Genomic DNA, 56,438 nt, shown 5'->3' with positions numbered 1-56,438 from the left:
ACGACAGATGCTGGCCGCCGGTGTTGTAGCGCGCCAGGCTGTAGGCCATCAGCGTGCCGAACAGGGCCGAGAGCACCGTTGCCGACAGCGAGATGATCAGGCTGTTGATCAGCCCGTCGAGGCCGCGATATGCGAACAGCGCAGCTTCATAGTGGACAAGGGTCGGTGCGGTTGGGAACCAGACGGGCGGCACGGTGAGATAGTCGTCGCTCGGCTTGATCGACGTGTTGAACATCCAGTAGAGCGGCCACAACACGAAGACCAGGAAGAAGCCGAGCAACAGGATGCGGCCGACCGGTATCGACCGGCGTTTCGGGCGACGGACAGGCGCGACGGCCGCCATCAGACCGGTTCCGTCTTCAAAAGTCGCCGCACCAGCAACATCACTACGAGCGCGGTGAAGATCAGGAACAACCAGCTTCCGGCGGTCGCCTGCGATAGATGGAACTGGGTGAAGCCGACGGTGTAGAGATAGTAGGAGGCGGTGTAGGTCCGCGTGCCTGGCCCGCCGCCTGTCATGATGAAAATAGTATCGAACATGCGGATTGCATCGAGCAGCCGAAAGGTCAGCGCCAGCAGCATCATTGGCGCGAGGTGCGGCAGGGTGATCGCCCAGAACGCCTGCCAGGCATTGACCCCGTCGAGTTCCGCCGCCTCGTAAAGGTTCGGGGGAATGGCGGTAAGCCCGGCGAGCAGGATGACGAACATGAACGGTGTCCACTGCCAAACATCGGCGATAATCAGCGAAACATAGAGCCATGGCGATTCGGTCATCCAGCCGATCGTCACCTCCTGCCCCAGAAGTTGCGTCAAAATGTAGTTGGTCGGCCCGAAAGGCCGCTGCAGCAGCAGCGTCCAGGCCTGGCCGACGATGACCGGGCTGATGAACAGCGGCACGATCAGGATCGACATGATCACGCCGCGGCCCGGAAAGCTGCGAACCATGGTCAGCGCCACCAGAAGGCCGAGAACGAATTCGATGGCGACGCTAATCCCCGACAGCCACGCTGTCAGCAAAAGCGACCAGCGCGCGACGGGATCGAACACGACGCGCTCGAAATTCTTCAATCCGACAAAGGCGTGGCCCGGCACCTGGAAATCATAGTTGATGAAAGACACGACCAGCGAGAACAGCAGCGGATAGACCGACAGCGCCAGGATCAGCAGCACTGCTGGCGCCACCAGCAGCCATTTGAAGTGGCGGTCCGCCCATTGTGCGAAGCCCGACAGTCGTGGCGGGGCGCCAGCGGCCTTCAACCGACTGATGGTGGCGGTATGCTGCATCGATTACATCCCAAAGGCCGCCTGGCGGTTGCGACGAGGTGTTGCGGACCAAGCGCCCGCAACACCGATTTTGATCAAGAAACCCGGCCGGCGTCCGCGGCGCAGGCCGAGCTCAGAGGGTGACCGCCATACCGAGCTTCTCCACCGTGTTGTCGGCAGTAGCGCCCGGCAGTTTCAGGAACTCGGTGTAGAATGCCTTCTGCGAATCCACGCCGAGCCGGTCGGTCGTCTCATTCCACTCGGCCGCCGCTGTTTCTAGCGACGCCTTCGGATCCGCACCGGCCCACACAGCCGTGCACATGCGGTCGATGCTCAGGAAATAGTCCTGCGCGCCGGGCATGATCGGGTCGAGGAGACCGACATTGGCCGAGCTGTTAAGATTGCTCAGGTACTCCTTGGCGCTCGGGAACAGCGCGCCGTAAAGCTCGGATTTGAAGTGGGAGATGCGGTAGGGATCGCGCAGGGCGTAGGGCAGCATGCAGCGCGCAAGCGAGACGGGCGGTGAGCAGACCCACTGCATGAACAGGTAGGCCGCTTCGGGGTTCGCCGAATCCGCCGACAGCGCCTTGTTGAAGCCGGTCGCATGTTCAGGATTGCCGGGCACGACGGCATAGCCGACCTTGCCGGCGATCTGTGATTGCGGGATGAAGTTGATCGCAGTAGCCGACTGCGAATAGTTCGCGGCCATGCGGCCAGACGGCGGCCAGGAGTAGATCATCGCTACCTTGCCGGTCAGGAACGCCGCCCACAGCGAGACGGCGTCGAGTTCATTGTTGCCGGGGATCGACGCCGCATTGGCTGCAATCATGTTTTGCAGCGTCTTCACGCCAGCATCTGAAACCAAGCCGGCTTTCATGTCATCGCCGAACAGTTTTCCACCGTTGGCGCGGTACTGCTGCAGAAAGTCGAACTGGTTGCCGGGACTGCCCGCCTTGCGGAAATGGCCTGCGCCATAAACGTTCGGCGCCATCTGGTCGGTGATGAACTGGGCGATCTGGGCATATTCCTCCCAGGTCTTCGGCGGCGCCAGCTTGGCATTGAACTTGGCCTGGTAGGCCTCCACCATCTTCGGATCCTCGAAGATGTCCTTGCGGTAGTAGAGAGCGAACATGTCGCCGTCGTCGAAGAAGCCCCAGATCTTGCCCTTGTAGGTCGGCAGCGCCTTGTAGAGCGGATGATAGTCCTCGAGGTCGGCCGGGTTCATGTATTTGGCGATGTAATCGTCGAGGGGTGCGATGACGCCGCCATCGGCTAGCGACGGCGTCCAGGCTGGCGAGATGTCGAGGACGTCATAGGCGCCTGAGCCGGCAATGTGCTCGGCAACGGCCTTGGAGTACTGGTCCGGGTTCGACAGTTCGACCACGTTCGACTTCATGCCCGTAAGCTGCTCCCACATCGGTCCACTGAAATTGCGCGGATCGAGAGCCTGCAGGCCGACCTCGTAGGTCATGTTCAGCGTGACACCCGAATGCGCCTTGGCCGCCTCGACGGCGCGGAAGGCGGAACCATCCGCCGGGCCTTCCATCGACGCCTTCATGGCCGCCGCCTGCGCCTGGCCGAGCGGTGAAGCGGCGTCTGCCAGTTCGAGCTTCTGTTGCGCCAGCGCCCAATCCGTCATCATGGCGAGGATCGGTCCAGACGCCGCCAGCATGCCGGTCATCTGGCCGAAGCGGGTTATGAAAGTTCGGCGGGTGGTTTCGCCGCGCATAAAGGCGTCGACCTCTGCTTCGAGGCCTGCCTGAAAGTCACGTTTGTCACGATCGTTCATAGTGCTTGGTCCTCCCATTTTCGTTTGCCTTCACTCGTCCGCGGGCGCGGCGATCGAGTGTTTCTCCCGTGAAGCCGCCGCGAAGCCTGTGGCGGCGCGCCGAATGCTCGTACTCCTACGTCCCGAAGCGGGCGGCGTAACCGGCCAGCCGTCTCTTCCATGCCTCGCTAGAAAGCACCTCGCGATTGACCACGCCGCGCGGCTCGCGACCGTGCTGCACTTCGATCACCGCCTTGACGTCTGCGGCACCGTTGCCGGCAAAACATTGGTCGGTCCAGCAGAGCGCATGCGGCGTCAGGATAACGTTGTCGAGCTTGAGGATCGGGTCGTCGGCATCCGGCGGCTCCTGCTCCAGGACGTCGAGCCCCGCCCCGGCGATGCGGCGCTCCTGCAGCACTTTCGTCAGCGCCTTCTGGTCGACAATGGGACCGCGCGCGGTGTTGATCAGGTAAGCCGTCCGCTTCATCAGGGCGAGCCGCTCGGCATTGACGATATGGTGGGTCTGAGGCGTTAGCGGACAGCTCACCGACAGCACATCGGCGCGGCGGAACAGATCGTCCAGCCCGACCAGTTCGATGCCTAGTTCGGCAGCGACCTTGCTGTCAGCGAATGGGTCATGGGCGATGAATTTCATGTCGAAGGGCTTGGCCAAGCGAAACACCTCGGCGCCGATGTTGCCAATGCCGAGCGATCCCAGTGTCCGCCCGACGAGGCCGACGCCCATATGCTCCGAACGCCTGTCGAATCCATAAGGTCCCTTGCGGGTCAGCGCGTCCTTCGTGAGCAGTTTGCCGGTCAGTGCCAGCATGAAGGTAATGACGGATACGGCGACCGGCCGTCGCACGCCGTCGGGCGTGATGACCAGGGCGATGCCGGCGGCGCTACAGGCCTCGACGTCGACGGTATCGTAGCCGACCCCGAAACGGGCAACGACGGCCAGGCGGCCGCTCTTCGGGACACTGGTCGCATCGAATCGATGGGTGAGCAGGATCAGCGCATCGAAGTCCTCAAGCTGTTCGGCGCGCAGCGGATTGTTCGATTCCAGGAACGCCATCTCGACGCCGGGCGCATTGCGCAGCGGCTCCAGGTCGAAGTCGGGAAAGGTCGGCGAGCCGTCCGGCTTGCGCAAATCACCGGAGAGCGCCACCCTGAACGTTGCGTTGGCCATCGTCTCCTCCGCCTCACTCGCACCCGGCCCGAATCTTTGAGACCGCGTCGGCCAGCGCATCGTGCAGGACCCAGACATCGCCCGAATAGCAGATGAAATCGAAGCCTTGCGCGTAAAAGTCGTGACCTTGCTTGACGTTGGGTACCAGGCGTCCAAGCGATTTGTTGTGCTTCTTGGCGGCCACAACAATCTTGTCCATTGCGGTGGTGAAGGTGGGATGGGCGAAGTCGCCGGGAATGCCGAGTGAGACCGACAGATCGAAATGTCCGACCCATAGGCAATCGACCCCGTCCAGTCCCGCGATGCCGTCGATGTTCTTGACGCCGTCGGCGGTCTCGATCAGGCAGATGAACACCGAGCGCTGGTTGGCAGCTTCGAATTTATCTTTGACCGAACCCGGACGGTAGCGGTCATGCGCGATCTGCAGCGCTACGCCGCGCGCGCCTGCAGGATGGTATTTCATCGAATTGATGATGTGCTGCGCCTGGTCGACCGTACTCACCATCGGCGCGATCAGGCCTTCAGCGCCCACGTCCATGGCGCGGCCGAGGAAATGATAGTCCTGCGACGGCACACGCACCATAACCGGCAGGTCGGCCGCCTCGAAATAGCGGATCGCGCTCTTCACCGTTTCCAAGCTGAAGCCCGAATGCTCCATATCAAAGAAGACGAAGTCGCAGCCGGCGGACTTCAAAATGTGCCCGATTCCCGGCGTCGCGAACTCGGCGACGAGCGTACCGAGCTTGACCCGCCGGTGCGCGGCCAACGCCTTGAGACCTGCCTCTGACATGCACTTCCTCCCTTCGCCCAAAGAGCGCAATCCGACTATGCTTTCTTCAAGGCGTAGCCTCCAGAACGAGATCGCAGATCGTCACCAACTTGGTGTCAACGAGCGGCGCGCTATGCGTGTTGAATTCATCGAAATGCGCCGTCCGGCAGTGTTCGTCGAAGGCAGCCTCGCTGTCGTAAATCTCGTAGAGCACGACCCGGTCCGGTTCGTCGCGCGCCTCCGTCACGTCAAAGCGGCGGCAGCCGGCCTCGTTGCGAGCCGACGCGGTCGCATTGGCGTCGACGAGCTTTCGGAAGCTGTCTCGGGCGCCCGGCTTGAGGCGGAAATCGACCCAGACAACGTAGCCGGCCATCACTTGGGCCTCGCAATTTCCAGATAGCGCTTAGACACGTATTCCAGATGTCTGCGCATCGCAGCTTCGGACCGGTCCGGATCGCGCGCGGCGATCGCCTCGAAAATTTCGCGATGGGCCTCGTAGGCCTTGCGGTCTTCACCTTCGGCCAAAGTCGTCCGCCGCTGTTCGAGCAGCCATTCGTCCAACGCCGCATGGATAGCTGTGAAGATTCGATTGCGGGTGATCATCGCCAGCACGTAATGGAAGTCCACGTCCGTGCGTTCGAAGCGCGTGAGGTCGCCGATCGACTGTCGGTTCATCTCGAGCGCCTCCCTGAGGCTTTCAATGTCCTCTGGCGTGGCATTCACAGCGGCGTTGCGGGCAAGCCCGACCTCGAAAAACAAACGCGCGCTCTGGAAGTCGTGAACCCCGCCCGGGGCCGAAATCATGTGCCGCGCCGGCCCTGAGAGGGCGTCGAGTACGAATTGCGGGGTGGGACGGGTGACGCGGGCACGCTCGCCGGACCTCACCTCGACAAGGCCCATCTTACTCAGATGCAGCAGCGCCTCACGGATTGAAGGACGCCCGACCCCGAACTGCCGCATGAGTTCCCGTTCCGACGGGAGCCGGTCGGCTTCGGCCACTTCTCCCTTGCGGATCATCCGCTCGAGGTGCTCTGCAACCTCGTCCGAAAGCTTCCGCTGTTTAATCTGAACCCCAATCACTTGGCATACCTTTTATACCAGTCCATCACGCTATTGCCATCGTGCCCCTGTGTCAAACACAACTCGTATCGACAGACGCCCGCCTTCAAGCGCAAACAAGCGAGCGAGGCTTTGGCTCTTTTCCTACAAGCAACTTGCTCACTAGCTGAGCGATCAGCCACAGCGCAGGGTGCCAACGTTATCAGTTCGCGTCGGGGATCATTTCCGGTCGAACAAGATGGCGCGCGGTCAGCAGTCTACCTCCCTTGAATGCCCTCTTTGGAGCGGCAGGATAGGAATCCGAGTGACTGCTTCGGGTCAACCTGCGTCATCCCGGCTATCGGCTACAAACGTCCGAGAAGGTCCGAACTCGATCGCTGAGAATATTTGGGTTCCGATCCGAGAGCGTCGCGCGTCCAATGGAAGCGCAAAGGACGCTCTTTGAACCTTGCGCATGATCCTTTCCGGACCGAAGGTCAGCACAGCAAAAGGCCGGTACTGGCTTCCGGGCGTCAGGCGCCAGGCAGTCTGAACCGGTATTCCGTCACATGATGGTAGATCTGGCCCGGCCATAGCGTGGCCTGCGGGAAATACGGCCGGTTCGGTGCGTCCGGCCAGACCTGAGGTTCCAGGCAGAAGCCCGAATAAGCCTTGTAATGACGTCGTTCGAGTCCCGGCGAAGGCGGCGCCAAATATTGGCCGGTATAGAGCTGGACGCCCGGTTCCGTGGTCCAGAGCTCCATCTCGACGCCGGAATTCGCACCTTGCGCCCATGACGCCAGCTTGAGCGGCCCGCGCGTCGGGGCAAGGCAGAAATTCTGGTCGTAGGGGAGCTGGCTGCCCTCACTCTCCATGCGCAGCGGCCGCGCCTGGCGGAAATCGAACGGCGTGCCGTCGACCGGCTTCACGACGCCGGTCGGGATAAGGTCGCCATCGACCGGAAGATAGGCGCCGGCGTTCAGCATCAGCCGGTGGTCGAGGATGTCGCCGGCGCCGCCGTCATCCAGGTTGAAATAGGAATGCTGGGTGAGGTTGCATAGCGTCGGCTCCTCGCAGGTGGCGGTCATCTCGACGCTGAGCGTGCCGGGGATTTTCAGCCTGTAGGTGCAGGTCACGTCGAGCGCGCTGGGAAAGCCCATCGTGCCGTCGGGATCATGCAGCGTCAGCGTGACAAAATCCCTGCCATGCAGCGAAACCTCCCACGGCCGGTGCGAAAAACCTTGCGAGCCGCCATGCAGCGTGTGTTTGTCGAGGAAGTTGCGCTCGGTCTGGTAGCGCTGGCCGGCGATGGTGAAGCGGCCATCGCGGATGCGGTTGGCGTAGCGTCCGACGACGGCGCCGAAGAAGGCGGTATCCGTTTCATAGGGCTTGAAACTGCTATAGCCGAGCACCAGCGGCGCATCGTGCCCGGCCAGGCGCAGATCCTGGATGATGGCGCCCAGCCCGATGATGTTGGCGGTGAGGCCGCCGCCGCGGATGCTGAAGCGGCGGATGGCCTCGCCCGCTTGCGTCGTGCCAAAAACCTCGCCGTCCTTCATCGCCATGTCCGAAACGCCAGTTGGTTGATCGATCCCGGCTGGCCGCTTCGGCCGGCTTGGGTCTGTTGATAGTCGACAGGCCCTGCCCGATCAGAGGCCGAGGCCGCCGATGCAGACATATTTGGTGTCGAGATAGTCCTCGATGCCCTGATGTCCGCCTTCCTTGCCGAGGCCCGATTCCTTGACGCCGCCGAACGGCGCCTCAGGCGTGGTGATGAGCCCTTCATTGACGCCGACCATGCCGTATTTCAGCCCTTCCATGACCCGGAAGGCGCGGCCGAGATCGCCGGTGTAGAAATAGCAGGCAAGGCCGAATTCGGTGTCGTTGGCGAGTGCCACGGCTTCCTCTTCGGTTTCGAACTTGAACACCGGCGCGACCGGGCCAAAGATCTCTTCCTTCATGAAGCGCATCTTCGGCGTCGCATCGGCGATCACCGTCGGCTGGAAGAACGAACCGCCGAGCGTATGGCGCTTGCCGCCGGCGACGACCTTGCCGCCCTTGGCGGTGGCATCGGCGATCAGTTCCTCAACCTTTTCCACAGCCTTCTCGTCGATCAACGGGCCCTGCTGCACGCCATCATCGAGGCCGGAGCCGACCTTCAGCCCGTTGCTGGCGGCGGCGAGCTTCTTGACGAACTTGTCGTAGATGCCGGCCTGAACCAGGAAGCGGTTGGTACAGACGCAGGTCTGGCCGGAATTGCGGTATTTGGCGGTGATCGCGCCGGCGACGGCACGCTCGATGTCGGCGTCGTCGAAGACGAGGAACGGGGCGTTGCCGCCGAGCTCCATCGACACCTTCTTGACGGTGACGGACGACTTCTGGATCAGGATCTTGCCGACCTCGGTCGAGCCGGTGAAGGTGATCTTCTTGACCAGCGGGTTGGCGCAGATCTCGTCGCCGATCTCGCCGGCGGCACCGGTCAGGATGTTGATGACGCCCTTGGGGAAGCCGACTTCCTCGGCGAGCGCGCCCCAGGCGAGGCCTGAATAGGGCGTCTGCGAGGCCGGCTTGACCACCGCGGTGCAGCCGGCGGCAAGTGCTGGGCCGAGCTTGCGGGCCAGCATCGAGGACGGGAAATTCCACGGCGTGATGGCGGCGATGACGCCAACCGGCTCCTTGGTCACCAGGATGCGGCGGTCCGCCCAGGGCGACGGCACGACATCGCCATAGGTGCGGCGGCCTTCTTCGGCGAACCACAGGATGTAGGACGCGGCCGAACCGATCTCGCCCTTCGATTCGAACAGCGACTTGCCCTGCTCGATGGTGAGCAGTTCGGCCAGCACATCCTGATTGTCCATCATTGCGTCATGCAGCTTGCGCAACAGCTTCGAACGCTCGAGCGCGGTGGTCTTGCGCCATGTCTTGAAGGCGGCGTCGGCGGCTTCGATGGCGCGGCGCGTCTCGACCTTGCCCGATTTCGGCACCGTGCCGATCTTGAGGCCGGTGGCCGGATTGTTGACGTCGACCGTCTGGCCGCTATCGGCCTGCACCCACTCGCCATTGATGAGATTGGCCTGGCGCATGAAATGGCTGGTTTTCTGAAGCATGGTCTAGCCTCCGTTCGGCGCGCTGACGGGCCGCTATCTGGATTTCTTTGACGGGCGTGCGCACTGGCATCGATGCCGGCACGCCTGGAGCCACTGCTCTTTACCTAGGGCAAGCCCCGCAATCAATCGCAAGATGGCATATAGGGTTTGGGCCAGCCAAAGCGAGGCCGATTTGCGCTTCTGATGTTGCTTGAGGGTGTGTTGAGGTTCAGGTCAGGCCGCGCCGAGAAGGGTGCGTTCCGAGAATCGGTACGGAGCGTAACGTTTGGGTAAAGGAGTACCGGAAGTACCAGGCCGTTCGCCGGCATTACCTGAATATCGACATGCCTATCCAAACACGTGGACCACCACAGTCAGCCAGAACGCCGTGGTGACGACCGCGCAGGCGGTGGCGATGGTCATCTGGTTCGATGCCAATGCCTGGCCGGTGTTGAACTGCGTGGCGATCAGGTAGGAATTGACCCCGGATGGCAGCGCGGCGGCCACGACCGCGACCTTCGCTGACAGCGGCGGCAGGCCGAACAGCCAGACCAGGCCGAGCGCGACGGCCGGCATCAGCAACAGCTTCAGCGCCGACAGGGCCAGCGCCGGCCGCACGTTGCCGGAGATGCCGAAACGGCACAGGCCAAGCCCCATGGCAAACAGCGCGACCGGTCCGGCGATGTTGGCCAGCGCATCGACCAGCCGGACGGCCAGCGCCGGCAGTGGCAGGCCGGTGATACGCCATACCCATCCGGCCAGGATGCCGATGATCAGCGGATTGGAGAGCAACTTTCGAAAGAAGCGCCGGATGATGCGCAGCGGATGCACATGCTCGTCACCGCGGCCAAAGATTTCAAACAGGATGATCGACGCCATGATCATCGTCGGCAGATGCACGGAAATCAGCAGCGACAGCACTTCGAACCCACTTGGCCCGAATGTGCCGAGGACGAACGGAATGCCGAGCAGGACGAGATTGGAAAAAGCCGACGACACACCGCCAACGACCCCCGCACGCGCGTCGCGCCCGAACACCCGCGTGATCACCAGATGGCCTGCGGCCCATGTGACTGCGGCCGCCGCGAAATAGGCTCCCCAGAACAACCAGGGCGCAGTGCCGTGGAAATCGGCGTTGACCATGGTGCGGAACAGAAGCAGCGGCATCGCCACCCCGACGGCGAATTCGGCGATGGCCTCGCCCGCCTCGGCCTTCAGATAGCCGGTGAGCCCGGCCAGATAGCCGAGCGCGACAAGGCCGAAGACAAAAAGGACGGTTTCGATGAGTGGAGACATTTTTCTCCTGATAGGCGAGCCGGCATTGCAGCGCAATCGCCCCGCCTTGCGAAGCGGCCTGCCCTCGCCAACAACCGGGCTTGGTCATGCCTTGTTTTTCAGCCGGCTTTGCCGTCCCTATATGCGGTCACCGGAACCCACCTCCGGTGACCGGAAAAGGACGCCTGATGCTTCGATCTGTGCTGGCTCTATTGCTGCTCGTCATTCCCGCCGCGGCCCATGCGACCGAAGCCGGCTGGGCGCTGTTGCGCGACGGCGGACATGTCGTGCTGCTTCGCCATGCCATGGTCACAGGCACCACCGATCCGGCGAATTTCGACATCGAGAAATGCGCGACCCAGGTCAATCTCTCGACGCGCGGCAAGCAGCAGGCACGCAAGATCGGCGCGCTGTTCGGCGCCCGGGCGGCGCCGATCGAGCGTGTGCTGTCCAGCCGCTATTGCCGCTGCCGCGACACCGCCCGCATCGCTTTCGAAGCAGAGCCCGAGCCCTTCGCCCCGCTTGACCTGCTGAAGACCGACGCGAGCGAGAAAGCCGCCCAGCTCGCTGCGGTCGTGAACGAGATCCGCGGCTATTCCGGCTCCGACAATCTGGTCATGGTCACCCATCTGGAAAACATAATGGCGCTCACCGGCATCTCGCCGCGCGAAGGCGAAGCCGTGATCGTCGAGCCGCAAGGCGACGGCCTGCGCGTGCTCGGCCGCGTCACCTTTTAATCTGCGCTGGAGCCGGTTGAAGCGCATTGGGTCACGGCTTCCCCTTCAATTTTCTCCGAAGGAAGGCGGAGAAGGGTCGAACCCGGTATTCCGCTTAGGGTACCAGCGCTAGATTTTCACCACTCGCGACGGCTTTCAGTTGCGAGCGTCGCTTGCTGGAGCTGCGTTAGTCAGGAGGAGGCTAATGGTATTTTTAATGGAACGCTAATATACATGGACGCTCGAACGAGCAGCGCCTGCCAAATACTTGAGGAATGCCATGCGAAGATTCATCGTCACGGCAATGTATATCGCCGCCGCAACAGCCGCTAACGCCCATGATTGGTACGAAGACAAGGTTGACCCGCAGACGAAATTCCGGTGTTGCGGTGGTTCTGATTGCCGTGCCATACCTCGGTCTTCGGTGCGGTCCAGGATCGACGGTGGTTACACTTACTTGCCGCATAATTTCAACATCCCACGGGACCGTGTGCAGGAATCCCCAGACGGCCAATACCATATCTGCGAGAATACCTATGTCGTAACCAATCAGCTGTATTGGCGCTGCTTTTTCGCACCTCGTGCCACGGTCTCTCTACTTCTCCCACGTTAAGGTAAATATTGCGCGTCGCTGCCGGGATCGACATCGGCAAGGTGCGCAGCTGTGGCAAATTCGGTCGCGCCGCCCGCTGCCCTGAACGGACGTTCGCGTTCGCTACACGGGAAAGCATTCTATAGCGGATTGTCCGGTCCTGGCGCACCTGGCTCGTTCCAGCAACCAATGCGGATGACGGCTAACTACCCGCTACCTAGCGTTAGATTTCGCACTTGCAGCCACGCATCGATACGGAGCTTCCATGCCTCGATCATGTGCGCGAACGCGTCCTCCGTCAGCTCGGACAGATACGATCTTCCTGCCGTGCTCAAGGCAGTGATAGTGTAGGCAATCGACGCCTCCGTGCCTCCGTCAGCGGTCGAGCGGCAGGCCACCTCGACAAATCCGAAACGCGAATCCGGCGTCACCCGGACATAGCGGATGCGATGCGCCACGGGGTCCCAGTCCGTGCAGGCCCAGAGCGTGGTCTCATCACCGTGAGCGGTCCTGAAGACCATGCCCTGGCGCGTCTCCCCGTCTTGTGGATGCAGAAATTCCGGATCCCAGCCGTCCACCCACAGGGTCTCCCCAGTCGGCGTGAACAGCGGAAAGACGCGGTCGACCGGCCCCGAAAGCACGATGCTATGAGTGCGCTCAAGATGGTTCGTCACTCGTCCTCCCCGCTCGTTTCCGAAAAACGGTGGCTGTCTGCCGCACTGAGCTCCAGCCCGTAGATGCGCTTCAATTGGCCGATTGTTTCCAGGGTCGCCGCGGAGAACGGCGTCTGGCCTTCGAAGGCATGCAGCACGATGCCCTCGATGAGGTCACCCAGGCTCATGTCGCGATGCTCGGCCAAGGCTTTGAGCACCTTCACCAATCGTTTTTCCAAGCGCACCCCGGTCTGCACGCGTTCTATCATTCTCACATTTTACCATGGTACGTTGGTACCAACAACCAGTTGCCCCGCGCCAATCGTAGGTGTTGCAAAAATACCACCGCTGAAAGAAGCCGCGTCCAGCCACGACTATGCCGCTTGCGACAACCGGTCGCAGCGGCTATAGGCGCGCTCCCGGTCACGAAAACCGAAGCGAGCACAAAGGTTGGAGCTTTTGCCTCCGCCCGCGCAGCCGGCATTGCCGCCCTGTGTACGGCGCCGTTTCGGGGATTGGGATCGCGGATGTAGCTCAGCGGAAGAGCGCCGGACTGGGTCCGGAGGTCGGGGGTTCAATTCCCTTCATCTGCACTTCGGATAGCTCAGTTGGTTAGAGCATCAGATCGATAATCTGACTGTCGAAGGTTCAAATCCTTCTCCATGGCCTCGAAAGCCAGCACCTTCAGGTGGTGTTATCTGAAACGGTCCGGGGACTGGAATGCGAAAGACCTGACGGACGGCCCACGCCCTGGGCGCGGGCCGGACCCGAAAGTCTGACGCCATCGGCTCGCGGCCAGGCCCGCGGTGACGATCAAGGCGCACCAATGCCGGCAAGCGAGGTCAAGGCCTCCGGCGCCCGCTTCGGTGCCTCGCGATCCGCTCCCGAAGGCCCGCCACGGGCGGATGCCACCGATCCCCCGATCATTCGTGCCCGGAGTGAAGCAAGAAGCGACGTGAAACGAGAAACGAAAGGACGATCGACGCATGATTTGACGCCTCGGGAGGGGCCATGCCCGACAGGAGTGAAGACCATGACGACCATTCTCGATAGGATTCTTGGGCGCGAGCGCGTCCTCGTAAGGGAAAACGAACGTGCCATCACGCTCTACAAGGGTGAGATCAAGGCTGTTCTGGTGCCGGGCGAGCATTGGCTCGCCAACCGGCGTCGGAGCCTTGAAGTGTCGCGGCACGATCTGAAGAACCCGGAATTCGTTTCGGCGTACGAGAAGGCGTTGTTCGACAAGCTCCCGGATGCGGCCGCGCGTCATTTCACCGTCGTTCGCACCGGGCGCACGGAAGTTGCAGTCATCGAGCGTGACGGCGGCCTCCATGCCGTTCTGGCGCCGGACCGCAAGCTCGTCCTGTGGACGGATGCCGGACCGTGGAAGGTGACGGTGATCGATACGGCCACTGACCTCGCGATCGATCCGGCTGTGATGCGCCGGCTCGGCCAGGCCCGAAAGGCGGAGCTGATGTCCGTCCATCCGGTCGTGGACGGGCAGGCCGGACTGCTGTTCGTCGACGGCGCTCTCGTGCGGACGCTGACGGCGGGCGTGCACGGCTTCTGGAACGTCGGGCGCATAGTGCAGATCAAGGTCGTCGACCTCAAGCGCCAGTCGCTCGACGTCGCCGGGCAGGAAGTGCTGACCAAGGATCGTGTCACGGTCCGCGTCAACATCGCGGCCGAATACCGTGTCGTCGATGCGGTGCAGGCGGTGAGTGCTGTGAAGGACTTCTCCGAAGCCCTCTACCGCGCCCTGCAATACACCTTCCGCAAGACGCTTGGCGCGCTGACGCTCGATCAGATCCTCGAAAAGAAGGTGACGGTCGATGAGGAAGCCGCCGGGAAGGTCCGTGCCGACATGGCCGAGATCGGGATCGAGGTCAGCGATATCACCCTCAAGGATGTCATCCTGCCGGGCGAGATGCGCGAGATCCTCAACCAGGTGGTGTCGGCCGAGAAGCAGGCCGAGGCCAACGTCATCCGCCGTCGCGAGGAGACGAACGCCACGCGTTCGCTGCTCAACACGGCCAAGGTGATGGCCGAGAACCCGGTGATGCTGCGGCTGAAGGAGCTCGAAGCTCTGGAAACCATCGCCGGCAAGGTCGAGCGGCTGACCGTCCACAACGGAACGGGCGGGCTGCTGAACGACCTGGTCAAGCTCCGCGACAGCTGAGCGGAAGCAACATCATGGGAAGGGCCGCCGGGCCAACTGGCGGCTCTTCTTGCGTTTACGAAGTGGGTATCCCATCTGCGCCCGGCGTTCAGGTCTTTTCCTGCCCGGAAAAACCGATTAGACAGCGCCCAAACACATGCGGACAGATTCCGCCCGCAACCGAAGGAAAAGCCCTTGTCCACCACGTTCGACAAAGTCGCCAAGATCATCGCCGACACCAGTGAGATCGATATCGACACGATCACCCCTGAAAGCCACACCATCGACGATCTCGGCATCGACAGCCTCGACTTCCTCGACATCGTCTTTGCCATCGACAAGGAATTCGGCATCAAGGTGCCGCTGGAAAAGTGGACGCAAGAGGTCAATGACGGCAAGGCCTCGACCGACGAATACTTCGTCATGAAGAACCTGTGCGCCAAGATCGACGCACTGGTCATGGCCAAGAACGCCTAAAATGGTTCGTTTTCAAGCCTGACCCACAACAGCCGCCCATGAACGCCCACGACGTCATCATATCAGGCATCGGCCTTGTCTCTTCGCTGGGAGAAGGCCCGGATGCGCATTGGCGCAAACTCGTCCAGCCCGGCCTGGAACCGGTGCTCGAAGCCGCGCGCTTCTCGCCCTACACCGTCCACCCGCTGCCGGAGATCGACTGGAACCTGCAGATCGCCAAGCGCGGCGACCAGCGGCAGATGGAAACCTGGCAGCGGCTCGGCACCTACGCCGCCGGCATGGCGCTGGACGACGCCGGCATCAAGGGCAATGACGAACTCTGCACGACCATGGACATGGTGGTGGCTGCCGGCGGCGGCGAGCGCGACGAGGCGGTCGACGCCGATATTCTCGCCGCCTCGGAAAGCCGCAACGACCGCGACGTGCTGCTCAACGAGAAACTGACAACCGAATTGCGGCCGACGCTGTTTCTGGCGCAGCTTTCCAACCTGCTCGCCGGCAACATCTCGATCGTCCACAAGGTGACCGGCTCGTCGCGCACCTTCATGGGCGAGGAAGGTGCCGGCGTCGCCGCCGTCGAGACGGCCGCCGCGCGCATCCGCTCCGGCCAGTCGACGCATATCCTGATCGGCGGCGCCTTCCAGACCGAACATTCCGACATGCTGCTTGGCTATGAATTGGCCGGCTACCTGCATCGCGGCCCCTGGAGACCGGTCTGGCAAAGACAGGGCCTGGACGGCGGCGGCGTGGTGACCGGATCCGGCGGCGCGTTTCTCGTCCTGGAACAGCGCGAACATGCGATCAGCCGCGGGCGAAAGATCTATGCCGAACTCGGCCCAGTCATATCCGGACGCGCAAAACGCCGGCAGGGCGAACTCGATGGCGAGATTGCCGCGCTGCTCAGGCAGGCGGCATTGCCGAACGGCGAGTTGCTGACGATTTCAGGCGCTTCAGGTGCCCATGCCGCTACTGCTGCCGAGAAATCGGCGCTCGACGCCAATCCGGCGATTGCAGCACGCGGCTTTTCGACGCTGACCGGCCACATGAAGGAAGCGCAGTTTCCCTTCGCCGTGGCGCTGGCGGCACTGGCTGTCGAACGCAGGGCCGCCTACCCGGCTTTTGACGCCGCCACCGAGAAGCCGTTCAACGGCATTCCCAGGACCGTGCTTGCAACGGCGATCGGCTATCACCAATTCGAGGGTATGGCGTTGGTCAACGCCGCCTAGAGGGTGTCAGGATAAAAATATGGCCAATCTGAACGACCACATGGGCAGGCCGATCGTCGCCGTCACCGGTATCGGCGTGGTGACGTCGCTGGGCGTCGGCAAGGCCGACAATTGGGCAGCGCTCACCGCGGGCAAGTCCGGCATCCATCCGATCACCCGCTTTCCGGTTGACCATCTGAACACCCGCATCTCCGGCATGGTCGATTTCCTGCCGTCGAGCTCAAAGGGCGCCAGCCTCCTTACCTACGATCTCGCCGAGATCGCCGCGCAGGAAGCCGTGACCGAAGCCGGCCTTGATTCGGGCGATTTCGGCGGGCCGCTTTTCCTCGCCTCGCCGCCGGTCGAACTCGACTGGAGCGAGCGCTTTTCGCTGTACAATTCCGACAAGCACGACATCGGCGCCGAACGGCTGCTTCGCGTGGCGCGCGGCTTGAAGGGACTCGATGTCTTCGAGACCACCCAGTTCGGTTCGATCGCCGACCGGCTCGCCGACCGTTTCGGGACGCGCGGGCTGCCGATCACGCTGTCGACGGCCTGCGCCTCGGGCGCCACCTCGATCCAGCTCGGCGTGGAGGCGATCCGCCGCGGCGAATGCGACCGGGCGCTGTCGATCGGCGCCGACGGCTCGGCAACCGCCGAGGCGCTGATCCGTTTCTCGCTGCTTTCAGCGCTTTCCACGCACAACGACATCCCCGAAAAGGCGTCGAAGCCGTTCTCCAAGGATCGCGACGGCTTCGTGCTGGCCGAAGGCTCGGGCGCGCTTGTGCTGGAATCGCTGGAGGCCGCATTGGCCCGCGGCGCGACCATTCTCGGCATCCTGCGCGGCTGCGGCGAGAAGGCCGACGATTTCCACCGCACCCGCTCGAAGCCGGACGGCTCACCGGCGATCGCGGCGGTTCGCGCCGCCCTCGCCGATGCCGGCTTGGGCGAGGACGAGATCGATTATGTCAACGCCCACGGCACCTCGACGCCGGAAAACGACAAGATGGAGCATCTGTCGCTGTCGACCGTCTTCGGCGAGCGGATCGGCTCGATGCCGATCTCGTCGAACAAGTCGATGATCGGCCACACGCTGTCGGCGGCCGGCGCCGTCGAAGCCGCGTTTTCGCTGATGACCATGCGCGAAAGCGTCATCCCGCCGACCATCAATTACGACAATCCCGATCCGGCGATCGTGCTCGACGTGGTGCCGAACCAGAAGCGCAACGCCGAGGTCGGCACGGTGCTGTCGAACTCCTTCGGCTTCGGCGGCCAGAACACCTGCCTTGTCATGGCGCGGGAACCGGTCTAATGCATGTCGCCCAAAAGTGCGAAGCGGTTTTGGGACAACGACATGCATAAAAAACAAAAACTTAAAGCGCGTCGGCCGAATCCTTTTCAACGCGGCGCGCTTTAAGCGAGCCTTTTCCCGCTCAACAGAACCGACAGGCTCCATGCGCGCATTGCAACTTATCGAGGACCGCCGCCTTGAAACGGTGGACCTGCCGCTTCCGCCGCAGCCTGCGCTGGGCGAAGTGACGCTGCGCATCAAGGCCGTGGCGCTTAATCATATCGACGTCTGGGGCTGGCGCGGCATGGCCTTCGCCAAGCGCAAGCTGCCGCTGGTCGTCGGCGCCGAAGCTTCAGGCGAGGTTGAGGCGGTCGGCCCCGGCGTCTCCAGCCTTGTGCCCGGGCAGCTTGTGTCGATCTACGGCGCGCGCACCTGCGGGCTTTGCCGCGCCTGCCGCGAAGACCGCGACAACCTTTGCGAGCATGTCTCGGGCGTACACGGCTTCCATCTCGACGGCTTTGCTCAAGAGAAGATAAACCTTCCGGCGCGCCTGCTGGTCCCTGCCCCGCCCGGCGTGACGGACATCGGCGCCGCCGTCGCGCCCGTCACCTTCGGTACGGTCGAACACATGCTGTTCGACAATGCCAGGTTGCAGCCCGGCGAAACCATCCTGATCCATGCCGGCGGCTCGGGCATCGGCTCCGCCGCGATCCAGTTGGCGAAGAAAATGGGCTGCACCGTAATCACCACGGTCGGCTCGAACGACAAGATTGACAGGGCGAAGGCGCTTGGCGCCGACCATGTCATCAACTATCGCGAGGACCGTTTCGAAGGCGTCGTGCGCAAGCTGACGAAGAAGAAGGGCGTCGACGTCGTCTTCGAGCATGTCGGCGCCGACACCTTTGCCGCCTCGATGCTGTGCCTGAAACGCGGTGGCCGCCTGGTGACCTGCGGCTCGACCTCGGGCGTGTCGACACAGATCAATCTGATGCAATTGTTCCAGCAGCAATTGAAGCTGCTCGGCTCCTTCGGCTGCCGCATGCAAAACATGGCCGACGCCATGCAGAAAATGGCGGCGGGGCTGGTTTCTCCGGTCATCGACACCGAAGTCGGCTTCGACGGCATCGACGCCGCGCTGAAGCGCATGGAAGGCCGTGACGTGTTCGGCAAGATCATCCTGCGCATCGGCTGAACATAATGTTGCTGTCTAAAAACATCACGGTCTAGGAATGGTCGGCAACGCCTTCAAGAAGCTCCGCCGGGACTTGGCGTTCCGCCACGGCAGGCGGCTGCGCCAATTCAACTACTGGTTGCTTGCGCGCGTCGCGATGACGATAATTTGGCTGCTGCGTCTGCTGCCGGTCGACAGCGCGCTCAATTTCGCCGACCGCGCCGCCCGTCGCATTGGCCCGTGGGTGGGACGCCACAACGTCGCCATCGCCAATCTGCGCAACGCCTATCCGGAAAAGAGCGACCGCGAGATCCAGGCCATTGCGTCCGACATGTGGGGCAACATGGCTCGGCTCGCCGCGGAATACATCTTTCTCGACGCCCTGTTCGACTACGATCCCGCCGCGACGAAACCGGGCCGCATCGAGGTCAAGGGGATCGAGCACTTCGTGCATATTGCCGAGGAACAGAAGCCGCATATCATCTTCACCGGGCATCTCGGCAATTTCGAACTGCTTCCGGTCGCGGCAGCCACTTTCGGCATGAACATCACGGCGCTGTTTCGCCCGCCCAACAACCCCTATCTTGCCGACTACATCCTCTCGACTCGCCGCTCGACCATGGGATCGCTTCTGCCCTCCTCCACCGGCGCTTCGTTCGCGCTGGCGGCAATCCTGGAGAAAGGCGGCAATATCGGCGTGCTAGTCGACCAGAAATTCTCGAGCGGGCTCGAAACGACATACTTCGGCCGCCCATGCGAGAGCAACCGGGTTCTGGGCACCCTGGCGCGGCACTATGACTGCGATGTCTATCCGGCCCGCTGCGTGCGCTTGCCGGGCAACCGCTTCCGGCTCGAGATCGAGGACAAACTGACCTTGCCGCGCACCGCCGGCGGCAGTGTCGACGTCCATGCCACCACCCAGCTGCTCAACGACGTGGTCGAGCGCTGGGTGCGCGAGGATCCCGGCCAGTGGATGTGGTTCCACAAAAGGTGGGAGATCAGCGGCCCGCGCAGGAAGCGTCAACGGGCGAGACAGCGCGGCGAAGCCGCCTGAGCGGCAGGACAATGGGAGGCAGCGCAAGCGCGAATCGATTGCCCTGCAACCGTGGGTAGTCTCGGCTTGACAGGTGACGGCAGTTATGCTAGGAATTTAAGTACAATATTGATCTGCGCCCGCCCACTGAGGCGGGGTTTTTTGTTTCGGTCGAATCGCTCGACCGCCAGAGGGTCTATCGAGATTGGTACCGGAAAGCCGCGACAAAGGCGCCAAAGGCGGGCGATTGATTGCGCCGGCTCGGGTAGTAGAGATGATATCCCTGGAAGGTCGGACACCAGTCGGCAAGGACTTCCTGGAGCTGACCACTGTCGACATATGATTGAACAAGATCCTTCGGTGCATAGGCCAAACCGATGCCGTCGAGCGCCGCGTCAAGCGCCGGCGCGATATTGTTCAAAGTCAGCTGGCCGTCCACACGGACGCTGAATTCGAGTCCGTTCTTCCTGAATTCCCAGGCATACAACCCGCCTGAGGTGGGAAGCCGCAGATTGATGCAGTTGTGGTCGGTCAAGGCCTGAGGGCTCTTCGGCGCGGCCCGACGAGCGAAATAATCGGGTGAGCCGACGACGGAATAGCCGACATCAGGACCAATGCGAACCGCCACCATGTCGCGGGCGATTGCCTCGCCAAGTCGAACACCGGCATCGAACCGACGCTCGACGATGTTGGTGAAGCCGTTGTCGACAATGAGCTCCACGTTGATGTCCGGGAAGTCTCGCATGAAGGCTGGCAGCCTGGGGCGAAAGACGAGATTGACGGCATCATCGGGGCACACGATGCGGACCTGGCCCGAGGGTTTGCCGCGCAGCGCGCTGATCGCGCTGATCCCGGCGGCAATGCTCTCGAAATGCGGCTCGATGCTTTCGACGAGGCGTTCTCCGGCCGCCGTGGGCGCCACATCGCGGGTCGTGCGAGAGAGGAGACGGACGCCAAGCCGCTCCTCCATTGCCCTGATCGTATGACTGAGGGCCGATCGGGTGACGCCCAACTTGGCGGCCGCTCGCGTAAAGCTCCGCTCCCGAGCGACCTCAAGAAACGCTCGCATCTCACTGAACTCGTCGCGGGGCATTGGTGAGCTCCATTCACTACGACATGCAGATTATAGCTGCTAGTCGGACAAGACCAGTCTGGCTACCTAGTCTGGCAAACGGACAGGAGCGTACGGCATGGCCATCGAACTGACACTGGATGACATCCCTTCGGCCGAAAGGGCGGCGACTCCATGGGCTGCGGTCACCTGCCTCTCGCTTTTGACCTTTCTCCTGGTCGGCCTGGAGTTCATGCCGGTGAGCCTGTTGACTCCGATTGCGCAGGACCTGGCCATCTCGGAAGGCCGAGCCGGACAGGCGATCGCCGTGTCGGGGCTCTTTGCCGTGATCACCAGTCTGTTCGGCAACTCGCTCCTGGCCGAGCTCGACCGGAGAACGGTCGTCCTGCTTTACACGGCAGTGCTGGTCGCATCGAGTTTGGCTGTTGCCCTCGCTCCCAACTTCTTCGTTTTTCTGGCCGGACGGGCTCTGGTCGGGATCGCGGTCGGCGGCTTCTGGTCGCTCTCCACGGCCATTTTGGCGCGCCTGGCCTCGGGTTCCGACCTGCCCAAGGCCATCGCCCTGCTGCAGGGCGGGACAGCATTCGCGATCGTCATCGCCGCGCCGTTCGGAAGCTTCCTCGGCGAGCTGATCGGGTGGCGGGGCACCTTCTTCGTCACAGTCCCAATCGGCCTCGCGGCGCTCATCTGGCAATTCGCCGTTCTGCCGAAGATGCCGCCGATGGAAGCCGCTTCGGCGTCCGGCATGTTCCGTCTGCTGCGCAATCGGACCTTCGCCATCGGCATGGCCGCGACCGGCCTCGCCTTCATCGGAATGAATTCGCTGTCGATCTACCTGCGTCCTTTCCTCGAAAGTGTCACGGGCCTCGACGTGAACGTCTTGTCGGTGGTGCTCCTTGGCCTGGGGTTGGGCGGCTTGGCCGGGCTGTTCATCGCCGGCTTCGTTCTCCGGCGGAACCTCACCGCCGTGCTGGTCGGGCTGCCGAGCGCGCTTGTGCTCCTCGCCCTGCTCCTGATCGCAGCGGGACCGGTCCTTTGGGCCACGGCCGCCCTTCTGGTTCTTTGGGGGCTGTTCAACACCCCGATTCCAGCGGCGTGGGGTACATGGATGGCTCAGATCATTCCCGACGACCTCGAAGCTGGAGGCGGGTTGCAGGTCGCATTGATCCAGTTCGCCATCGCCGGCGGCGCTTCCGCGGGCGGCATGCTGTTCGACACTGCCGGCTGGTGGAGCGCTTTCCTGCTCGCCGCAGCCCTGCTCGCGGGCTCAGCCGTGCTCGCCGCTGCCGCCAGCCCTCGCGCATAGTCCCGACTAACGCCCCTAGGAGCTCATCATGTGCGAGGCGCAGCCATAACGAGGGTATCGCCGCATCTCGCCTATTATGGTCCGGTCGAGATCGATGAGGAGAAAAGCACCTTCACAATCACTGTTGAGTCGTCCCTGGTGCGCGATCTCATCGGACAGGAATTGGAGCGGGTGTTCGAGGTCACCGGAGATCAGCTGGTGATCATCCCGGTCGATCCCGAGGAAGGCTGGCGCGTCACTCACGAGCGCTTGTGATCGCATCGCCCCGCGAACGCGGGGCCCACTCTCCACCGCTTCGAAGGAGCGCACGGTCTAGCGGATGGATGATCTCGCTGCTTGGTCAGCATGGCGTGAGACAGGTTTCGCGACACGGCTCCGTAATTGCCCGCTCTCCACCGCGTTTAGCCACATTTCTGCGACGCCACGAGAAAAGCGATCCTGATCGGTCAAAGCCTCGCCTCATCGGCCGTAAGTGCGTGCTCTCGCGTGCCGGAGACGATGATCTCCAGGACCTCATGCTCGTCGGTGTTTTTGATGTAGCGATCGCCGACGTTCTCGCCGCGCTTAAGCACCATCACGCGGTCGCCCACAGCGAAGATGTCAACAAGGCGGTGGGAGATGATGATCTGGGCAACGCCCTGCTTCTTCAGTTCCAGCATGGTTTCGAGCAGCCGCTCGGTCGCCATCACCGAGAGATTGGCAGTCGGCTCGTCGAGTATCACCACGCGCGGCTGAAAGGAGATAGCGCGGGCAATCGCCACCGATTGCTGGCGGCCGCCCGAAAGGCTCTCGACCTTTTGATAGACGGAGTTCACGTCGACCTTGAGCCGCTTCAGCACACTGTCGGCTTCCGCGTACATTTTCCGCCGATTGACGAAAAGGCCCCTGCGCGGCCAACGGCCAAGAAAGATGTTCTGACCGACATCCATATTCCCGCAAAGAGCGAAATCCTGGTAGATCATCTCGATGCCGGCGTCGCGGCTTTCGTGCGGGCTCTTGAAGTGCACCGGCTGCCCGGCGACGAAGACCTCGCCGGCGTCGCGCTGGTAGGCGCCGGTCAGGATCTTCATCAGCGTCGATTTGCCGGCCGAGTTGTCGCCGACGAGGCCCAGGATTTCGCCGGGATAGAGCACGAGGTCGACGTTGCGGAGCGCCTGCACCGCACCGAAGGCTTTTTCGATGCCCCGCATTTCTACGATCGGTGCAGGCGTGGTCGGGTCAAGCATGGGTGGTCTCCGCCGTTCTTATGCGCCGCGCGAGGCGCGCCCGCAGGCGGCCGAAGATGTTGGCCTGGCGCACCCAGATGTCGATCAGCACCGCCACAATCAGGATGCCGCCGATGAAGACGTTGATCCAGTGCTGCGGCATCGTGAAACCCTGAACGTTGAGCTGCAGCAGCGCCCGAATCAGGGTGATCACCGCCGCCCCGGCGAGCGCCCCGATCACGGTGCCGTAGCCGCCGAAGATCGAACCGCCGCCGATGATCACCGAAGCGATGGCGTCGAGCTCGCGGAACTGGCCGGCTACCGGGTTGAAGCTGCGGAAGTAGGCGACGTTGATGATCCCGGCCATTGTCGCGCAGAGCGCCGCCAGAATAAGCGCGAGAAAACGCACCCGGTTGGTATTGATTCCGGCATAAGCGGCGGCGCGAATATTGCCGCCGGTCGCATAGACCTTCTGCCCGAACGGCATGTAGGCGAGCACGACGCCGGCGATGAGGGCGACGAACAGCATCCAGATGGTCTGGACGCTCACCACCTCAGCGATCGAGCGCAGCAGCCCGTCCGGCAGCGAGATGCGGTAGTGCAGCAGGATGTCGTTCACCTTGCGGCCAAGCAGGTTGTAGCCCTCGGGCCAGCCGGTGAGCTGCTGCCCGGCGACGAACCAGGCGGCGAGGCCGCGGGCGATGTAGAACATGCCGAGCGTGGCGATGAAGGCCGGCAGCTTGAAGCCGACGGTGACGATCGCGTTGACGAGGCCGGCGCACATGCCCGCGAGCAGGCCCATTGCCACGGCGGTCACGGGGTCGGCGCCAAGGACCTTGAGGAAATAGGCGGCGGTGCTGCCGGCGAGAGCGAGCACCGCCCCGACGGAGAGATCGATATCGCCGGCGGCGATGACGTAGGTGAGTCCGATGGTGATCAGCGCAAGCTCGGTGTAGTTGAGCAAGATCGCGAAGCTGTTGGACAGGTTCCACCAGTAGTCCGGCCGGAGCGCGAGGCCGGTCAGCCACAGGACCGCGGTCAGGATGATGGCGAGCGCGTCGCGCCGGGCGAGGAACTTGCCGAACCCGGTGGCCGACAACGCCATGTCGGTCGCCATCGCGCCCTTGGTCTGCACCCCCTCGATCGCGATGCCGCCGATCTCGTAGGCCGGTGGCGGCGGCCGGTCGCGGAGCCAGGCCCAGAGGCGCCCTGCCACCTGGCGGCGGATGAGATAGGGCTCGATGAGCACCGCGACGACGAGCAGCAGCCCGAGGAACACCGGCACCGCGCCGACCGGTAGCGAGAAAACGGCATTGACCGTGATCTCCTCGTCGCCGATCTTGATGATGCGCGTGATCGGCCAGCCCTCGCGCAATACCTTGTCGAGCAGCACCACCAGCAGGGCGCCAAGGCAGGATCCGGCGACCCGGCCGCGGCCGCCGAGGATCGAGGCGCCGCCGATGATCACGGCGGCAATGACGGTCAGCTCACCGCTGACGCCGTAGAGGGGCGTCACGCCCTTGTCCTGGGCAGCTGACATCAAACCGGCCAGCGCCGCGCAGAGCGAGGAGATCAGGAAGGCTCGGATGCGCACCCAGTTGGTCGGGATGCCGGCATAGGACGCCGCCTGCTCGTTGCCGCCGGTGGCGAAGGTCTCGTAGCCCCAGCGCGTCTTGGCAAGCACATAGGCGCCGATCACGGCGACAATGAGGAAGATCACGATCTGGTTGTTGAAGCCGAGGAGGTTGGTCTCGCCGAGGTGAAAAAAACCCGGATAGCCGGTCGCCTTGGCAGGGTAGTAGATCGCCTGGCCGTGAGTGAGCGCCAGCACGAAGCCGCGGCCGATGAAGAGGACGGTCAGCGTGGCGATGAACGCCGGCACCTTGAGGATGGTGACGAGCACGCCGTTGATCAGCCCGATCAGCGTGCCGAGCAGCAGGCAGAGGATCGCCGACGTGACGACGCCGAGGTCAAGGAAGTTCGGCGCGAACAGCCTGGCAAAGACGACGGCGACTAGGCCGTAAGTTGAACCGACCGAAAGATCGAGGTCCTTGTTGACGATGACGAAGGTCACTCCGACCGCGATGATGGCAACCCGCGAGGTGTCGCGGAGCAGCGAGTGAAACGCTCCTGTTGACCCGAAGAACGCGGGATTGACGAGAGCGCCGCCGAGATAGAGCAGCAAAAGCAAGGCAACGAGCCCCACCTCCCAGCCGCCGACAATCTGGGACGGCGCACGGCCGAGCGATGTGGTCGCGGTAAGCGCCATGGTCTCTTCTGGTCGATTTCCTGCTGCCGCATTGCGGGAGAGCCTGCGCCCTCCCGCAATGATTTCAGACGTTCCGAGTGGACTCAGTTCTCGAAGCGCTTGCCGACGTCCTCGACGGTCTCCTTCGTCACCAGTTGGGCGCGTGTGTCGAGGTTGGCCGCCGCGATGCCGCGATCGATCTCCAGATAGAGTTGCATGACCGGCCAGAAGCCCTGCAAGAAGGGCTGCTGCCCGAGCGCGCCGGTCAGATCGCCGCTCTTCATCGCATCCTGCTGGGCCGGGCCGAGGTCGAAACCGTAGGCGCAGATCTTGCCGGTCATTCCGGTCTGAGCGACGGCCTTGGCAAGCGCCGGCGTGAACACGTTGTTGCCGGCGAACGCGCCAACGACATCGCCGCGCGATTCGAACAGCGTCACGATGCCGTTCACCGGATCATTCGGATTGGTGTCTATACCGGTGTTCTCCGGACCCGCGTCGACCTTGAAGGCATCAAGCTTGCCGGCATCCCTCAAGCCCTTGACGATGGCGTTGAAAGCCGAAGTGACGCGATTGTTCACCTCGATGTTGCCCATTGCGGTCGACGACGGCAGGACGATCGAACCCTTCTCGATACCCTTGTCCGCGAGGCACTTGACGAGCGCCTCGCCGGCGATTGCGGCAGCGGAGGCGTCCTGGCCAGTGTGGCCGATGCCGCTGCGGTTGAGGATCGTGCCGTCAAAGGAATTGGTCGTAGCGACCGGTATGCCCTTCGCCTCGGCGGCCTTGACGATGTCGTTGTAGGCGCCGACCTGGGGCGTTGTCATGATCAGCCCGTCGATCGTCGGATCCTGCACGATCTGGTTCAGGATTTCGATCTCGCGGGCAGGGTCGTCGGTCGGCGATTCCGAGCCGAGCAGCAGGACCTTGGCGCCGATCAGGTTGCCGGCGACGGTCGCGCCGACGTAGACCGGATCGAAGAAGCCATTGCCGGCAGTGTGTGTCACGATAGCGAAAGTGAGGTGACCATCGGCCGAATGGAAGTCCTTGGTACCGGGGGCCTCCTTTGCGGCTTCTTCGAAGCTGTAGCCGCCGACCGCCTTATCGACGCCGCCCGATTGTGCGTAGGCGTTCGATACGCCGAGCGATAACGCCGCGGCACACGCCGCGAGCGAGAAAATACGTTTCATGATTTTCCTCCCTTGCAACCAACGGTCGGAAGCCGTTCGGGCGCATTTATTCAGGATTCCGAATGCTTCCTCCCACCCCGTATATTCTGCCCAAAGCCTGCCCACGTAAATAGTGCTAGCGCGACTCGGTGTCAGACAGACGAGGAGACTTGGTGTATTATGATCCCTACCTGGGCCGCATTTCAAAAGGGAGCGACACAGAGAGCACCAAGAATAAAGTTTCACAAACGCGTAGGGAGGATACCGCGATGAATCTGCGACCAGACCCCACATTCTATGCGTCACCGAAGCTGGCTATGGAAGGGCCGCCGGAAACTCTGGCCTACACGTTGATGCTTAGCCCGGACTTCTCGCAACCCGACGGCCTGGCTGTGGTGAATGTCGATCCAAATTCGCCGGAGTTCGGCAAGATCGTCCACACTGTGATCATGCCAAACAAGGGCGATGAGTTTCATCACTTCGGCTGGAATGCGTGTTCTTCGGCGCTATCACCACTGACTGGCCACGCCTTTTTGGAGCGTCGTTATCTGATCATTCCGGGGATGCGTTCGTCGCGCATCTACATAATTGATGTGAAGGGCGGGCCGACGGCCGCCAAGATTCACAAGATCATCGAACCCGCAGAAGTCTTTGCCAAGACGGGCTATTCCCGCCCGCATACGATCCACTGCGGACCCGAGGGCATCTATGTCTCGACCCTGGGCGGCGGCGGCAAGGACGGTACCGACGGTCCTCCGGGCATCTTCATCATGGATTGCCAGACCTTCGATGTCATTGGCCGCTATGAGATAGATCGTGGCGCCCAGGACAAGCACTACGATTTCTGGTGGAACCTGCCGCGCGACTACATGGTCAGTTCCGAATGGGCCCTGCCGCCGCAGTTCGAAAACGGCATCGTCCCGGAGGATCTACTGTCCAACAAGTACGGCCACCGCATGCATTTCTGGGATCTGCGTGCGCGTAAGAACATTCAGACGATCGATCTGGGCGCCAATCACCAAATGGCGCTCGAAATCCGCCCGGCGCATGATCCAGTCCAGCAATACGGCTTCTGCGGCGTTGTGGTCGATACCACCAATCTCGAAGGCTCGATCTGGACTTGGTGGCGCGACGCAGATGGCAAGTTCCAGGCCAAGAAGACGGCGATCATCCCGCCTCAACCGGCCAATGCCGACGATCTGCCGGATCTTCTGAAGGGTTTCTCGGCGGTGCCCCCGCTGGTCACCGACATCGACCTCAGCCTCGACGACAAATATCTCTACGTGGCTTGTTGGGGTATGGGTGAAATGCATCAATACGATGTCAGCGACCCGATGAAGCCGGTTCTGGCGGGCAAGGTCGAACTGGGTGGGATCGTCAAGAAGACCAAGCACCCCTGTGGCAAGGTCTTCGGCTATGGGCCACAGATGGTCGAGATTAGCCGCGACGGCAAGCGTGTCTATTGGACCAATTCGCTCTATTCGACCTGGGACGATCAGTTCTATCCCGGTGAGCGCGGCGGGGCGATGGTGAAGGCCGATGTTGGCGCCAATGGTGGCCTGACGCTCGACACCAACTTCTTCGTCGAGTTCCCCAAAGGCTATCGAACGCACCAGATCCGACTTGAAGGCGGCGACTGCTCTACCGACAGTTTCTGCTACCCATCGGTCTAGGTGTCGCCCGAACTCCTTTCGACCACAGCCGGCCTCTGGTTTGCTGTGGTCGCCAGCGGGATTTACCATGGCGTAAACCCGGGTATGGGCTGGCCGCTTGCTGTTTCGGCCGCCCTGATGGAACGGCGGGCCTATGCACTGCCGGGCGCACTCCTGGCGCTGGCGTTCGGGCATCTTGTCGCCATGACGGTGGTCCTCTTGCCCTTCGCGCTGATGACCGTGCTGGTTGATTGGCAAACCGAGATCCGCGTTGGCGCAGGTCTAATTGTCGTCGCGCTCGGAGTCTGGCTGCTCTTCAACCGGCGGCATCCTAGATTTCTGGCGCGCGTGCCGCCGTCGCGACTGGCGCTCTGGTCCTTTCTGGTCGCCGTCGCGCATGGCGCCGGCCTGATGCTGGTGCCGATCTACCTCGGCCTGTGCGGCGTCGTTGAAACGGATGCTGGGCACCGTGCCGCGACCGCCCTCATTGCACGAACTGCAGCGCTCTCGATCGGCGTGGCAGCGGTCCACACCGGCGCGATGATCACTGCGGGCGGCGCTTTGGCCTTCGGCGTCTATCGGTGGCTGGGATTAAGGTTTCTTTCGAAAAGCTGGTTTGATCTAGATGTGATCTGGGCGCTAAGCCTAGTTCTGGTCGGGACGATCGGCGTGTTTTCCGCGCTCTAGTTGGTCACCACGATCCGCGTGTTGCGGAAGCCGGCTTGCCGCACCATCGAATAGAAGGCGGCGGCATTGGCCGGGTGCAGCCGCACGCAGCCATGCGACGCCGGGCGCCCGAGAGATTTTACCGCGCCGGTGCCATGGATGGCGTAGCCGCCGCGGTAGAATACCGAATGAGGCATCGGCGACATGTCGTATTTGCGCGAATACCACATCCGTGCCGTTCGTTGCGGCCGGTAGCTGCCGCGCGGCGTGATATAGCCTTTGCGCGCCGTGGATACGCGCCATCGGTAAACCGCCTGACCGTATCTTACAGTCATCGTCTGCGATGACACGTCGATCCTTGCAACCAGCTTGGCTGCCCAGCCCTCGACCGAAGAACCGAGCAGCATCGTTGCCAGTGCCGCTGCCATGAGAACGGTTTTTTTCATGCGATCAACCCCCCTTTGACTGCCCTTGCCTGCTTGCCTTCACGCAATTCTTCATCTTTTTAATCGCAAGTGAATGAGGTAACCACACACCTCTGATGAATTCACCAATCCAAAGCAGCGAATTTGAACGATTTCCCGCGATAGTTGCCGTGACGACACGTAACCACGTAACTAAGGCGCGACCCGCCAACAGGCTTGCCAAAGCGCATCATTGGCTGCTCAATTCGCCGAATGAACGAAATGAATGAACGGCTCCTGAAAGCGGTCGGTGATCGGGTCGACGACCTGGTCGCGTTGACCGCGGACCTGATTCGCTTTCCGACCATCAATCCGCCCGGCGAAGCCTATCGGCCATGCGCCGAATACGTCGGAGCGCGGCTGAAGAAGCGCGGTTTCGAAGTCGAATTCATCCGCGCCGAAGGCACGCCCGGTGACACCGACCGCTACCCGCGCGTCAATGTCGTCGCCCGCTTCGATGGCCGCTCGCCCGGCGTCTGTTTGCATTTCAACTCGCATATCGACGTGGTCGAAGCCGGCGACGGCTGGAGCCTCGATCCCTTCGCCGGCATTGTCAGGGATGGCAAGGTCTATGGCCGCGGCGCCTGCGACATGAAGGGCGGCCTGGCCTCGTCGATCATCGCCGCCGAGGCCTTCATGGAGGTCTTCCCCGATTTTCCGGGCGCCATCGAAATATCGGGCACGGTCGACGAGGAGTCCGGCGGCTTCGGCGGCGTCGCCCATCTGGCAAAGCTCGGCTATTTCTCCAAGCCGAAGGTCGACCACGTCGTCATCCCCGAGCCGTTGAACAAGGACCGCATCTGCCTTGGCCATCGCGGCGTCTGGTGGGCGGAGATCGAGACCAAGGGGGAGATTGCGCACGGCTCGATGCCGTTCCTCGGCGACAACGCGGTGCGCCATATGGGTGCCGTGCTAAAGGCCTTCGAGGACGAGCTGTTTCCGGCGCTCGACCGCAAGGTCACGCGCATGCCGGTCGTGCCCGACGGGGCCAAGCGCTCGACCATGAACATCAACTCGATCCACGGCGGCCAGACCGAGGATTTCCGGCCTGGCCTGCCCTCGCCCAACGTCCCCGATTCCTGCCGGCTGACCATCGACCGCCGCTTCCTGCTCGAAGAGGACCTCGGCACGGTCAAAAGCGAGGTGACCGATATCCTCGACCGGCTGAAGCGCGAGCGCAAGAAATTCGACTACGAGATCCGCGATCTCATGGAGGTGCTGCCGCTGATGACCGAGCGCGATGCGCCGGTGGTCAAGGCGGTGGCGCAAGGCATCATGGAGATATTCGACCGCGAGCCCGACTATGTGATTTCGCCCGGCACCTACGACCAGAAGCACATTGCAGGCATCGGTCACATCTACGACTGCATCGCCTATGGCCCGGGCATTCTCGACCTCGCCCACAGGCCCGACGAATGGGTGGGGATATCAGACATGGTCGAATCGGCCAAGGTGATGGCGATCGGGCTCAACGTGCTGCTTAGGGGCGCGGGCGCTCGGTAGTCGGTGATGGGCGAAAAAACATTCCTGCCGGCGCTGCCGGAAAACACGAAACGCAATTTACTCGTTGGTGAAATCACGCTTCTATCCACCGGGTTTTGAGCATGTTTTTGAGCATATCGGGAGTTGCACGATGAAATTGTGGAAAACCATTCTCACCGCCGCGGCCCTGGTGCTGTCTGCCGGAACATCGGCATTTGCCGCGCGGACCGATCTGGTCATCGGCATTACGCTCGAACCTCCGCATCTCGATCCGACCGCAGGTGCTGCGGCCGCGATCGACGAAGTGCTTTACGCCAATGTGTTCGAGGGGCTGACCCGCATCGGTCCGAACGGCGATGTGCTGCCGGATCTGGCCGAAAGCTGGATGATTTCCGACGACGGCAAGGTCTACACATTCAAGCTGCATACCGGCGTCAAATTCCATGACGGCACCGACTTCAATGCCGACGACGTGAAATTCTCGCTCGACCGCGCCCGTGCCGACAACTCCGTCAACGCACAAAAGGGCCTGTTCGCCGCCATCGATACGGTCGAGGTGGCCGATCCGGCGACGGTCAAGATCACGCTGAAGAACCCGCAAAGTTCGTTCCTCTACAATATGGGCTGGGGCGACGCGGTCATCGTCGCGCCGGAGACAGCCGACACCAACAAGGAAAAGCCTGTCGGCACCGGGCCGTTCAGGTTCCAAAACTGGGCCAAGGGCTCGTCGATCACGCTGATCAAGTCCGACACTTACTGGGGCGCCCCGGTGTCCCTCGACAAGGCAGAGTTCCGCATTGTTCCCGATGCCGCTGCCGCTGTGCCGGCATTGCTTTCCGGCGACATCCAGGCCTTTCCCTTCTTCCCCGCTCCCGACAGTGTCGCCCAGATCAAGGACGACCCACGCTTCAAGGTGGTGATCGGCGCGACCGAGGGCGAAACCATTCTCTCGATCAACAACAAGAAGCCGCCTTTCGACAGACTGCAGGTCAGGCAGGCGATTTCGTTTGCGCTCGACCGCAAGGCGATCATCGACGGCGCCTCGGCCGGTTTGGGTGTGCCGATCGGCTCGCACATGTCGCCCGCCAACAAGGCCTATGTCGACCTCACCGGCCTCTATCCGCACAATGTCGAGAAAGCCCAGGAACTCTTGAAGGAAGCCGGCCTGGAGAACGGCTTCAAGGCGACGCTGAAACTGCCGCCGCCTCCCTATGCGCGGCTTGGCGGCGAGATCATAGCGTCGCAGCTTCGCGATGTCGGCATCGATCTGCAGATCGTGCCCGTGGAATGGGCGCAGTGGCTGGACCAGGTCTTCACCAAGAAGGACTACGACCTGACCATCGTCTCCCACACCGAGCCCAACGACATCGATATCTATTCGCGCAAGGATTACTACTTCAACTACGACAACCCGACCTTCGACAAGATCATCGCCGATCTGAGCCTCACCTCCGATGAGGCCAAGCGCATGACGCTGCTCGGCGAGGCGCAGAAGATACTGGCCGACGATGCCGTAGTCGGCTTCCTCTACGAATTGCCGAAAGCCGGCGTCTGGGACGCCAAGCTCGAAGGTTTTTGGGAAAACGCCCCGATCCAGGCCAACGACCTGACCAAGGTGAAGTGGACGGAGTGAGGCAGCGTAGCGGTCCTCCCCCATGACCGCCTATCTCCTCAAGCGCCTTGCCATCGCGCTCATCACGCTGGTTCTGGCCTCGATGGTGGTCTTTGCCGTGCTGGAGATCATTCCCGGCGACCCGGCGCGGCTGATGCTTGGCATGAACGCCAGCGCCGACCAGGTCGAGTTGCTGCGCAACCAGATGGGCCTCAACGCACCCCTTGCGCTGCGCTATCTGCACTGGGCCGGCGGCTTGCTGAGCCTCGATTTCGGCCGCTCCTACACCTATTCGGTGCCGGTCATCGACCTGGTCCGCGAGCGCGTCGTCGTCTCGCTGCCGCTGGCCCTGATCGCGCTGGCGCTGTCCACCATCATTGCCATTCCGGTCGGGCTGTTTTCAGCCGGCCGGCACGGGCGGGCCGGCGACACGATTGCGATGGGCGCCGCACAGCTTGGCGTCGCTGTGCCGAACTTCTGGTTTGCGCTGATGCTGATCTACTTCTTCGCCGTCTGGCTGCGGCTGGTGCCGGCAGGTGGCTTTCCGGGATGGAGCGCCGGCGTCTGGCCGGCGCTGAAATCGCTGATCCTGCCGGCGATCGCGCTCGCCCTGCCGCAAGCGGCGATCCTCGCCCGCGTCACCCGCTCGGCGCTGATCGAAGTGCTGAACGAGGACTACATCCGCACCGCCCGCGCCAAGGGCCTGCCCTTTCGCGCGGTGCTGTGGCGGCACGCGCTGCGCAACGCGATGATCCCGGTGCTGACCATTCTCGGCCTGCAGTTCGCCTTCCTGCTCGCCGGCACCATCATCATCGAGAACGTCTTCTACCTGCCCGGCCTTGGCCGGCTGGTATTCCAGGCGATCACCCAGCGCGACCTGATCGTCGTCGAAAGCGTCGTCATGCTGCTGGTTGCCGCCGTCATCGCGGTCAACCTGCTCGTCGATCTCTCCTATGCGGTCGTCGATCCGCGCCTGAGAAGCCGCCAATGACGGTGCGCTTCGACATCCCAGAGGAAAATTTTGCCGACATCCTCGTCAAGGCCTTCACCAACCGCTCGTTCCTCGCCGGCTTCGCCATCACCGCACTGGTGGCAGCGGTCGCTATCGTCTCGTTCTTCTGGACGCCTTTTGACGTCACCAGGCTGATCATCGCCGACAAGACCCAGGCACCCTCGCCGGCGCACTGGTTCGGCACCGATCATTTCGGCCGCGACATTCTTTCCATGATCATGGTCGGCGCCCGCAATTCGATCGCCGTGGCGCTGGTCGCTGTCGGCATCGGCATGGGCGTAGGCGTGCCGCTCGGCGCCTTCGCCGCGGCGCGCGGCGGCATCGTCGATGAAGCGGTGATGCGGCTGAACGATCTCGTCTTCGCCTTCCCTGCCCTGCTGTCGGCGATCATGATCACCGCCATCTTCGGGCCGGGCGCGCTCAACGCCATCATCGCCATCGGCATCTTCAACATCCCGGTCTTCGCCCGCGTCGCCCGGGCCGGTGCGCTGGCGATCTGGCCACGCGAATTCATCCTCGCCGCGCGCGCCGCCGGCAAAGGCAAAACGCTGATCACGCTGGAGCATGTGCTGCCCAACATCGTCAGTTTGCTCCTGGTGCAAGGCACCATCCAGTTCGCGCTCGGCATCCTGGCCGAAGCCGGGCTTTCCTATGTCGGGCTCGGCACACAGCCGCCGATGCCGAGCTGGGGCCGGATGCTGTTCGACGCGCAGACCCGCATGGTGGCGGCGCCGTGGATGGCGATCTTTCCAGGCATGGCGATCGTCGTCACCGTGCTTGGCCTGAACCTGCTCGGCGACGGTATTGCCGACATCCTCGACCCTAAATCGCGGCGGCAGCGATGAGCCTGCTCGAAATCGAGCGATTGTCGCTAAGCATCGGCGATACGCCGATCCTGAGGGATGTCGAGCTCTCCGTCGCGCCCGGCGAGGTGATGGGGCTGGTCGGCGAATCCGGCTCGGGCAAGTCGATAACGGCGCTGACGGTGATGCGGCTTCTGCCCTGGGCGGCGCGCGCCACCGGGCGCGTCGTCTTCGACGGCATCGACATCCTTGCGGCCAGCGAAGACCAGATGTGCGCGCTGCGCGGCGACGATATCGGCATGGTTTTCCAGGAGCCGATGACGGCACTCAACCCGGTCAAGACCATTGGCGAGCAGGTCGCCGAAGGCATCCGCTGGCACACCAGGGCAAGCCGCGCCGACGCCGAGGACCGCGCGCGAAAAATGTTCGACCGGGTCGGCCTGCCGGCGGCACAGTTCCCGCTGTCGCGCTATCCACACGAGCTTTCTGGCGGTCAGCGCCAGCGTGTCGTCATCGCCATTGCCTGCGCGCTGAAGCCCAAGCTGCTGATCGCCGACGAGCCGACGACGGCGCTCGACGTCGTGCTGCAGGCGCAGATCCTCGACCTGTTGCGCGACCTGGTCGCAGAGAGCCGCATGGGCCTGCTCTTGATCTCGCACGACCTCGCGGTGGTGGCCGAGATGGCGGACCGCATCACCATCCTGCGCCACGGCGAAGTGATGGAGGCCGGCGACACGGCGCGCACTTTGTCCGAGCAGTTCCATCCCTACACGCGACAACTGGCGCAGGCCTCGATGCATGTGCCGGCGCGTGCCAGGACACACGAGGTCGGCCAAGACAACCCCCTGGTCCAGGCTGCCAAACCTCTTCTTCAGGTGGCCAAGCCTCTTCTTCAGGTAGAGAGCGTGACGCGGGATTATCCGGGACGGCGCAAATCGTTGCTGAAGCGCGCGGCCCCGATCCGCGCCGTCGACGATGTCTCGTTCTCGATTGATCCCGGGCAGTCTGTGGCGCTGGTCGGGCGTTCCGGTTGCGGCAAGTCCACGCTTGCCCGCATGGTCCTGGCGCTGGACGGGCCGACATCGGGAACGATCCGGTTTCGCGGTCAGGTCATCACCGGCAAGAGCGAGGCTGAGCTCAAGCCGGCGCGACGCGACATGCAGGTGGTGTTCCAGGACCCTTACGGCTCCTTCGATCCGCGCCAGAAGGTCGAAAAACTGGTCGCCGAGCCACTGCATCTCCTGGAGAAGAAGCCGACGGATGCGGAACGGCGCCAGATGGTGGCAAAGGCCTTGCACGAGGTCGGCCTTAGTCCACGCGACATGGACAAATATCCGCACGAGTTTTCGGGTGGCCAGCGCCAGCGCCTGTCGATCGCCCGCGCCATCATCACCCGCCCCAAGCTGGTCGTCGCCGACGAGCCGGTCTCGGCGTTGGATGTCTCAATCCGCGCCCAAATTCTCGACCTGTTCGCCGAGCTCAACCACAAGCTCGGCGTTGCCTATCTATTTATCACCCACGATCTGACCGTTGCCCGCGCCATCACCGACGAAGTGATGGTCATGCATGACGGCAAGATCGTCGAGCGCGGCAGGACGAGCGAGGTTCTCGACCATCCGCAGTCCGAAGCCGCCAAGGCGCTGGTCGCAGCCGCTCCCGATTTGCATCGGGCGATCGCGAAACGGCTGCAGGAACAGGGGTGAGCGGCTTCGTGGCACGGCTAATTCGTCGGGCGCACGGGCGGGAGAATGGCTATTGACAGCCAACAGTTCTGAAACGCGCGAAGGGCCTGAGCCTCCTCCACTGGGCCTGGGCGGCTCTGCTGCGCTGTTCGGGGCGGGTGCTCTGCTGCTGTTCCTGGTAACGCGGATAGCCGTCCCAACGTTCGTCTCCGCTAGCGGGGCTGAGACTGTGGTGATGTGGTTCTTGGCCGCAAGCATCATTCTTTTTGGCCCCCTGCTTCTCACGGCTGCCCTGCTATTGCATCGAGAGCGGAGACAAGGAAGGCTGGTGTCGTTGGGCGCGCGGCTGTGGCTTCGCACTATGAATGGCGGCGACTGGCTCTGGGCTATTGGAGGGCTGGTGGCTGTCAGCGTGCTGACCGGCGGCATCGGCGCGGCGCTCCGGATGCTGCAAGACGGGAAGACTCTTCATCCCTCGTTCATGGCTTTCGAGCCGCTTGGTCCTGGGCGGTACTGGATTCTCGGCGCGTGGCTGCCGTTTTTTGTACTGAACATCGCTGGGGAAGAGTTTGTCTGGCGGGGTGTCGCACTGCCGCGGCAAGAGGTTGCCTTCGGGGGGTGGGCTTGGCTGGTCAACGGGATAATGTGGTTACTGTTCCACGCTGCCTTCCCTTGGCAAGTCCTGTTGACGCTCGTGCCGATCACGTTGCTCCTGCCCTACGTTGTCCAGCGGCGTCGCAGTACATGGGCCGGGATCGTTATCCATGCCGGGTTCGGGGCGATGGGCTTCCTGGTCCTAGCATTCGGGCTCGCCTAAGCGGCGCTGCTCTCGCAATCGGTTACGACCCGACTCGCCTCCAAGGGGCGGCGACGCTTCCATGGCCCATCAAATCGTTATCACACGATGCCTCAGCCTTGCGGCTTCACCACATCGGCAGGGCTGATTTCGAGCAGGTCGAGCGTGCGCCGCAAGAGCTGCATCTCGCTCCCGGCAAGTTGCGAATCGGCCTTGGCGATCTCGGCCATGTGGCGGGCGAGCAGCTTGCGCCGTTCGATGTCGAGGTCGCGGAACTGAGCGATGGCTTGCGAGCTGTTGGTCTCGTAGCCGAATTCGTTGAGATATTCGATGACGCTGTCGATGCTGGTTTCGGGAATGCCGAAGGCGTCCCGGCAGATACGCCTGAAGGCGGTCATTTCGCTTTCGCTGACCGACCCATCGGCCAGGATCATGCGAAACAGCATGAGCAGTTCCGCCGACAGTACAGGATCGTCCGCGACCTTGCGCACGCCGGGGTCGCCTTCGAAGATCGAGCGTATCTGGTCCAGCAAAGCGAATGACATCAGCGTCCCTTTCCGATTCGTCAAATGCATGTCGCTCAAAAGTGCGCAGCGGTTTTGAGATAACGACATGCATAAAACAAAAGAGCCAAGCGCGTCGCGGCGCGCTTGGCATAGGTAGCGCGGAATCGGCCTTGCGCAAACGGGTCGGCTGTGGTTCGAACGCCCACATCTTCCCGCTGGCCAGAAGCCCTTCCCGCAACCATCCGATGTTCGATCTCGCCACCCAGACCGTCGTCATCCTCGGCGTCGCCGCCTTCGCTGCCGGCTTCGTCGATTCGATTGCCGGCGGCGGCGGCTTGATCACCATTCCAGCACTGCTGCTGGCGGGCTTCTCGCCGGTCGAGGCGCTGGGGACCAACAAGCTGCAGGGCATGTTCGGCTCGGGGTCGGCGACCATCCACTACGCCGCCAAGGGCCATGTCGATTTGCGCCGGCAATTGCCTTCGGCCCTGTTGGCGCTTGCCGGCAGTGCTCTCGGCGCCTTGCTAGCGACATTCGTGCCGGGCGACCTGTTGCGGGCTCTTCTGCCGATCCTGCTGATCGCCATCGCGCTTTTCTTCGCCCTCAAGCCAAACATGGGCGACGTCGACCGCGCCCGGCGCCTGTCGCCGTTCCTGTTCGGGCTGATCCTGGTGCCGATTGTCGGCTTCTATGACGGCCTGTTCGGGCCGGGGGCCGGTTCCTTCTACATGCTGGCCTTCGTCACCCTGGCCGGCTACGGCGTGCTCAAGGCGACGGCGCATACCAAGCTGCTCAACTTTGCCTCCAACATCGGCGGCTTCATCGTCTTCGCTGCTGCCGGGGTCGTCTACTGGAAGATCGGCCTGATGATGGGTGTCGCCCAGTTTCTCGGCGCCCGTGTCGGCGCCAGCCTCGCCATCCGCAATGGCGCAAAACTGATCAAACCGCTGCTGGTGATCGTCTGCCTGGCACTGGCCAGCAAACTGCTGGCCGATCCGGCGAACCCGCTGCGCACGCTGATTGGTGTGTGACGACGCGACTGATACTATGCGGTTGTACGAATCATGTTGGAGGAGCCACGCATGAATCTCAGTGCGCCTACGCAGCTTATTTTTATCATATCCCTTGTTATCGCCCTCATCGGCCTGCTCGCCGCTCTCGGCGTTCTTGCATTCATTCCTCTGGCCGCGGTGTGGATCGTCCTCATCGCTTATATCGTGCTTGCTGGCGGCTGCCTGGTTCGCGGCGCTTAAGCACTCAGACCTCAGGCAACTCGGAGCGCCCGGCCACACGCGGGGCGCTTTTGATTCTGAGGACTGGTCTGCTAGACTCCTTGGGCGGAAGGAAAGCTCATGCCCGCCGAGAGCGAAGACGGAAGCCGCCATGAAATTCCCGGCCTCGACCGGTTCGAGATGGTGCGGCGTGCGCCCGGCCCTCGGCTCCACGGCTCCGTCACCGACATCTGCGGTTATCGTGAAACCGCGCCCGGCCGCTTCCGCAACGTCGAATATGCATCGCTGACCGTGCCGCTGGTCATCAGCTTTGCCGAACCCTTCGCAATCGGGCTCGGCAAGAATCCAGGCAACAATGACCGCTTCGCCAGTTTCGCCGCCGGCCTCTATGCCGGTCCGGTGGTGATCGAATCCTTCGGCGGCGCCTGCTGCGTCCAGGTCAATTTCACGCCGCTCGGCGCCCGACGCTTCTTCGGCCTTCCGATGAGCGAACTGACCGATCGCATGGTCGGCCTCGACGATGTGCTTGGCCCCGAAGGGATCGCGCTGCGCGAAAGACTTGGTAATGCGAGCGACTGGACCGCACGCTTCGCCATCGCCGAGACGTTCGTCGCCGCACGGCTGACTGAGGCCCGGGAAACGCCGGCCGAAATCGCCTGGGCCTATGACAGGATCATCGTCTCAGGTGGCCGCATTCGCGTCGCATCGCTCGCCGACAGGCTGGGCTGGAGCCGCAAGCATCTCTCGGGAAAATTCTCCAATGCGATCGGCGTCGGCCCCAAGACGCTGTCGCGCATCGTCCGCTTCAACCGGGCGCTCGGCCTGTCAAGGCAGGACAAATCCGATTGGGCTGATATCGCCGCCGATTGCGGCTATGCCGACCAGGCGCATCTGGTGCGCGAATTCCGCGACCTTGCCGGCGAAACGCCGACGACGCTTGCCGCCCGGCCATAGGTTCTGAAACGCCCCTTGCCACGCCCAGTGGGCGCACGGGTAACATTTCTTCAAGACGTGCGAACAGCTTTCGCCCAGACTGGGTTATCGACAATCCAATTGAAGGAGATCGCCATGACCATGTCAGTCGAACCGCCCAGGCTCTATCCCACCTTGCGCTACCGCAATGCCGCGAAAATGATCGACTGGCTGGGTGAAGCCTTCGGCTTTGCCGTTCATGCCCGCTACGGCGAAGGCGACATTGTCCATCACGCCGAACTGACTTTCGGCTCCTCGATGATCATGCTGGGCACTGCACGCGACGACAAGTTTGGCCAGATGATCGGTGCACCGGGCCCGGGTGGCGGCAGATCGATCTATGTTGCCGTCGACGATGCCGATGCCGCTTATGCCAGAGCAAAAAAGGCCGGCGCCGAAATACTGGAAGAACTCACCGACCGCGATTATGGCAGCCGCGAGTTCATCTGCCGCGATCCGGAAGGCAATGCCTGGTCGTTCGGCACCTATTGGCCGAAGGCCGGTGAAAAAGCGTGAACTGGTAACGCTGCACAGGGAATGTGACGGTTGAGGGCCTGTGGCGGCCAAGGTTTCACCGTTCGTTTCGGTCAATTATCATAAACATTCGGGATTGGTCGAAGCCTCCCCAACTTCGTCATCCCCGGGCGAAGCAGGAGCGAAGCTCCGTCGCGGAGACCCTGGGATCCTGCCATGACAACCTCGCAAGGCGCGGCGACCCAGAACCGAGCACCCTCCGTCGAGTTCCTTCGCAGAGGGGATACTGTCCCTCCAGCGTTCCGAAAGGTCCCGCACCGCAGGTAACGGCAGGATCCGCCAGGGCATGCGGTTCGTCAACGTAACATCTGACCTGTCAAAACTTCTGCGCGCCGAGGAGCTACCGCGCCAGACCAAAGATGGCGTCGCAGTCGAGGTGGGTCTCCAGTTCGGCTGCGACCTCGTCCAGTGCCCGTTCGACCTCGGCGCGATAGTCGATGCCGCCGCCTTTGACGCCAAGGTTTTCCAGGAATTTCGCCCGAAAAGCGTCAGCGGAAAACAGCCCGTGCAGATAGGTGCCCGACACCTTTCCGTCGACTGAGACAGCGCCGTCAGCGGCGCCGTTGATGACGGTGGACGGCCGCAGCGTGTCGGGACCGGTGGTGCGGCCGAGATGGATCTCATAGCCTTCGAGCGGCAGGTCGAACTGCAGCGAGCGCGCGCTGACATTGCGCACCGTCTTTTCCGGCTCCATCACCGTTTCGACGTCGAGCAGGCCGAGCCCTTCCGTCTCGGTAACGCTGCCCTCGATGCCGTCGGGATCGCGCACGACACGGCCGAGCATCTGGAAGCCGCCACAGATGCCGACGACGTGGCCGCCGCGCTTGCGGTGGGCGACAAGGTCGTGGTCCCAGCCATTGTCGCGAAATCTCAGGAGATCGCCGATCGTCGACTTCGAGCCGGGCATGACCACCAGCCCGGCATCCTCTGGCAAGTGCTGGCCGGGCGGAACGAACACCACCTCGACTTGAGGCTCGGCCTTGAGCGGGTCGAGATCGTCGAAATTGGCAATGCGCGAAAGCACCGGCACGGCGACCTTCAGCGCGCGCTTCTCGCCGGAAGCCAGGCGTTCGAGCACCACCGAATCTTCAGATGGCAACCGCGCCGCCGCCTTCAGCCACGGCACAACGCCAAAACAGCGCCAGCCGGTGAATGTCTCGATCGCCTTGATGCCGTCATCGAACAGCGAGACATCGCCGCGGAACTTGTTGATGAGATAGCCGACGATCATGCGCCGGTCCTCTTCCGGCAGGATCAGATGCGTGCCGGCGACCGAGGCGATGACGCCGCCACGATCGATGTCGCCGACGAGGATCACTGGCACATTGGCGCGCGTGGCAAAGCCCATATTGGCAATGTCTCGGCTTCTGAGATTGATCTCGGCCGGCGAGCCGGCGCCCTCGACGATGACGAGATCGGCGCCCTCGCCGACCTTCGCCCAGGAGTCTAGCACGGCGTCCATCAGCCGGCCCTTCAGCGCTTGGTAGTCGCGTGCCCGCGCCTCGCCGAACACCTTGCCCTGCACCACCACTTGCGCGCCGACATCGGTCTGCGGCTTGAGCAGCACCGGATTCATGTGGATGGAAGGCGCAACGCCACAGGCGATCGCCTGCAGCCATTGGGCGCGGCCGATCTCGCCGGCGCCGACGCCCGGAATGTCGGCGACGGCGGCATTGTTCGACATGTTCTGCGGCTTGAACGGCCGCACTTTCAGCCCACGTTTCCTGGCCGCGCGGCACAGCCCCGCGACCAGCACCGTCTTGCCGACATCGGAGCCCGTGCCTTGCAGCATGATCGCCTTGGCCATCAGTCCTTGCCCCGCGTCGTCGTTCCGGTGATCGTCGACTTGGCCGCCAGCGGCCCGCCGCGCCAGATGTAGAGCGCCAGCAGCGGCTCCTTGCCGGTGCGCATGGCGTGGCTGACGTCGGAGGCATGGTGGATCACCTCACCTGCCTCGCGCCTGCGAAAGCTGCCTTCGCCCATGCGCCATTCGGTGCCGCCGGTCAGCGGAATGTAGATCTCCTCGGCGACGTGATGATGGTCGGGATAGACGATATCAGGCCCGAGGATCAGCAGGCCGGCCGCAACCTCGTCGTTGACGAAATGGCCGCGCGTGCCAAATACTTCCAGCCAGCCGTAGTTGTCGATGAACATCTTGCCGAAATCCGCCTCGCTGTAGGTCTGCCCCCAGTGCAGATCGCCGCGACGCTCCGCAAGCAGTTCGACCAGCGGCCTGGCGCCTGCCGGAGCGAGCTCGACGATACGGTCGAGCTGGCGCAGACAGGTGAGCGGATGCGGCTCGAGCCGACGCATCGGCATGACCCAGCCAATCCGGGCGACGGCATCGCGCACCAGCGCATCATCAAACGTTTCGAGAGTGGCATGGAAACGTTCGAGCAGTTGATCGAAATTTGTCGTCACGCATTGCTCCAAACACGCATTCGCATACAGCCGCTCCCCAGATGGTTGGATGGAGATGGTCGGCTTGCGCGGCGGCATCATTGGTCTAGATTGAGCGGCGCGCAAAGCCAAAAACGACAGGCCAGCAGGCCGGAAACATCAGGGAGCACGCCATGGACGCCGCTGTCGATGCGGGCACCAGCCAATTCGAGCTCAACGAGGACCAGCGCGCCATCCAGGAGATGGCCGAGGCCTTCGCCGCTGATCGCGTCGCGCCGAATGCGCTCGACTGGGACCGCAACAAGCATTTTCCGGCCGACGTGATCCGCGAGACGGGGCCGCTCGGCCTTGGCGGCATCTATGTCAGTGACGATGTCGGCGGTTCGGCGCTCGGCCGGCTCGACGCCGTGCTGATCTTCGAGGCGCTTTCGCGCGCCGATCCGGCCTTTTCCTCCTTCATCTCGATCCACAACATGGTGGCGTCGATGATCGATCGCTTCGGCAGCGACGAGCAGCGCCAGCGCTTCCTACCGAAGCTGACCTCGATGGAATGGCTGGCCAGCTATTGCCTGACCGAGCCGGGCTCTGGATCGGATGCGGCGGCGCTGAAGACGCGCGCGGTGAAGGGCGGCGGCGACTATGTGCTGAACGGCGTCAAGCAGTTCATCTCGGGCGCCGGCGACAGCGACATCTACATCGTCATGGCGCGCACCGGCGCCGACGGACCGAAGGGCATTTCCACCTTCATCGTGCCGAAGGATGCGCCCGGCCTGTCCTTCGGCGCCAACGAGCACAAGATGGGCTGGCACATGCAGTCGACCCGCCAGGTCGTCTTCGAGGACTGCAAGGTGCCGGCGCAAAACCTGCTCTCGGTCGAAGGCGCCGGCTTCGGCATCGCCATGGCCGGGCTCGACGGAGGCCGGCTCAACATCGCCGCCTGTTCGCTGGGCGGCGCGCAATCGGCGCTCGACAAGGCGCTGTCCTACACGGCCGAGCGCAAGGCCTTCGGCTCCAAGATCAACCAGTTCCAGGCGCTGCAATTCAAGCTCGCCGACATGGAGACCGAGCTGCAGGCAGCACGCATCTTCCTCTACGCCGCCGCCTCGAAGCTCGACCGCAAGGCACCGGATGCCTCGAAATGGTCGGCGATGGCCAAGCGCTTCGTCACCGACATCGGCTTCAACGTCGCCAATGACGCCCTGCAACTGCATGGCGGCTACGGCTATTTGCATGATTACGGCATCGAGAAACTGGTCCGGGATTTGCGCGTCCACCAGATTCTCGAAGGCACCAACGAGATCATGCGCGTCATCATCGCACGCGCCCTGATCGGCCGTTGACGACAAAACCGGGAGAAAAACGATGACCACCATCGCCTTCATCGGCCTCGGCAATATGGGCAATCCGATGGCCGCCAACCTCGTCAAGGCTGGCCATGCCGTGCATGGCTTCGACTTGTTGCCGGAAAATCTCGTCATAGCCAAGGATCATGGCGTCGTCATCATGGCCAATGCCGTTGCCGCGGTGAAGGGGGCCGACGTGGTCATCACCATGCTGCCGGCCGGCAAGCACGTCCTGTCGGTCTACGAAGACATCGCGCCCAAGGCGAAAAAAGGCGCGCTGTTCATCGATTCCTCGACCATCGACGTCGAATCGGCACGAAAAGCCCACGCTATTGCCGCAAGACATGAGCTTCTGTCGATCGACGCGCCGGTTTCCGGCGGCACCGGCGGCGCCACCGCCGGCACGCTGACCTTCATGGCCGGTGGCTCGAAGGACGCCTTCGCCAAAGCCGAGCCAATCCTCAAGCCAATGGCCGGCCGTATCGTCCATTGCGGCGATGACGGCGCCGGACAGGCGGCAAAGATCTGCAACAACATGATCCTCGGCATTTCTATGATCGGCGTCGCAGAAGCCTTCGTTCTGGCGGAAAAACTCGGCCTGTCGCATCAGGCGCTGTTCGACGTCGCCTCGACTTCCTCCGGCCAATGCTGGTCGCTGACCACCTACTGCCCGGTGCCTGGCCCAGTGCCGACATCGCCGGCCAACAATGGCTACAGGCCGGGCTTTGCCGCAGCGCTGATGTTGAAGGACCTGAAACTGTCGCAGGAAGCAGCGCAAAGTGCCGGCGCGGTGACGCCGCTGGGCGCCGAGGCCGCCCAGCTTTATGCGCTGTTCAACGCGCAGGGACATGCCAGTGCCGATTTTTCCGGCATCATAAATTTCCTGCGCGGTACCCCGGCCTAATGCATGTCGCCCAAAAGCTTGCCCTCGGGCTTGACCCGAGGGTGCGCAGCGGTTTTGCATTGAGTCCCTTCAGACCCGACGCGCTTTAAGCCTCGAACTCGACGGGCTTTTCGATTTCCCGGCAAAAGAAACACCGCAAATTTAGATTTGCTTAAACTCTCGATAACCCCCCGGTAACGATGTGCCTGTAAAACGGAATGCGAGGCGGCATATCGCATCCGCCCGGCGCTCCGGATCAGGTCTCGCGTACCGGAGCCCGTAAGTTTCGCAAGTGTTCCGTTAGCGAAGCGCCATGCGTATCTGGCAAAGCCGCGTTCCCGATGGAGCGCGGTTTTTGCGTTTCGCATTCTTCAAGGACACAGTGAGACGATCGCCCTGGCGCGCCTCCAGACGATCGTCGGCCGCGTAGCGGCGGTCCTGAGCTACGTCGACCCACAGGTGGCCGCTCCAGTGCTCCCCAGCGCGAGGGGTCCGGTCGCTCGTCATGTTCGTTCCATGGCCTCGCGATCGAATCCCCCGCCGCCGTGAGCACGATCTGAGATGACCTAGCTCCTGAAGCTCATTGGATCGAACATCATGAAACCTTCTGATTTCTAAGCCGTTATCGCCGGTATGTCCGAGGCTAAATTCAAGCCGAAATCGGTCTCCAAATCGCGCGATGCCGAGAAGTCGCGCGAGGAGAAGCAATCGACTGTCGAAGTCGCGTCTGAGGTGGTCGGCAAGGCCCCACCGCCGCTGAATCTCGTCGAACCCGATTCGGAGCTGACCCCAGAGGAGGCCGACCAGGCGCGCAAGAGATATTTGCTGAGGCGTTTCTGGATCAGCGCGCGCGGCTATTGGAGCCGCGGAGGCGATAGGCTCGCATGGCCGTTCACGATCGGGCTCTTGGTCCTGATCATCATCAATGTCGGCTTCCAGTATGGGATCAATGTCTGGAATCGCGCAATTTTCGACGCTCTTGAGCAACGTAATGCTCGCACCGTCTATATCCTGAGCGCCGTTTTCGTGCCGCTCGTGCTCGGAAGCGGAAGCCTTGTCGTTGCACAAGTCTTCCTTCGCATGACGATTCAGCGCCGCTGGCGTTCATGGCTCACCACCGCGGTGATCGCGCGTTGGCTTGCAAGCGGCCGCTACTTTCAGTTGAACCTCGTCGGCGGCGACCACCAGAACCCCGAAGCCCGCATCACGGATGATTTGCGGATTGCCACCGAATCCCCGGTCGACTTCATCGCCGGTGTCATCAACGCGTTTCTGTCGGCCTCGACCTTCATTGTGGTGCTCTGGACGATCGGCGGGGCCCTGACCCTGACGATCGCAGGTTCGACGATGACCATTCCCGGCTTTCTCGTGATCACCGCGGTATTGTATGCCGCGATCACATCCACCTCGATGGCGGTCATTGGCCGCCATTTCGTCCGCCTCTCCGAGGAAAAAAATCAGGCGGAAGCCGAATTCCGCTACACGCTGACGCGCGTGCGGGAAAACGGCGAGAGTATCGCATTGCTCGGCGGCGAGGAGGAGGAGCGTAGCGGCATCGACAGGACGTTCGCCCATGTGCTCAGGCAATGGGCGCTCCTTACAGGTCAGCATATGCGCACAGCGCTGGTGTCGCAGGGGGCGGGTCTGTTTGCGCCTGTCGTGCCGGTTTTGCTTTGCGCTCCAAAGTTTCTCGAAGGCAGCATGACACTTGGACAGGTAATGCAGGCTGCCTCTGCCTTTGCCATCGTGCAGGGCGCGTTCGGATGGCTGGTCGACAACTACCCCCGTCTCGCCGATTGGAACGCCTGTGCACGGCGCATCGCCTCGCTGATGATGTCGCTCGATGGGCTCGAGCGCGCTGAACAGAGCAACACCCTGGGACGCATAAAGCGCGGCGAAACTGCAGGCGATGCGATGCTCAGCCTGAACAATCTGTCCGTGTCGCTTGACGACGGCACCGCTGTGGTCAAGGAAACCAAGGTCGTGATCGAACCAGGCGAGCGGGTGCTCGTCGCTGGCGAATCCGGCTCAGGCAAGAGCACGTTGGTGCGGGCCATCGCAGGTCTGTGGCCGTGGGGTGGCGGCAGCGTCAACATCCACGCCGACAGACGGCTGTTCATGTTGCCGCAACGGCCCTATATCCCCACCGGGACGCTTCGCCGGGCAGTCGCCTATCCAGGCGCCGCCGATCGCTGGACGCTGGACAGGATCAAGGCTGCCCTCGACAAGGTCGGACTCGATTATCTGAACGACAAGATCGAGGACGACGCGCCATGGGACCAGACCTTGTCGGGTGGCGAAAAGCAGCGGCTCGCCTTCGCGCGTCTTCTGTTGCACAGCCCCGACATCATCGTGCTGGATGAAGCAACGTCCGCACTCGATGAAAAGAGTCAGGACAAGATGATGGAGGTGATCATTCATGAATTGCCGAAGGTCACCATCATAAGCGTCGCGCATCGCGCCGAGCTGGAGGCTTTCCACAGCCGCAAGATCACTTTGGAGCGGCGCGAGGGCGGCGCAAAGCTTGTCAGCGATGTCGATCTTGTCCAGCGCAAGAGCAGACGGAACTTGCTTGTGCGACTTATGGGGCGCCAGCGCGCCGTACCGAAGCGCAGCACGACCTTGAGCAAAGCGGCGCTGCCCGAGACAAAAAGGTAAAGTCCGCCGGTCGGGCCTGGTGACAAAGGCAGCAAGGAAGAGGTCGCGTCGAGCGGACTGTGACTAAGTGGCCCAAGAAAAAAAGTTCCTGGGCGTCTCTGCCGGCGCTTAAGCCGATGGCAGTGTCAGCTACGCACGCTCAAATGAAGCATCGGATGATGCTCATAATGGCCGGCGCCATTTCTTACGATGGGGTCCTCTGAGGTTATCGCCTGGATGTTTTGATCATCGGCGATCCTGTACAGCGACACGCCATAGCCGCCACTCGGATCCATTACGGGGCCGTGTGCGACGATCAGCCCACGATCGAGCAGATCGTCCAAAAAGGCTCCATGCTGCTTCATCCACTCTCGCTCTTCGTCAGTCATGGTCGCGAGAAAGTCGGTGCGCGGCGGAATATACTTGCACAGGTAACACTTCATTTTGAGCTCCGATTTAAATCCATTTGCCTGCTTGCCTTGGCGATCGCGTCGCCGCCGGCCTTCGCATTCATTTTTTGATGGAACGTCGACGAGCGATCAGATACTATCATTTTAGGAGTAAATCACTATCAAAAAGATATCAACATGAAGGATCTTTCGAACCAACCCTGTCTGATCGCTCGCAGTCTTGCCTTGGTAGGGGATGCATGGAGCATGCTGATCATGCGCGATGCGCATGCCGGGCTCAGTCGTTTCGACGAATTCCGCAAGAGCCTCGGTATAGCCCCGACGATGCTGACCAGCCGGTTGGCAGCCCTGACGGAGGAAGGGCTGCTGGAGAGACGGCGATACTCCGAGCGGCCGCCGCGCGATGAATACGTGTTGACGCAGGCTGGTCAGGATCTGCTTCCAGTGCTGTTCTCACTCGTCGCTTGGGGAGGCAAGCACCGCGGTGGAGGCAATTTCACCCGGTTCTTTGACGCAGAGACAGGATCCGAAATCGACCCGATTAGCATCGACCGTTCGACCGGAGCGCCGATCGGCACCCGTCCCATTCAGATTGTTATGCCCAAGTCCACAACCAACGAGTAAGTAGCGCGGCCTATCGGCCCTTCTGATCACTTGGGACACGCCCCCACCGGCGCAGTCGATGTAGACCTTGTCCACGTCCTCGATCATTTGCTCGGCGATCGCTGCCACTATGTCTTCGTAGCGGCCTTGGTGACCGGCCCCTCCGGCTGGTAGTCGTAGGACAAGGAGGCGACCTGGGGCAGGACCGACACGGCGCGTACTAGATTGATGTGGCCGTCCATGACCATCGAATATTTCAGGGTGTAGGAGACCTGATTGCCGCCTTCACGGCCGATCCTCGCCTGGCGAGCTTCGGCAGAATGCGGCATTCAAACGCCGGGCGTCCGGTTGCAGGACGCCCGGCGATCGTTCTGTCTTATTGCTTGCGCAAATCCGCTTGCGCCAGATCAAGCGCCTTGGCGATACGGCCGCAGGCCATGTCGATCGTCTCACGCGTCCAGATCAACGGCGGCGACAGGATCATCGTGTCGCCGGTGGCGCGCAGCATCATGCCTTGGACAATTGCGTGATCGCGGACAAGCACTGCCGCACTCCCGGCCGGCAGGAAGCGCTCCTTGGTCGCCCTGTCCCTAATGATCTCGATCGCCCCCATCAGCCCGATCGAGCGCACCTCGCCGACCAGATCGTGACCGCCGATGTGCTCCTGCAGCGCCTTGGCGAAATAGGGTCCGGTGTCGTTCTTGACCCGACCGACCAAACCTTCCCGCTCGATGATCTCGAGGTTCTTCAGCGCCACGGCGCAGGCCACGGGGTGGCCGGCATAAGTATAGCCGTGATTGAACTCGCCGCCCTTCTCGACCAGCGTCGCGGCGATGCGGTCGCCGACCAGCAGCGCCGACAGCGGCTGATAACCGGAGGTCAGAGCCTTGGCGGTGGTGATGGTATCGGGCTCGATGCCGAAGGTCTGAGCCGCGAACCACTCGCCGGTGCGGCCATAGCCGGTGATAACCTCGTCCAGCATCAGCAGGACATCGTATTTGCGGCAGATGCGCTGCACTTCCGGCCAATAGCTCATCGGCGGTATCTTCACGCCGCCTGCCCCCATCACCGGCTCGCCGATGAAGGCGGCGACCTTGTCGGCGCCGGCTTCGAGGATGGCGTCCTCAACGGCCTTGGCCGCGCGCAGGCCGAAATCATGATCGCTTTCGCCGGGCAGAGCCAGCTCGTAGGCATACGGCATCATCACATGGACGATGTTGGGAACCGCACCGTTGAGCTGCTTGTGCATCGGCTCCATGCCGCCCAGCGACGCACCGGCGATGGTCGAGCCATGATAGGCTGTCTTGCGCGAGATGATGCGGTTCTTCTCCGGCTTGCCTTCCAATGCCCAATAGTGGCGGACAAGGCGCAGCGCCGTGTCGTTGGCCTCCGAACCGGACGAGCCGAAGAACACCTGGTTGACGTGCTTCGGCGCCAGTTCCGCCAGCTTTTTGGCCAGCAGCACCGGCGTCGGGGTCGAGCATTTGAAGAAGGAGTTGTAGTAAGGCAGTTCCTTCATCTGGGCGTAAGCCGCGTCGGCCAGCTCATCGCGGCCGTAACCGATGTTGACGCACCACAGCCCGGCCATGCCGTCGAGGATTTCCGTCCCTTCGGAATCGTAGATGAACGGTCCGTTGGCGTGGGTGATGATGCGTGAGCCGGCCTCGCGCATCTCCTTGTGGTCGGTAAACGGATGAAGGTGATGCGCAGCATCGATCTGCTGAAGCTGCTTCAGCGAATAATTCTGGTAGGTCATGTCTGATCTTTCCCTCTTGAACCAATCCGGCAATTGCAGATCAATCCAGCAATTGCAGCGGGGGCGGATTCGTCAGAGGAAGGCGGGCGGCGAATAGCCGATGCGGGCGCAAAGCCGCAAAAGCTCGGCGCGAAGCGTGCGCGGCGACGGCGTCACCGCCACCCCAAATGCGCAACATGTCCTCACCCGAGCCATGGGCTTCACCTTAGGCGGTCTGATGCGATCAGTTCAAGCCGTTCTGTTCAGCGCCCGTTGCAGGAAGACATACTTCATCGCCGCCTGTGCCGCTTGCGGCCGGCGATCGCCGCGCCCGCCATGGCCGCCCTCGGTCTCTTCGAAGAATAGCGTCTTCGTGTGGCCGACAGCCTGCAGCCGCCCGGCCATCTTGCGCGCATGGCCGGGATGGACCCGGTCGTCGGCGGTCGAGGTGGTCAGCAGCACAGGCGGATAGGCAGCATCGGCCTCGACATGCTGATAAGGCGAGTAAGCGGCAAGCCACTCGGCCTCTTCAGGCTTCGCTGGATCGCCATACTCGGCCATCCAGGATGCTCCAGGCGGCAGCTCGGTATAGCGCAGCATGTCGAGCAGCGGCACGTCGATGATCACCGCACCGAAAAGCTCCGGATGCTGGGTCAGCGAAACGCCGGTCAGCAGCCCGCCATTCGAGCCGCCCTGGATGCCGAGCGTGGCCGGCGTGGCGATACCGCGTTTCACCAGGTCTTGCGCGACCGCTATAAAATCGTCGAAGGCATTCTGGCGATTGGACTTGAGCGCGGCCTGGTGCCAGTTCGGGCCGAACTCGCCGCCGCCGCGGATATTGGCCTGCACATAGGCATTGCCTTTTTCCAGCCACAGCCGGCCGCGGACGCCGGCATAGCCGGGCAACAGCGGCACTTCGAAGCCGCCATAGCCGTAAAGCAGCGTCGGCACCGGCCCGTTCTGATCGCGCCGTCTGACGACGAAGTAAGGGATCTCTGTGCCGTCTTTCGAGCGTGCCTCGAACTGTTCCGAGACAAGAGACGACGCATCGAAACGCGCCGGCTGCGATTTCACCGTTGTCAGCGTCGCAGCATTGTCATCCGACCAGATGATCGAGCTCGGCGTCAGGAAATCGGTGAAGGAGAAGGAGACGCTGGAGCCGAAACGCTCGGCGTGGCTGATGCCGACATTGCCGTTTTCAGGTAAGGCTACCGGCTCCAGTGACCAGCCGCTGCCGCTGCGGTCGCAGGCGACGACCTTGCCGCGCACATTGTCCATCAGGTTGATGAACAACCGGTCTTGCGTGCGGGCGAGGCCGGCGATCGAAACACGATCCGCCGGTTCGAGCACGGTTTCGACAGGTCCCAGCGCATTGGTTTCGATCCAGCGCGCGAAATCCAGCGAATAGAGGCCGTCGGGTCGGCACAGCGTGCCATCCGGCGCCGTCCACGGACTGCGCACCCCGAAGACGAGCTGATCCCTGAACAGCATCGTGTCGGTGATGTCGTCCGGCAGCGGGATGCGCCTGTTTTCGCCGGAAGGCCGACGCAGAAAGCTGTGCGAGGCAAAGAAGTCGAGCGTCCGGGTCAGGAACAGATGCCGCTTGTCGCCGTCGAATTCGAGGGAACCGCCGGCGGCGAGATCCTGCTTCTGCGCCTCGAAGATCGGCGTCGCATCCTCCAGCCTGGTGCCGCGCTGCCACAGCTTGACCACGCGCGGATAACCGGACTGGGTTTTTTCGTCCTCTTCGAAGGCAGCCGAGACGATGACCGTGTCCTTGTCCAGCCAGTTGAAGCCCGACTTCGAGGCGGGCGCGCGAAAGCCGCCCTCGACAAAGGACTTGGTGTCGATGTCGAATTCGCGCATCTCACTGGCGTCGCCGCCGTCCGGCGACAGGCTGAGCAGGCAGCGGCTGAAGTCGGGGTAAAGCCGGCTGGCGCCGCTGAACACCCATTTCACGCCCTCTTTCGCGGACAGACTGTCGAAGTCGATGATCGTCTCCCAATCCGGCTTCTCGGTCTTGTAGGAAGCGACCGTCGTGCGCCGCCAGAGGCCGAGCACATTGGTCTTGTCCTGCCAGAAATTATAGACGTGGCCGTTGAGCGCGGAGCCGACCGCAATGTTGTCTTCGGCGGTCATCAGGTCGAGTGCGGTTTGGAAGTAGGCCTGGTAGGACGGATCGCCCTGCAATTCACCTGTTGTAGCCTCGTTCTGACGGTGAACCCAGTCGAGCGCTTGCTTGCCTGTCCTGTCCTCCAGCCAGAGAAAGGGATCTTCGTCCGCCGAATTCGGCTGCGTCTTTGTGTTCGACATCGTCAAATGGTCTCCGATAAATTGGTCAAGTTCGGTGCCGCAAACATCGGCATGGCGCTATCAACATTCAATTGGAACACGTAAAATCGACGGATCTCCGCAGTTGCGATAGCCAAGCCTTCAGTGCGGACGGCAAGGGAAACTTCATGCAACGTCTCTACATCGCGACTGAGAGATTTGGCCCTTCCGATGGTACCGAATGGAGGAACTACATCGAGTGGTCAGGCCTCAGCCAGTTGACCGAGGTCGTCACGCTCGACGGAATGCTGTGCCCGTTCGCGCTCCCAGAGACCAAGGAGAGCCACTGGCCGCATATTGTTCAAGAAGACAATATGCTCAATTTCTTCTTGGACCTGGATTTCCTTCTTTCGGAACTGGCCGATACGGGCAACCTCAACATCCTTGGCGTGATCCGGAGGCCAACGGTCGATGTGCGCTCGCTTGATTGGGACGGGTTTGCCTTCATGGGCTACGAGTTGCTGGACAAGGACGTCAGCATCAGCGCATTGACCAATTGCGGCGGATTCCCCGACGTGTTTGCAAATGCAGAACTTTCCAGTGTCGGGCTGATAGATGACTTTGATCGCGCGGCCGAAATTCGGGATTTGCTGCATGAAATGCACCCCGAAGAACATCATGCCGACTGTGACCTCTGGGCTGTTTTCAGACGGCAGGGCAATTAAGCGACTGCACTGCGCCGATAGATGCCTCACGCCGTCCGCCGACGCAAAACCGTGGCAACCGCCAACGCCAGGCAAATCGCGCCAAGCGTGATCGGCAGGCCGTCCGCACCGAGAATATCCATGGCGCCGCCCGCCAGCGGCGGCACGGCGATGCCGCCGACGCCCCACATCAGCGAGAAGGCGGCATTGCCGGCGACCAGCGCCGAGCCGGTGAACCGCTCGCCAAGCTCGATGATCGACATCGTGTAGATGCCGTAGGAGACTGCACCCCAGATAAAGACGCATGGCCAGATCAGCGGCGTCTCGATGAGAACCGGCAGCAGCACGCATCCGAGCAGCGTTAGCGATACACAGATAAATCGGACCAGACGCGCCGTCAGCCGTTCCGCCAGCAGGCCGAGCGGCACCTGCATGGCGATGTTGCCGGCGATCATCATCGACAGCAGCGCCGACATGCGGGTTTCCGCGATGCCATAATGCGCTCCGTAGACCGGCAGCAGCGCCAGCACCGCCTGTTCGAAACCGGCGGCCACGACGACCGCCGACAGCAGCAGCCATGCCATCGGCATGAACCCCATGACCGAAACCCGGTGCCCGGCCTCATCGACCTTCGGCAGCCGTCGCAGCACCAGCGCCAGGCAGGCGCCGCAAAAAACGAATGCGGCGATGCCGACGAGAAACGGCGGCCATCCTTCGGTGCCGACGGCAAGCAGGCACAGCGGGCCGGCGGCGAAGCCAGCCGAAATGACCGTGGAATAGATCCCCATCACGCGGCCGCGGCGCAAGGGTGGCGCCAGCGCGATCACCCAGATCTCGCTCAGCACATAGAGTGGATTGGTCACCACGCCGATCAGGAAGCGCAGCGGAAACCAGAGATAGACATTTTGCGTCCAGCCGATCAGCGCCAGCATGATCGCGGAAAGCGCTGCGCAGGTGAGCGCCGTGCGCCCTGCCCCGAACCGGCGCGCCAGCGCCGGGATGAGCGGCGACGAGACGATAAAGCCGACCGGCGTCATTGCCGCCGAAAGGCCGATCATGGCCGGCGAGACTCCCTGGCGCTGCAGGATGAAGCTCAGCAGCGGATAGCTCAGCCCTTGCGCGATGGCGAACACCGAAACGGTGGCGATCACGCCGGTGATCGCCGCCCACTGCATCGTCTCGCCGCTGTTCTGTTCCGCCAGGTCCATGATCCGCACCAATAAGAACCTGCACGATTAGCGTTTCGGCGCCGTGCCGGGAAGCACCGGCGGCAAGAACCGCTTGCGCCAGCCAGAGCATGACTTGTTCAAGAGTCCCCGGCGCCATTCAGACCACTACGGAAAATACCGGGCAATCGCCCCCTTCCTGCCCTCCGCGTAAGGCTTCAGCCACTTGTCGTCGATGGAGAGCCCATCATTGTCCGACGGTCCTTCTCCAATCGTTCTGCGCCAGGCGCGGAACTTGTAGTGGTCGAACACGTCGAGCATATGCACCGCAAAGGCCGCAGCGAACGTCTTGTCGCCTTCTACAATCACCATGTTCTCGTCGTTTTCATAGGACGCCTTGTAGCCAAGGTTGTGGCTGCCGGCGATGACGGTCGCGTTGTCGGCCATCGGATCGATGATGACGATCTTGTCGTGCACGATCGCATGGCCGACGGTCAGCACTTCCGCCTGGAAATCCCGCGCAACGGAGGTCCCCGTCAGGTTGGCCGCCCTGACGATGGAGACGTTCGGCGCCTCCCAGACCTTCTCCGGAAAGACAAATGGCGATTTGCCGTCCTTGTTCGATCTGTTGGTGACTGGATCCCTGGTCGGGGCAACATAGTTGGGCATGGCGGTGTGATCGCTGATTGCGCCTTGCACGATCAGTTTTGGATTCGCCGTCGCCGCCGCGACCGCCTGATCGACGACCGAATTGTTGCCAAGCCGCGAAGGATTGAACACGAGAAAGAGCACCGCCTCCTTCGCCGCCTTGATCCGTGCGAAAACGTCTTCGAGATCGACAGGCCGCACCGAGATGTCCTTTTTGCTGCGGTCGGGATCGTTTGGCGAGAACCAGATCGTGGTCCCATTGACATGGTTCGGTGTGCGATTCTTCAGGCGAAACGGCTTGCCTTGCTTCTGCGCCACACGTCCGGCGGCGCTATCGCTCGCCGGCGGCGGGAACACGTCGGCCTTCATCCGCTCCCAATAGGCATCGAACACTTTGGCCATGGCAGGGTCGTCGCGGATGAAGGCGTTGTTGGACTGTCCGCAAATGCCCGTCGACGTCCAATTGGTGCTGCCAGTCATCACCGCTTGCGGGTTGCCCTGGGCGTCGCGGTAGACGGCAAACTTGTTGTGGCCGATATGGTTGTTGTTGAACAGACGATCGGTCAGCACGACGCCGGCGTCCCGCAGCCGCTTTCTGAAGGGCGCGTTGCCCGCGTCCCACGCCTTCGTTTGTTCATCCCTGCCCGAATTCGAAAGAATGACGTCAACGAGATCCTTGGCGTCGATGATAGCGTCGCACAACTCGTCATCGCCAAGTTCATAGAGGGCAAGCCTGACAGTGCCGCCCTCGGCCTTGGCCCGTTTCATCAGGCTGGTGAGCACATCCGGAACCTCGCCGTGAAGATAGGCGCGCATCTTGCTGCCGGGACGCTGAAGCTCGGCCCTGATCTTATCGCGCTGCCCGACTTTGATGCCGGCATCTTCCAGGGCGCGCGACAACCATTGCGTCGAGAGCACGCCGTTGGTGAAGGCGAGCCTCGCCTTGCCGAACATCGATCCCAGGAAGATGGTCGGGCTGACGGCACCTTGTCCGAGATAGCCGAGCGGCCGAGCCGCTCCGGTATAGGCTTTCTCGGGGCGCACCGGCACCGGATCGAGGCCGGGGCGCATGTCGCCGACCGGACGCACCCGGTAGGCGACCATTTCGCCATCCGGCCTGATTTCGAGGCTGTCGCGGCGCCGCCGCACCGTAAGATCGCGCCAGAACGTCTTCTGCACCGGCCAGACGCCGGTATCCTGCGGAATCCAATCCCTGTTCCGTTGCCCTTTGAAAGGCACCCAGGACGCCAGACAGCGTTCCTCGCCGGTGCCGGGATAGATGCGGACGATTTCGAAGCCGAGACAGCCGTCGATCATTCCGTCAATATCCCAGGCAATGAAGGCGACTTCGTTGTTGGTCGCTGCACGCACGCTGACAACATCCGACACGAAAATAGTCTCCCTCAGCACGGTTTTATTCAATGTACTTACTCAATATGACGTGATCGCAACGTGACATGTTTCGTTGTCCGTGAAGAAAGCGATTTTCGCGTCAACCTTGAAAGTGATCTGCGTTGGAGCGCTTTGTCCCAACTGAGGGGCGG

General features: G+C 62.4%; 53 protein-coding genes and 1 tRNA gene (1 of these 54 running past the window's edge). 27 read left to right on the top strand and 27 right to left on the bottom strand.

The genetic code is table 11. The features are described from left to right. The 10 genes from AC0L3L_RS14215 to AC0L3L_RS14170 form a co-directional block, all read right to left on the bottom strand. Window positions 1-343: the beginning of a carbohydrate ABC transporter permease gene (locus tag AC0L3L_RS14215; RefSeq protein WP_473638044.1), read on the bottom strand. It extends 506 nt beyond the left edge of the window; only the first 343 of its 849 coding nucleotides appear in the window; its start codon is at window positions 341-343; its stop codon lies off the left edge, out of view. After that, on the bottom strand, window positions 343-1,284 hold the full coding sequence (locus AC0L3L_RS14210) for a carbohydrate ABC transporter permease (protein ID WP_254026370.1): 942 nt from the start codon (window positions 1,282-1,284) through the stop codon (window positions 343-345). Before AC0L3L_RS14210 ends, AC0L3L_RS14215 begins: the two co-directional genes overlap by 1 nt. Window positions 1,285-1,396: 112 nt before the next feature. Next, the gene (locus tag AC0L3L_RS14205; protein WP_473638043.1) at window positions 1,397-3,052 is read right to left on the bottom strand and encodes an extracellular solute-binding protein; all 1,656 of its coding nucleotides are present in this window, start codon (window positions 3,050-3,052) and stop codon (window positions 1,397-1,399) included. 115 nt (window positions 3,053-3,167) lie between these two features. Beyond that, window positions 3,168-4,220 carry an NAD(P)-dependent oxidoreductase gene (locus AC0L3L_RS14200; protein ID WP_473638042.1) on the bottom strand — a complete coding sequence of 351 codons (1,053 nt, stop codon included), beginning with the start codon at window positions 4,218-4,220 and terminating at the stop codon, window positions 3,168-3,170. Between the two features lie 13 nt (window positions 4,221-4,233). Beyond that, entirely contained in the window at window positions 4,234-5,010 is a 777-nt protein-coding gene (locus AC0L3L_RS14195; protein ID WP_473638041.1) for an HpcH/HpaI aldolase family protein, read from the bottom strand. Window positions 5,011-5,056: 46 nt separating this feature from the next. After that, on the bottom strand, window positions 5,057-5,362 hold the full coding sequence (locus AC0L3L_RS14190; protein ID WP_473638040.1) for a putative quinol monooxygenase: 306 nt from the start codon (window positions 5,360-5,362) through the stop codon (window positions 5,057-5,059). After that, window positions 5,362-6,069 (bottom strand): transcriptional regulator NanR, encoded by a 708-nt coding sequence (nanR, locus tag AC0L3L_RS14185; RefSeq protein ID WP_473638039.1) that lies wholly within the window; start codon window positions 6,067-6,069, stop codon window positions 5,362-5,364. The genes AC0L3L_RS14190 and nanR overlap by 1 nt, the downstream gene beginning before the upstream one ends. A 491-nt stretch (window positions 6,070-6,560) precedes the next feature. Further along, window positions 6,561-7,592 carry an aldose epimerase family protein gene (locus tag AC0L3L_RS14180; protein WP_473638038.1) on the bottom strand — a complete coding sequence of 344 codons (1,032 nt, stop codon included), beginning with the start codon at window positions 7,590-7,592 and terminating at the stop codon, window positions 6,561-6,563. An 84-nt stretch (window positions 7,593-7,676) separates the two neighbouring features. After that, window positions 7,677-9,134: an NAD-dependent succinate-semialdehyde dehydrogenase gene (locus tag AC0L3L_RS14175; RefSeq protein ID WP_473638037.1), complete on the bottom strand. Its 1,458-nt coding sequence runs from the start codon at window positions 9,132-9,134 to the stop codon at window positions 7,677-7,679. Between the two features lie 327 nt (window positions 9,135-9,461). Beyond that, window positions 9,462-10,409 (bottom strand): AEC family transporter, encoded by a 948-nt coding sequence (locus tag AC0L3L_RS14170; protein ID WP_473638036.1) that lies wholly within the window; start codon window positions 10,407-10,409, stop codon window positions 9,462-9,464. Between the two features lie 167 nt (window positions 10,410-10,576). Between AC0L3L_RS14170 and AC0L3L_RS14165 the strand changes: the two genes are divergently transcribed. Beyond that, complete coding sequence (locus AC0L3L_RS14165; protein ID WP_473638035.1) at window positions 10,577-11,125, top strand: histidine phosphatase family protein; 549 nt, start codon at window positions 10,577-10,579, stop codon at window positions 11,123-11,125. 777 nt (window positions 11,126-11,902) lie between these two features. On the opposite strand, the gene AC0L3L_RS14160 is transcribed toward AC0L3L_RS14165, so the two are convergent. Together AC0L3L_RS14160 and AC0L3L_RS14155 are read right to left on the bottom strand one after the other, a co-directional pair. After that, window positions 11,903-12,370: a hypothetical protein gene (locus AC0L3L_RS14160; RefSeq protein WP_473638034.1), complete on the bottom strand. Its 468-nt coding sequence runs from the start codon at window positions 12,368-12,370 to the stop codon at window positions 11,903-11,905. After that, window positions 12,367-12,606, bottom strand: coding sequence for a hypothetical protein (locus AC0L3L_RS14155; protein WP_473638033.1), 240 nt, complete (start codon window positions 12,604-12,606; stop codon window positions 12,367-12,369). The genes AC0L3L_RS14160 and AC0L3L_RS14155 overlap by 4 nt, the downstream gene beginning before the upstream one ends. Window positions 12,607-12,872: 266 nt before the next feature. Here AC0L3L_RS14155 and AC0L3L_RS14150 point away from each other — a divergent pair. From AC0L3L_RS14150 to AC0L3L_RS14120, 7 genes are all read left to right on the top strand, one after another. After that, window positions 12,873-12,942, top strand: a tRNA-Pro gene (locus AC0L3L_RS14150). Between the two features lie 440 nt (window positions 12,943-13,382). Next, entirely contained in the window at window positions 13,383-14,528 is a 1,146-nt protein-coding gene (locus AC0L3L_RS14145; protein ID WP_473638032.1) for a slipin family protein, read from the top strand. 174 nt (window positions 14,529-14,702) lie between these two features. Further along, entirely contained in the window at window positions 14,703-14,984 is a 282-nt protein-coding gene (locus tag AC0L3L_RS14140; RefSeq protein WP_123150518.1) for an acyl carrier protein, read from the top strand. Window positions 14,985-15,022: 38 nt separating this feature from the next. Then, entirely contained in the window at window positions 15,023-16,210 is a 1,188-nt protein-coding gene (locus AC0L3L_RS14135) for a beta-ketoacyl-ACP synthase (RefSeq protein WP_473638031.1), read from the top strand. A 19-nt stretch (window positions 16,211-16,229) separates the two neighbouring features. Continuing rightward, the gene (locus AC0L3L_RS14130; RefSeq protein WP_473638030.1) at window positions 16,230-17,501 is read left to right on the top strand and encodes a beta-ketoacyl-ACP synthase; all 1,272 of its coding nucleotides are present in this window, start codon (window positions 16,230-16,232) and stop codon (window positions 17,499-17,501) included. A 142-nt stretch (window positions 17,502-17,643) separates the two neighbouring features. After that, the gene (locus AC0L3L_RS14125) at window positions 17,644-18,672 is read left to right on the top strand and encodes a zinc-binding dehydrogenase (protein WP_473638029.1); all 1,029 of its coding nucleotides are present in this window, start codon (window positions 17,644-17,646) and stop codon (window positions 18,670-18,672) included. A 37-nt stretch (window positions 18,673-18,709) separates the two neighbouring features. Then, complete coding sequence (locus AC0L3L_RS14120) at window positions 18,710-19,705, top strand: lipid A biosynthesis lauroyl acyltransferase (RefSeq protein WP_473638028.1); 996 nt, start codon at window positions 18,710-18,712, stop codon at window positions 19,703-19,705. Between the two features lie 175 nt (window positions 19,706-19,880). On the opposite strand, the gene AC0L3L_RS14115 is transcribed toward AC0L3L_RS14120, so the two are convergent. Next, window positions 19,881-20,777: a LysR family transcriptional regulator gene (locus tag AC0L3L_RS14115; RefSeq protein WP_473638027.1), complete on the bottom strand. Its 897-nt coding sequence runs from the start codon at window positions 20,775-20,777 to the stop codon at window positions 19,881-19,883. Window positions 20,778-20,874: 97 nt separating this feature from the next. Here AC0L3L_RS14115 and AC0L3L_RS14110 point away from each other — a divergent pair, with 97 nt between their 5' ends. Both AC0L3L_RS14110 and AC0L3L_RS14105 read left to right on the top strand, forming a co-directional pair. Further along, window positions 20,875-22,062, top strand: coding sequence for an MFS transporter (locus AC0L3L_RS14110; RefSeq protein ID WP_473638026.1), 1,188 nt, complete (start codon window positions 20,875-20,877; stop codon window positions 22,060-22,062). 30 nt (window positions 22,063-22,092) lie between these two features. Beyond that, entirely contained in the window at window positions 22,093-22,317 is a 225-nt protein-coding gene (locus AC0L3L_RS14105; RefSeq protein WP_473638025.1) for a hypothetical protein, read from the top strand. Between the two features lie 191 nt (window positions 22,318-22,508). Here the strand turns inward: AC0L3L_RS14105 and AC0L3L_RS14100 are convergent, their stop codons facing one another. The 3 genes from AC0L3L_RS14100 to AC0L3L_RS14090 form a co-directional block, all read right to left on the bottom strand. After that, on the bottom strand, window positions 22,509-23,288 hold the full coding sequence (locus AC0L3L_RS14100) for an ATP-binding cassette domain-containing protein (RefSeq protein WP_473638024.1): 780 nt from the start codon (window positions 23,286-23,288) through the stop codon (window positions 22,509-22,511). Beyond that, the gene (locus AC0L3L_RS14095; protein WP_473638023.1) at window positions 23,281-25,536 is read right to left on the bottom strand and encodes an ABC transporter permease; all 2,256 of its coding nucleotides are present in this window, start codon (window positions 25,534-25,536) and stop codon (window positions 23,281-23,283) included. The genes AC0L3L_RS14100 and AC0L3L_RS14095 overlap by 8 nt, the downstream gene beginning before the upstream one ends. An 83-nt stretch (window positions 25,537-25,619) precedes the next feature. After that, on the bottom strand, window positions 25,620-26,702 hold the full coding sequence (locus AC0L3L_RS14090; protein WP_287187388.1) for a substrate-binding domain-containing protein: 1,083 nt from the start codon (window positions 26,700-26,702) through the stop codon (window positions 25,620-25,622). 248 nt (window positions 26,703-26,950) lie between these two features. Between AC0L3L_RS14090 and AC0L3L_RS14085 the strand changes: the two genes are divergently transcribed. Then, complete coding sequence (locus AC0L3L_RS14085) at window positions 26,951-28,354, top strand: selenium-binding protein SBP56-related protein (RefSeq protein ID WP_473486559.1); 1,404 nt, start codon at window positions 26,951-26,953, stop codon at window positions 28,352-28,354. Then, window positions 28,355-29,020 (top strand): hypothetical protein, encoded by a 666-nt coding sequence (locus AC0L3L_RS14080; RefSeq protein ID WP_473486560.1) that lies wholly within the window; start codon window positions 28,355-28,357, stop codon window positions 29,018-29,020. It abuts the gene before it with no gap. Here the strand turns inward: AC0L3L_RS14080 and AC0L3L_RS14075 are convergent. Continuing rightward, the gene (locus AC0L3L_RS14075; protein WP_473638022.1) at window positions 29,017-29,445 is read right to left on the bottom strand and encodes a L,D-transpeptidase; all 429 of its coding nucleotides are present in this window, start codon (window positions 29,443-29,445) and stop codon (window positions 29,017-29,019) included. The two genes, AC0L3L_RS14080 and AC0L3L_RS14075, sit on opposite strands and share 4 nt — an antisense overlap. Window positions 29,446-29,685: 240 nt before the next feature. Here AC0L3L_RS14075 and AC0L3L_RS14070 point away from each other — a divergent pair, with 240 nt between their 5' ends. The 6 genes from AC0L3L_RS14070 to AC0L3L_RS14045 all read left to right on the top strand — a co-directional run bounded on the left by AC0L3L_RS14070 (window position 29,686) and on the right by AC0L3L_RS14045 (window position 36,871). Beyond that, window positions 29,686-30,966, top strand: coding sequence for an acetylornithine deacetylase/succinyl-diaminopimelate desuccinylase family protein (locus AC0L3L_RS14070; protein ID WP_473638021.1), 1,281 nt, complete (start codon window positions 29,686-29,688; stop codon window positions 30,964-30,966). A 130-nt stretch (window positions 30,967-31,096) separates the two neighbouring features. Continuing rightward, window positions 31,097-32,578, top strand: coding sequence for an ABC transporter substrate-binding protein (locus AC0L3L_RS14065; protein ID WP_473638020.1), 1,482 nt, complete (start codon window positions 31,097-31,099; stop codon window positions 32,576-32,578). Window positions 32,579-32,600: 22 nt separating this feature from the next. After that, window positions 32,601-33,548, top strand: coding sequence for an ABC transporter permease (locus AC0L3L_RS14060; protein ID WP_473638019.1), 948 nt, complete (start codon window positions 32,601-32,603; stop codon window positions 33,546-33,548). After that, a complete protein-coding gene (locus AC0L3L_RS14055) occupies window positions 33,545-34,414 on the top strand; it encodes an ABC transporter permease (protein WP_473638018.1) in 870 nt (289 codons plus the stop codon). Before AC0L3L_RS14060 ends, AC0L3L_RS14055 begins: the two co-directional genes overlap by 4 nt. After that, the gene (locus AC0L3L_RS14050) at window positions 34,411-36,075 is read left to right on the top strand and encodes an ABC transporter ATP-binding protein (RefSeq protein WP_473638017.1); all 1,665 of its coding nucleotides are present in this window, start codon (window positions 34,411-34,413) and stop codon (window positions 36,073-36,075) included. Before AC0L3L_RS14055 ends, AC0L3L_RS14050 begins: the two co-directional genes overlap by 4 nt. A gap of 52 nt (window positions 36,076-36,127) precedes the next feature. Continuing rightward, the gene (locus AC0L3L_RS14045) at window positions 36,128-36,871 is read left to right on the top strand and encodes a CPBP family intramembrane glutamic endopeptidase (RefSeq protein WP_473638016.1); all 744 of its coding nucleotides are present in this window, start codon (window positions 36,128-36,130) and stop codon (window positions 36,869-36,871) included. A gap of 92 nt (window positions 36,872-36,963) precedes the next feature. Here the strand turns inward: AC0L3L_RS14045 and AC0L3L_RS14040 are convergent, their stop codons facing one another. Continuing rightward, on the bottom strand, window positions 36,964-37,395 hold the full coding sequence (locus AC0L3L_RS14040; protein ID WP_123150746.1) for a tellurite resistance TerB family protein: 432 nt from the start codon (window positions 37,393-37,395) through the stop codon (window positions 36,964-36,966). A 206-nt stretch (window positions 37,396-37,601) separates the two neighbouring features. Here AC0L3L_RS14040 and AC0L3L_RS14035 point away from each other — a divergent pair, with 206 nt between their 5' ends. The 4 genes from AC0L3L_RS14035 to AC0L3L_RS14020 all read left to right on the top strand — a co-directional run bounded on the left by AC0L3L_RS14035 (window position 37,602) and on the right by AC0L3L_RS14020 (window position 40,076). Next, the gene (locus AC0L3L_RS14035; RefSeq protein ID WP_473486630.1) at window positions 37,602-38,387 is read left to right on the top strand and encodes a TSUP family transporter; all 786 of its coding nucleotides are present in this window, start codon (window positions 37,602-37,604) and stop codon (window positions 38,385-38,387) included. Window positions 38,388-38,438: 51 nt separating this feature from the next. Further along, window positions 38,439-38,609 carry a hypothetical protein gene (locus tag AC0L3L_RS14030; protein WP_084646958.1) on the top strand — a complete coding sequence of 57 codons (171 nt, stop codon included), beginning with the start codon at window positions 38,439-38,441 and terminating at the stop codon, window positions 38,607-38,609. Between the two features lie 99 nt (window positions 38,610-38,708). Next, window positions 38,709-39,542: a helix-turn-helix domain-containing protein gene (locus AC0L3L_RS14025; protein ID WP_473638015.1), complete on the top strand. Its 834-nt coding sequence runs from the start codon at window positions 38,709-38,711 to the stop codon at window positions 39,540-39,542. Between the two features lie 114 nt (window positions 39,543-39,656). Further along, a complete protein-coding gene (locus tag AC0L3L_RS14020) occupies window positions 39,657-40,076 on the top strand; it encodes a VOC family protein (protein WP_473486569.1) in 420 nt (139 codons plus the stop codon). 358 nt (window positions 40,077-40,434) lie between these two features. Here AC0L3L_RS14020 and AC0L3L_RS14015 read toward each other — a convergent pair whose 3' ends face one another. Both AC0L3L_RS14015 and AC0L3L_RS14010 read right to left on the bottom strand, forming a co-directional pair. After that, window positions 40,435-41,901, bottom strand: a complete 1,467-nt coding sequence (locus AC0L3L_RS14015) for a cobyric acid synthase (RefSeq protein WP_473638014.1) — start codon at window positions 41,899-41,901, stop codon at window positions 40,435-40,437. Then, window positions 41,901-42,515, bottom strand: coding sequence for a dimethylsulfonioproprionate lyase family protein (locus tag AC0L3L_RS14010; protein WP_473638013.1), 615 nt, complete (start codon window positions 42,513-42,515; stop codon window positions 41,901-41,903). The genes AC0L3L_RS14015 and AC0L3L_RS14010 overlap by 1 nt, the downstream gene beginning before the upstream one ends. Window positions 42,516-42,667: 152 nt before the next feature. Here AC0L3L_RS14010 and AC0L3L_RS14005 point away from each other — a divergent pair, with 152 nt between their 5' ends. The 3 genes from AC0L3L_RS14005 (at window position 42,668) to AC0L3L_RS13995 (ending at window position 47,378) form a co-directional block, all read left to right on the top strand. After that, a complete protein-coding gene (locus AC0L3L_RS14005; RefSeq protein WP_473638012.1) occupies window positions 42,668-43,834 on the top strand; it encodes an isobutyryl-CoA dehydrogenase in 1,167 nt (388 codons plus the stop codon). A 22-nt stretch (window positions 43,835-43,856) separates the two neighbouring features. Continuing rightward, on the top strand, window positions 43,857-44,741 hold the full coding sequence (mmsB, locus tag AC0L3L_RS14000; protein WP_473638011.1) for a 3-hydroxyisobutyrate dehydrogenase: 885 nt from the start codon (window positions 43,857-43,859) through the stop codon (window positions 44,739-44,741). A gap of 612 nt (window positions 44,742-45,353) precedes the next feature. After that, on the top strand, window positions 45,354-47,378 hold the full coding sequence (locus AC0L3L_RS13995; protein ID WP_473638010.1) for an ABC transporter ATP-binding protein/permease: 2,025 nt from the start codon (window positions 45,354-45,356) through the stop codon (window positions 47,376-47,378). Window positions 47,379-47,503: 125 nt separating this feature from the next. On the opposite strand, the gene AC0L3L_RS13990 is transcribed toward AC0L3L_RS13995, so the two are convergent. Beyond that, the gene (locus AC0L3L_RS13990; RefSeq protein WP_473486576.1) at window positions 47,504-47,800 is read right to left on the bottom strand and encodes a YciI family protein; all 297 of its coding nucleotides are present in this window, start codon (window positions 47,798-47,800) and stop codon (window positions 47,504-47,506) included. Window positions 47,801-47,944: 144 nt separating this feature from the next. Between AC0L3L_RS13990 and AC0L3L_RS13985 the strand changes: the two genes are divergently transcribed. Next, window positions 47,945-48,391 carry a winged helix-turn-helix transcriptional regulator gene (locus tag AC0L3L_RS13985; protein ID WP_095494557.1) on the top strand — a complete coding sequence of 149 codons (447 nt, stop codon included), beginning with the start codon at window positions 47,945-47,947 and terminating at the stop codon, window positions 48,389-48,391. A gap of 107 nt (window positions 48,392-48,498) precedes the next feature. Here AC0L3L_RS13985 and AC0L3L_RS13980 read toward each other — a convergent pair whose 3' ends face one another. The 4 genes from AC0L3L_RS13980 to AC0L3L_RS13965 form a co-directional block, all read right to left on the bottom strand. Continuing rightward, window positions 48,499-48,699, bottom strand: coding sequence for a hypothetical protein (locus AC0L3L_RS13980; RefSeq protein ID WP_473486577.1), 201 nt, complete (start codon window positions 48,697-48,699; stop codon window positions 48,499-48,501). Window positions 48,700-48,746: 47 nt separating this feature from the next. Further along, window positions 48,747-50,126, bottom strand: a complete 1,380-nt coding sequence (locus AC0L3L_RS13975; RefSeq protein ID WP_473638009.1) for an aspartate aminotransferase family protein — start codon at window positions 50,124-50,126, stop codon at window positions 48,747-48,749. Window positions 50,127-50,198: 72 nt separating this feature from the next. Then, the gene (locus tag AC0L3L_RS13970; protein WP_095494560.1) at window positions 50,199-50,321 is read right to left on the bottom strand and encodes a capsid protein; all 123 of its coding nucleotides are present in this window, start codon (window positions 50,319-50,321) and stop codon (window positions 50,199-50,201) included. A 33-nt stretch (window positions 50,322-50,354) separates the two neighbouring features. Beyond that, window positions 50,355-52,418: a prolyl oligopeptidase family serine peptidase gene (locus tag AC0L3L_RS13965; protein WP_473638008.1), complete on the bottom strand. Its 2,064-nt coding sequence runs from the start codon at window positions 52,416-52,418 to the stop codon at window positions 50,355-50,357. Between the two features lie 146 nt (window positions 52,419-52,564). On the opposite strand from AC0L3L_RS13965, the gene AC0L3L_RS13960 reads away from it, so the two are divergent. Beyond that, entirely contained in the window at window positions 52,565-53,101 is a 537-nt protein-coding gene (locus AC0L3L_RS13960; RefSeq protein WP_473486580.1) for a hypothetical protein, read from the top strand. A gap of 26 nt (window positions 53,102-53,127) precedes the next feature. Here the strand turns inward: AC0L3L_RS13960 and AC0L3L_RS13955 are convergent, their stop codons facing one another. Next, window positions 53,128-54,288, bottom strand: a complete 1,161-nt coding sequence (locus AC0L3L_RS13955; RefSeq protein WP_473529093.1) for an MFS transporter — start codon at window positions 54,286-54,288, stop codon at window positions 53,128-53,130. Between the two features lie 126 nt (window positions 54,289-54,414). Continuing rightward, window positions 54,415-56,283, bottom strand: coding sequence for a phospholipase D-like domain-containing protein (locus AC0L3L_RS13950; RefSeq protein ID WP_473638007.1), 1,869 nt, complete (start codon window positions 56,281-56,283; stop codon window positions 54,415-54,417). Window positions 56,284-56,438: the final 155 nt, after the last annotated feature.

This window comes from Mesorhizobium sp. WSM4849 (assembly GCF_055811385.1).
This window is presented reverse-complemented; position numbering and strand designations above follow the sequence as displayed.

Coding starts and splice junctions, on each gene's coding strand:
- AC0L3L_RS14210 (WP_254026370.1), bottom strand. CDS start 1,284: ATGCAGCATACCGCCACCATCAGTCGGTTGAAGGCCGCTGGCGCCCCG.
- AC0L3L_RS14205 (WP_473638043.1), bottom strand. CDS start 3,052: ATGAACGATCGTGACAAACGTGACTTTCAGGCAGGCCTCGAAGCAGAG.
- AC0L3L_RS14200 (WP_473638042.1), bottom strand. CDS start 4,220: ATGGCCAACGCAACGTTCAGGGTGGCGCTCTCCGGTGATTTGCGCAAG.
- AC0L3L_RS14195 (WP_473638041.1), bottom strand. CDS start 5,010: ATGTCAGAGGCAGGTCTCAAGGCGTTGGCCGCGCACCGGCGGGTCAAG.
- AC0L3L_RS14190 (WP_473638040.1), bottom strand. CDS start 5,362: ATGGCCGGCTACGTTGTCTGGGTCGATTTCCGCCTCAAGCCGGGCGCC.
- AC0L3L_RS14180 (WP_473638038.1), bottom strand. CDS start 7,592: ATGGCGATGAAGGACGGCGAGGTTTTTGGCACGACGCAAGCGGGCGAG.
- AC0L3L_RS14175 (WP_473638037.1), bottom strand. CDS start 9,134: ATGCTTCAGAAAACCAGCCATTTCATGCGCCAGGCCAATCTCATCAAT.
- AC0L3L_RS14170 (WP_473638036.1), bottom strand. CDS start 10,409: ATGTCTCCACTCATCGAAACCGTCCTTTTTGTCTTCGGCCTTGTCGCG.
- AC0L3L_RS14165 (WP_473638035.1), top strand. CDS start 10,577: ATGCTTCGATCTGTGCTGGCTCTATTGCTGCTCGTCATTCCCGCCGCG.
- AC0L3L_RS14145 (WP_473638032.1), top strand. CDS start 13,383: ATGACGACCATTCTCGATAGGATTCTTGGGCGCGAGCGCGTCCTCGTA.
- AC0L3L_RS14135 (WP_473638031.1), top strand. CDS start 15,023: ATGAACGCCCACGACGTCATCATATCAGGCATCGGCCTTGTCTCTTCG.
- AC0L3L_RS14130 (WP_473638030.1), top strand. CDS start 16,230: ATGGCCAATCTGAACGACCACATGGGCAGGCCGATCGTCGCCGTCACC.
- AC0L3L_RS14125 (WP_473638029.1), top strand. CDS start 17,644: ATGCGCGCATTGCAACTTATCGAGGACCGCCGCCTTGAAACGGTGGAC.
- AC0L3L_RS14120 (WP_473638028.1), top strand. CDS start 18,710: ATGGTCGGCAACGCCTTCAAGAAGCTCCGCCGGGACTTGGCGTTCCGC.
- AC0L3L_RS14115 (WP_473638027.1), bottom strand. CDS start 20,777: ATGCCCCGCGACGAGTTCAGTGAGATGCGAGCGTTTCTTGAGGTCGCT.
- AC0L3L_RS14110 (WP_473638026.1), top strand. CDS start 20,875: ATGGCCATCGAACTGACACTGGATGACATCCCTTCGGCCGAAAGGGCG.
- AC0L3L_RS14100 (WP_473638024.1), bottom strand. CDS start 23,288: ATGCTTGACCCGACCACGCCTGCACCGATCGTAGAAATGCGGGGCATC.
- AC0L3L_RS14095 (WP_473638023.1), bottom strand. CDS start 25,536: ATGGCGCTTACCGCGACCACATCGCTCGGCCGTGCGCCGTCCCAGATT.
- AC0L3L_RS14090 (WP_287187388.1), bottom strand. CDS start 26,702: ATGAAACGTATTTTCTCGCTCGCGGCGTGTGCCGCGGCGTTATCGCTC.
- AC0L3L_RS14085 (WP_473486559.1), top strand. CDS start 26,951: ATGAATCTGCGACCAGACCCCACATTCTATGCGTCACCGAAGCTGGCT.
- AC0L3L_RS14075 (WP_473638022.1), bottom strand. CDS start 29,445: ATGAAAAAAACCGTTCTCATGGCAGCGGCACTGGCAACGATGCTGCTC.
- AC0L3L_RS14070 (WP_473638021.1), top strand. CDS start 29,686: ATGAATGAACGGCTCCTGAAAGCGGTCGGTGATCGGGTCGACGACCTG.
- AC0L3L_RS14065 (WP_473638020.1), top strand. CDS start 31,097: ATGAAATTGTGGAAAACCATTCTCACCGCCGCGGCCCTGGTGCTGTCT.
- AC0L3L_RS14060 (WP_473638019.1), top strand. CDS start 32,601: ATGACCGCCTATCTCCTCAAGCGCCTTGCCATCGCGCTCATCACGCTG.
- AC0L3L_RS14055 (WP_473638018.1), top strand. CDS start 33,545: ATGACGGTGCGCTTCGACATCCCAGAGGAAAATTTTGCCGACATCCTC.
- AC0L3L_RS14050 (WP_473638017.1), top strand. CDS start 34,411: ATGAGCCTGCTCGAAATCGAGCGATTGTCGCTAAGCATCGGCGATACG.
- AC0L3L_RS14040 (WP_123150746.1), bottom strand. CDS start 37,395: ATGTCATTCGCTTTGCTGGACCAGATACGCTCGATCTTCGAAGGCGAC.
- AC0L3L_RS14035 (WP_473486630.1), top strand. CDS start 37,602: ATGTTCGATCTCGCCACCCAGACCGTCGTCATCCTCGGCGTCGCCGCC.
- AC0L3L_RS14030 (WP_084646958.1), top strand. CDS start 38,439: ATGAATCTCAGTGCGCCTACGCAGCTTATTTTTATCATATCCCTTGTT.
- AC0L3L_RS14025 (WP_473638015.1), top strand. CDS start 38,709: ATGCCCGCCGAGAGCGAAGACGGAAGCCGCCATGAAATTCCCGGCCTC.
- AC0L3L_RS14020 (WP_473486569.1), top strand. CDS start 39,657: ATGACCATGTCAGTCGAACCGCCCAGGCTCTATCCCACCTTGCGCTAC.
- AC0L3L_RS14015 (WP_473638014.1), bottom strand. CDS start 41,901: ATGGCCAAGGCGATCATGCTGCAAGGCACGGGCTCCGATGTCGGCAAG.
- AC0L3L_RS14005 (WP_473638012.1), top strand. CDS start 42,668: ATGGACGCCGCTGTCGATGCGGGCACCAGCCAATTCGAGCTCAACGAG.
- mmsB (WP_473638011.1), top strand. CDS start 43,857: ATGACCACCATCGCCTTCATCGGCCTCGGCAATATGGGCAATCCGATG.
- AC0L3L_RS13995 (WP_473638010.1), top strand. CDS start 45,354: ATGTCCGAGGCTAAATTCAAGCCGAAATCGGTCTCCAAATCGCGCGAT.
- AC0L3L_RS13990 (WP_473486576.1), bottom strand. CDS start 47,800: ATGAAGTGTTACCTGTGCAAGTATATTCCGCCGCGCACCGACTTTCTC.
- AC0L3L_RS13985 (WP_095494557.1), top strand. CDS start 47,945: ATGAAGGATCTTTCGAACCAACCCTGTCTGATCGCTCGCAGTCTTGCC.
- AC0L3L_RS13980 (WP_473486577.1), bottom strand. CDS start 48,699: ATGCCGCATTCTGCCGAAGCTCGCCAGGCGAGGATCGGCCGTGAAGGC.
- AC0L3L_RS13975 (WP_473638009.1), bottom strand. CDS start 50,126: ATGACCTACCAGAATTATTCGCTGAAGCAGCTTCAGCAGATCGATGCT.
- AC0L3L_RS13970 (WP_095494560.1), bottom strand. CDS start 50,321: ATGGCTCGGGTGAGGACATGTTGCGCATTTGGGGTGGCGGTGACGCCG.
- AC0L3L_RS13965 (WP_473638008.1), bottom strand. CDS start 52,418: ATGTCGAACACAAAGACGCAGCCGAATTCGGCGGACGAAGATCCCTTT.
- AC0L3L_RS13960 (WP_473486580.1), top strand. CDS start 52,565: ATGCAACGTCTCTACATCGCGACTGAGAGATTTGGCCCTTCCGATGGT.
- AC0L3L_RS13955 (WP_473529093.1), bottom strand. CDS start 54,288: ATGGACCTGGCGGAACAGAACAGCGGCGAGACGATGCAGTGGGCGGCG.